37 protein-coding genes and 36 pseudogenes (1 of these 73 running past the window's edge) are annotated in these 57,671 nt (G+C 73.7%); 39 read left to right on the forward strand and 34 right to left on the reverse strand.

What is annotated here, in order from left to right; genetic code table 11:
• Nucleotides 1-1,697: 1,697 nt before the first annotated feature.
• Nucleotides 1,698-2,192 (forward strand): hypothetical protein, encoded by a 495-nt coding sequence (locus tag FF86_RS16335; protein WP_128423312.1) that lies wholly within the window; start codon nt 1,698-1,700, stop codon nt 2,190-2,192.
• Between the two features lie 37 nt (nt 2,193-2,229).
• On the opposite strand, the gene FF86_RS50115 is transcribed toward FF86_RS16335, so the two are convergent.
• The 7 genes and pseudogenes from FF86_RS50115 to FF86_RS50155 all read right to left on the reverse strand — a co-directional run.
• A partial coding sequence (locus FF86_RS50115) for a tetratricopeptide repeat protein (protein ID WP_242418883.1) occupies nt 2,230-2,486 on the reverse strand: 257 nt, incomplete at its 5' end.
• A 1-nt stretch (nt 2,487) separates the two neighbouring features.
• Nucleotides 2,488-2,779: pseudogene (locus FF86_RS50120) on the reverse strand (tetratricopeptide repeat protein); the annotation flags it as partial.
• Between the two features lies 1 nt (nt 2,780).
• Nucleotides 2,781-2,975 (reverse strand): annotated as a pseudogene (locus tag FF86_RS50125) (tetratricopeptide repeat protein); the annotation flags it as partial.
• Nucleotides 2,976-2,984: 9 nt separating this feature from the next.
• A pseudogene (locus FF86_RS50130) lies at nt 2,985-3,480 on the reverse strand (tetratricopeptide repeat protein); the annotation flags it as partial.
• A 68-nt stretch (nt 3,481-3,548) separates the two neighbouring features.
• Nucleotides 3,549-3,637, reverse strand: a pseudogene (locus FF86_RS50145) (hypothetical protein); the annotation flags it as partial.
• A gap of 1 nt (nt 3,638) precedes the next feature.
• Nucleotides 3,639-4,556, reverse strand: a pseudogene (locus FF86_RS50150) (hypothetical protein); the annotation flags it as partial.
• A gap of 1 nt (nt 4,557) precedes the next feature.
• Nucleotides 4,558-5,421, reverse strand: a pseudogene (locus FF86_RS50155) (TIR domain-containing protein); the annotation flags it as partial.
• A 382-nt stretch (nt 5,422-5,803) separates the two neighbouring features.
• Between FF86_RS50155 and FF86_RS16345 the strand changes: the two are divergent.
• The 10 genes and pseudogenes from FF86_RS16345 to FF86_RS66635 form a co-directional block, all read left to right on the forward strand.
• Nucleotides 5,804-6,398, forward strand: a 595-nt coding sequence (locus FF86_RS16345) for a TetR/AcrR family transcriptional regulator (RefSeq protein WP_242418898.1), incomplete at its 3' end; no start/stop codon positions are given.
• Nucleotide 6,399: 1 nt separating this feature from the next.
• Nucleotides 6,400-6,451: pseudogene (locus FF86_RS62555) on the forward strand (hypothetical protein); the annotation flags it as partial.
• A 133-nt stretch (nt 6,452-6,584) separates the two neighbouring features.
• On the forward strand, nt 6,585-7,703 hold the full coding sequence (locus FF86_RS16350; protein ID WP_044885571.1) for an acyl-CoA dehydrogenase family protein: 1,119 nt from the start codon (nt 6,585-6,587) through the stop codon (nt 7,701-7,703).
• A gap of 50 nt (nt 7,704-7,753) precedes the next feature.
• Nucleotides 7,754-8,253, forward strand: a 500-nt coding sequence (locus tag FF86_RS50160; RefSeq protein ID WP_242418884.1) for an acyl-CoA dehydrogenase family protein, incomplete at its 3' end; no start/stop codon positions are given.
• 1 nt (nt 8,254) lies between these two features.
• Nucleotides 8,255-8,801: pseudogene (locus FF86_RS50165) on the forward strand (acyl-CoA dehydrogenase); the annotation flags it as partial.
• A gap of 1 nt (nt 8,802) precedes the next feature.
• Nucleotides 8,803-9,082: pseudogene (locus FF86_RS50170) on the forward strand (acyl-CoA dehydrogenase family protein); the annotation flags it as partial.
• The coding region (locus FF86_RS50175) for a CoA transferase (RefSeq protein WP_236706500.1) at nt 9,079-9,444 on the forward strand (366 nt) is incomplete at its 3' end. The pseudogene FF86_RS50170 and the gene FF86_RS50175, both read left to right, overlap by 4 nt.
• A gap of 1 nt (nt 9,445) precedes the next feature.
• Nucleotides 9,446-9,863: pseudogene (locus tag FF86_RS50180) on the forward strand (CoA transferase); the annotation flags it as partial.
• Between the two features lies 1 nt (nt 9,864).
• Nucleotides 9,865-11,445 (forward strand): annotated as a pseudogene (locus FF86_RS50185) (CoA transferase); the annotation flags it as partial.
• 1 nt (nt 11,446) lies between these two features.
• Nucleotides 11,447-11,607: pseudogene (locus tag FF86_RS66635) on the forward strand (hypothetical protein); the annotation flags it as partial.
• 9 nt (nt 11,608-11,616) lie between these two features.
• Here FF86_RS66635 and FF86_RS16365 read toward each other — a convergent pair.
• Complete coding sequence (locus FF86_RS16365) at nt 11,617-12,456, reverse strand: mycofactocin-coupled SDR family oxidoreductase (protein ID WP_044885510.1); 840 nt, start codon at nt 12,454-12,456, stop codon at nt 11,617-11,619.
• 229 nt (nt 12,457-12,685) lie between these two features.
• Between FF86_RS16365 and FF86_RS50190 the strand changes: the two genes are divergently transcribed.
• Together FF86_RS50190 and FF86_RS66640 are read left to right on the forward strand one after the other, a co-directional pair.
• Complete coding sequence (locus FF86_RS50190) at nt 12,686-12,835, forward strand: aldehyde dehydrogenase family protein (RefSeq protein ID WP_255649208.1); 150 nt, start codon at nt 12,686-12,688, stop codon at nt 12,833-12,835.
• 72 nt (nt 12,836-12,907) lie between these two features.
• Complete coding sequence (locus FF86_RS66640) at nt 12,908-13,465, forward strand: TetR/AcrR family transcriptional regulator (RefSeq protein ID WP_396229914.1); 558 nt, start codon at nt 12,908-12,910, stop codon at nt 13,463-13,465.
• Between the two features lie 92 nt (nt 13,466-13,557).
• Here FF86_RS66640 and FF86_RS66645 read toward each other — a convergent pair.
• The 6 genes and pseudogenes from FF86_RS66645 to FF86_RS66655 form a co-directional block, all read right to left on the reverse strand.
• Nucleotides 13,558-13,686, reverse strand: a pseudogene (locus FF86_RS66645) (acyl-CoA desaturase); the annotation flags it as partial.
• Between the two features lies 1 nt (nt 13,687).
• A pseudogene (locus FF86_RS50195) lies at nt 13,688-14,117 on the reverse strand (fatty acid desaturase family protein); the annotation flags it as partial.
• 1 nt (nt 14,118) lies between these two features.
• Nucleotides 14,119-14,685 (reverse strand): annotated as a pseudogene (locus FF86_RS62560) (fatty acid desaturase family protein); the annotation flags it as partial.
• Between the two features lie 183 nt (nt 14,686-14,868).
• Entirely contained in the window at nt 14,869-15,639 is a 771-nt protein-coding gene (locus tag FF86_RS16380; protein ID WP_044885511.1) for a GAF and ANTAR domain-containing protein, read from the reverse strand.
• Nucleotides 15,636-16,030 (reverse strand): ANTAR domain-containing protein (locus FF86_RS66650; protein ID WP_396229911.1); only part of this gene is annotated, 395 nt, incomplete at its 5' end. The genes FF86_RS16380 and FF86_RS66650, both read right to left, overlap by 4 nt.
• Nucleotide 16,031: 1 nt before the next feature.
• Nucleotides 16,032-16,472, reverse strand: a pseudogene (locus FF86_RS66655) (GAF domain-containing protein); the annotation flags it as partial.
• Between the two features lie 560 nt (nt 16,473-17,032).
• Between FF86_RS66655 and FF86_RS34270 the strand changes: the two are divergent.
• Nucleotides 17,033-17,350, forward strand: a complete 318-nt coding sequence (locus tag FF86_RS34270) for an STAS domain-containing protein (protein WP_206778457.1) — start codon at nt 17,033-17,035, stop codon at nt 17,348-17,350.
• Between the two features lie 91 nt (nt 17,351-17,441).
• Here FF86_RS34270 and FF86_RS16395 read toward each other — a convergent pair whose 3' ends face one another.
• The 5 genes and pseudogenes from FF86_RS16395 to FF86_RS34820 all read right to left on the reverse strand — a co-directional run bounded on the left by FF86_RS16395 (nt 17,442) and on the right by FF86_RS34820 (nt 21,453).
• On the reverse strand, nt 17,442-18,557 hold the full coding sequence (locus tag FF86_RS16395) for an ABC transporter ATP-binding protein (protein ID WP_242418885.1): 1,116 nt from the start codon (nt 18,555-18,557) through the stop codon (nt 17,442-17,444).
• A 62-nt stretch (nt 18,558-18,619) separates the two neighbouring features.
• A pseudogene (locus FF86_RS50205) lies at nt 18,620-18,805 on the reverse strand (molybdate ABC transporter permease subunit); the annotation flags it as partial.
• Between the two features lies 1 nt (nt 18,806).
• A pseudogene (locus FF86_RS16400) lies at nt 18,807-19,354 on the reverse strand (molybdate ABC transporter permease subunit); the annotation flags it as partial.
• Nucleotides 19,355-19,625: 271 nt separating this feature from the next.
• Nucleotides 19,626-20,408 (reverse strand): molybdate ABC transporter substrate-binding protein, encoded by a 783-nt coding sequence (modA, locus tag FF86_RS16405; RefSeq protein ID WP_157866955.1) that lies wholly within the window; start codon nt 20,406-20,408, stop codon nt 19,626-19,628.
• 673 nt (nt 20,409-21,081) lie between these two features.
• Nucleotides 21,082-21,453 carry a hypothetical protein gene (locus tag FF86_RS34820; RefSeq protein ID WP_199865394.1) on the reverse strand — a complete coding sequence of 124 codons (372 nt, stop codon included), beginning with the start codon at nt 21,451-21,453 and terminating at the stop codon, nt 21,082-21,084.
• Between FF86_RS34820 and FF86_RS16410 the strand changes: the two genes are divergently transcribed.
• From FF86_RS16410 to FF86_RS16450, 12 genes and pseudogenes are all read left to right on the forward strand, one after another.
• Complete coding sequence (locus FF86_RS16410) at nt 21,443-22,666, forward strand: hypothetical protein (RefSeq protein WP_242418899.1); 1,224 nt, start codon at nt 21,443-21,445, stop codon at nt 22,664-22,666. The genes FF86_RS34820 and FF86_RS16410 overlap by 11 nt on opposite strands.
• A 320-nt stretch (nt 22,667-22,986) precedes the next feature.
• A pseudogene (locus FF86_RS50210) lies at nt 22,987-23,191 on the forward strand (transporter substrate-binding domain-containing protein); the annotation flags it as partial.
• Nucleotide 23,192: 1 nt separating this feature from the next.
• Nucleotides 23,193-23,745: pseudogene (locus FF86_RS50215) on the forward strand (transporter substrate-binding domain-containing protein); the annotation flags it as partial.
• A gap of 565 nt (nt 23,746-24,310) precedes the next feature.
• The gene (locus tag FF86_RS16420) at nt 24,311-25,744 is read left to right on the forward strand and encodes a hypothetical protein (protein ID WP_044885515.1); all 1,434 of its coding nucleotides are present in this window, start codon (nt 24,311-24,313) and stop codon (nt 25,742-25,744) included.
• On the forward strand, nt 25,741-28,059 hold the full coding sequence (locus FF86_RS16425; RefSeq protein WP_055867314.1) for a serine/threonine-protein kinase: 2,319 nt from the start codon (nt 25,741-25,743) through the stop codon (nt 28,057-28,059). The genes FF86_RS16420 and FF86_RS16425 overlap by 4 nt, the downstream gene beginning before the upstream one ends.
• Complete coding sequence (locus FF86_RS16430; protein WP_242418886.1) at nt 28,056-29,249, forward strand: protein phosphatase 2C domain-containing protein; 1,194 nt, start codon at nt 28,056-28,058, stop codon at nt 29,247-29,249. Before FF86_RS16425 ends, FF86_RS16430 begins: the two co-directional genes overlap by 4 nt.
• A complete protein-coding gene (locus FF86_RS16435) occupies nt 29,230-30,570 on the forward strand; it encodes a VWA domain-containing protein (RefSeq protein ID WP_044885517.1) in 1,341 nt (446 codons plus the stop codon). Before FF86_RS16430 ends, FF86_RS16435 begins: the two co-directional genes overlap by 20 nt.
• On the forward strand, nt 30,567-31,133 hold the full coding sequence (locus FF86_RS16440) for an FHA domain-containing protein (RefSeq protein WP_044885518.1): 567 nt from the start codon (nt 30,567-30,569) through the stop codon (nt 31,131-31,133). The genes FF86_RS16435 and FF86_RS16440 overlap by 4 nt, the downstream gene beginning before the upstream one ends.
• Before the next feature lie 313 nt (nt 31,134-31,446).
• Nucleotides 31,447-31,625, forward strand: a pseudogene (locus FF86_RS66660) (hypothetical protein); the annotation flags it as partial.
• Between the two features lies 1 nt (nt 31,626).
• Nucleotides 31,627-33,289, forward strand: a pseudogene (locus FF86_RS66665) (TIR domain-containing protein); the annotation flags it as partial.
• Between the two features lies 1 nt (nt 33,290).
• A pseudogene (locus tag FF86_RS66670) lies at nt 33,291-34,044 on the forward strand (tetratricopeptide repeat protein); the annotation flags it as partial.
• Between the two features lie 50 nt (nt 34,045-34,094).
• Nucleotides 34,095-35,063 carry a YafY family protein gene (locus FF86_RS16450; RefSeq protein ID WP_044885519.1) on the forward strand — a complete coding sequence of 323 codons (969 nt, stop codon included), beginning with the start codon at nt 34,095-34,097 and terminating at the stop codon, nt 35,061-35,063.
• Here the strand turns inward: FF86_RS16450 and FF86_RS16455 are convergent.
• From FF86_RS16455 to FF86_RS16460, 3 genes and pseudogenes are all read right to left on the reverse strand, one after another.
• On the reverse strand, nt 34,993-36,315 hold a 1,323-nt coding region (locus FF86_RS16455), incomplete at its 5' end, for an NAD(P)/FAD-dependent oxidoreductase (RefSeq protein WP_242418887.1). The genes FF86_RS16450 and FF86_RS16455 overlap by 71 nt on opposite strands.
• A 1-nt stretch (nt 36,316) precedes the next feature.
• Nucleotides 36,317-36,714: pseudogene (locus FF86_RS50220) on the reverse strand (phytoene desaturase family protein); the annotation flags it as partial.
• Nucleotides 36,715-36,831: 117 nt separating this feature from the next.
• Nucleotides 36,832-37,122 carry a WhiB family transcriptional regulator gene (locus FF86_RS16460; protein WP_044885521.1) on the reverse strand — a complete coding sequence of 97 codons (291 nt, stop codon included), beginning with the start codon at nt 37,120-37,122 and terminating at the stop codon, nt 36,832-36,834.
• 796 nt (nt 37,123-37,918) lie between these two features.
• On the opposite strand from FF86_RS16460, the gene FF86_RS66675 reads away from it, so the two are divergent.
• From FF86_RS66675 to FF86_RS50230, 3 genes and pseudogenes are all read left to right on the forward strand, one after another.
• A partial coding sequence (locus FF86_RS66675; protein WP_396229915.1) for an ATP-binding protein occupies nt 37,919-39,164 on the forward strand: 1,246 nt, incomplete at its 3' end.
• A gap of 1 nt (nt 39,165) precedes the next feature.
• Nucleotides 39,166-39,412 (forward strand): annotated as a pseudogene (locus FF86_RS50225) (histidine kinase); the annotation flags it as partial.
• A gap of 1 nt (nt 39,413) precedes the next feature.
• Nucleotides 39,414-40,768, forward strand: a pseudogene (locus FF86_RS50230) (PP2C family protein-serine/threonine phosphatase); the annotation flags it as partial.
• Nucleotides 40,769-40,886: 118 nt separating this feature from the next.
• Here FF86_RS50230 and FF86_RS16470 read toward each other — a convergent pair.
• From FF86_RS16470 to FF86_RS16480, 5 genes and pseudogenes are all read right to left on the reverse strand, one after another.
• The coding region (locus FF86_RS16470) for an ATP-binding cassette domain-containing protein (RefSeq protein ID WP_242418888.1) at nt 40,887-41,596 on the reverse strand (710 nt) is incomplete at its 5' end.
• Between the two features lies 1 nt (nt 41,597).
• Nucleotides 41,598-41,840: pseudogene (locus FF86_RS50235) on the reverse strand (ATP-binding cassette domain-containing protein); the annotation flags it as partial.
• A 70-nt stretch (nt 41,841-41,910) separates the two neighbouring features.
• Nucleotides 41,911-42,331 (reverse strand): annotated as a pseudogene (locus tag FF86_RS50240) (ABC-2 family transporter protein); the annotation flags it as partial.
• A gap of 1 nt (nt 42,332) precedes the next feature.
• A pseudogene (locus FF86_RS62570) lies at nt 42,333-42,716 on the reverse strand (ABC-2 family transporter protein); the annotation flags it as partial.
• A gap of 25 nt (nt 42,717-42,741) precedes the next feature.
• Nucleotides 42,742-43,545: an ABC-2 family transporter protein gene (locus FF86_RS16480; protein ID WP_044885524.1), complete on the reverse strand. Its 804-nt coding sequence runs from the start codon at nt 43,543-43,545 to the stop codon at nt 42,742-42,744.
• A 1,880-nt stretch (nt 43,546-45,425) separates the two neighbouring features.
• Between FF86_RS16480 and FF86_RS16490 the strand changes: the two genes are divergently transcribed.
• Complete coding sequence (locus tag FF86_RS16490) at nt 45,426-45,839, forward strand: GNAT family N-acetyltransferase (RefSeq protein ID WP_044885526.1); 414 nt, start codon at nt 45,426-45,428, stop codon at nt 45,837-45,839.
• 154 nt (nt 45,840-45,993) lie between these two features.
• Here the strand turns inward: FF86_RS16490 and FF86_RS66680 are convergent.
• Nucleotides 45,994-46,323 (reverse strand): annotated as a pseudogene (locus FF86_RS66680) (hypothetical protein); the annotation flags it as partial.
• A 22-nt stretch (nt 46,324-46,345) separates the two neighbouring features.
• Nucleotides 46,346-46,549 (reverse strand): annotated as a pseudogene (locus FF86_RS16500) (SAM-dependent methyltransferase); the annotation flags it as partial.
• 889 nt (nt 46,550-47,438) lie between these two features.
• Here FF86_RS16500 and FF86_RS16510 point away from each other — a divergent pair.
• The gene (locus FF86_RS16510; RefSeq protein WP_044885529.1) at nt 47,439-47,918 is read left to right on the forward strand and encodes an SRPBCC family protein; all 480 of its coding nucleotides are present in this window, start codon (nt 47,439-47,441) and stop codon (nt 47,916-47,918) included.
• 367 nt (nt 47,919-48,285) lie between these two features.
• Complete coding sequence (locus FF86_RS16515; RefSeq protein ID WP_044885530.1) at nt 48,286-49,179, forward strand: oxygenase MpaB family protein; 894 nt, start codon at nt 48,286-48,288, stop codon at nt 49,177-49,179.
• A gap of 833 nt (nt 49,180-50,012) precedes the next feature.
• On the opposite strand, the gene FF86_RS66685 is transcribed toward FF86_RS16515, so the two are convergent.
• Nucleotides 50,013-50,291 (reverse strand): pentapeptide repeat-containing protein, encoded by a 279-nt coding sequence (locus tag FF86_RS66685; RefSeq protein WP_128423315.1) that lies wholly within the window; start codon nt 50,289-50,291, stop codon nt 50,013-50,015.
• 666 nt (nt 50,292-50,957) lie between these two features.
• Here FF86_RS66685 and FF86_RS16530 point away from each other — a divergent pair.
• A complete protein-coding gene (locus tag FF86_RS16530; RefSeq protein ID WP_044885533.1) occupies nt 50,958-51,221 on the forward strand; it encodes a DUF2277 domain-containing protein in 264 nt (87 codons plus the stop codon).
• A 60-nt stretch (nt 51,222-51,281) separates the two neighbouring features.
• On the opposite strand, the gene FF86_RS33375 is transcribed toward FF86_RS16530, so the two are convergent.
• Entirely contained in the window at nt 51,282-51,464 is a 183-nt protein-coding gene (locus FF86_RS33375; protein WP_044885534.1) for a hypothetical protein, read from the reverse strand.
• 323 nt (nt 51,465-51,787) lie between these two features.
• On the opposite strand from FF86_RS33375, the pseudogene FF86_RS66690 reads away from it, so the two are divergent.
• From FF86_RS66690 to FF86_RS50275, 3 genes and pseudogenes are all read left to right on the forward strand, one after another.
• Nucleotides 51,788-51,915: pseudogene (locus tag FF86_RS66690) on the forward strand (diguanylate phosphodiesterase); the annotation flags it as partial.
• 1 nt (nt 51,916) lies between these two features.
• Nucleotides 51,917-52,356: pseudogene (locus tag FF86_RS50270) on the forward strand (GAF domain-containing protein); the annotation flags it as partial.
• A 1-nt stretch (nt 52,357) separates the two neighbouring features.
• Nucleotides 52,358-52,903, forward strand: a complete 546-nt coding sequence (locus FF86_RS50275; protein ID WP_242418889.1) for an EAL domain-containing protein — start codon at nt 52,358-52,360, stop codon at nt 52,901-52,903.
• Here the strand turns inward: FF86_RS50275 and FF86_RS50280 are convergent.
• The 3 genes and pseudogenes from FF86_RS50280 to FF86_RS62580 all read right to left on the reverse strand — a co-directional run.
• Nucleotides 52,831-53,889 (reverse strand): MMPL family transporter, encoded by a 1,059-nt coding sequence (locus FF86_RS50280; RefSeq protein ID WP_255355819.1) that lies wholly within the window; start codon nt 53,887-53,889, stop codon nt 52,831-52,833. The two genes, FF86_RS50275 and FF86_RS50280, sit on opposite strands and share 73 nt — an antisense overlap.
• Before the next feature lie 5 nt (nt 53,890-53,894).
• Nucleotides 53,895-55,017, reverse strand: a pseudogene (locus FF86_RS50285) (efflux RND transporter permease subunit); the annotation flags it as partial.
• A 1-nt stretch (nt 55,018) separates the two neighbouring features.
• Nucleotides 55,019-55,254 (reverse strand): annotated as a pseudogene (locus FF86_RS62580) (RND transporter); the annotation flags it as partial.
• 1,074 nt (nt 55,255-56,328) lie between these two features.
• Between FF86_RS62580 and FF86_RS50295 the strand changes: the two are divergent.
• The 3 genes and pseudogenes from FF86_RS50295 to FF86_RS16555 all read left to right on the forward strand — a co-directional run.
• Nucleotides 56,329-56,740, forward strand: a 412-nt coding sequence (locus tag FF86_RS50295) for a cytochrome P450 (RefSeq protein ID WP_242418903.1), incomplete at its 3' end; no start/stop codon positions are given.
• Nucleotide 56,741: 1 nt separating this feature from the next.
• Nucleotides 56,742-56,964, forward strand: a pseudogene (locus FF86_RS50300) (cytochrome P450); the annotation flags it as partial.
• 203 nt (nt 56,965-57,167) lie between these two features.
• Nucleotides 57,168-57,671: the 5' end (the start) of an MFS transporter gene (locus FF86_RS16555; RefSeq protein ID WP_063870415.1), read on the forward strand. It continues 1,083 nt past the right edge of the window; 504 of the gene's 1,587 nt are visible here — the first part of the coding sequence; it begins with the start codon at nt 57,168-57,170; the stop codon falls past the right edge of the window.

Consider the following 57,671-nt stretch of genomic DNA (forward strand, 5'->3'; position numbering starts at 1 on the left):
CCTTCCAGGAGTTCGTGCTGGGGTGGCTGTCGCGGCACCGTCCCGACTCGCGCGGCCGCGAGTCGGCCATCGTCTGGGACGCCGGGCAGCTCCTGCACTCCGGCGGACGCATCACCGCGCTGCTCGATCTGGAGTTCGGGCACGTCGGCGACCCCCTGCAGGATCTCGGGGGAATGTGGGTCCGCAGCCCGTTCGTCGCCCTGGGCGACCTCGCCCCTCTCATGCGCCGCTATGAGGAACGCAGCGGCACCGCGGTGGACCTCCAGGCCGTCCATTACCACTACATTCTGTGGGCCCTGTCGAACCAGCTCGAGTTCCACTCCGTGCTCGCCGATCCGGTGCCCGGCACGGACTACATGCTCAACCTGCACTGGTGCATCGAGACCAACCTGATGGCGCTCGAAGGAATCGCCACCGNCGTCGGGGTCGAGCTGGNGGAGGTCGCGGAACCCGAGCCGGTCGGGTCGGCGTACGGGCCGGCNCACCNGCANCTGACCCGCTCCCTCGAGGGGCAGGACCTCGGCGCCGGCGCGCAGCGGTACCACAACCGCATGTCCGTGCGGCTCGCCCGACACCTGCAGCGGATCGACGAGATCGGGGCGGCGGTCGTCGCCGCGGACCTCGACGACACCGCCGCCCTGGTGGGACGACGCCCACGGTCGTGGGCGGACGGCGAGCNCGAGCTGGAGGACTTCGTCCTCGCCGACGATGGCCGCCACGACGCCGAGCTCGTCGCGCTGTTCCACCGTCGCCTCCACCGGGCCCGCATGCTCAACGGCCCGGCGGGCTCGTGGATCACCCAGCACCGCGACGTCCCGCAGCCCAGCCTGTAGGGACCGCCACGATCGTCAAGGCCGGGTCTCCCGGAGCCGGACTCGACGTGATCGATCCTCCGGGCCGGGGCTGTGATCGGGGCCGGGGCCGGGGCTGTGGTGGGGTCGGGGTCGGGATCGGAGGGTTGCGACGGTTCGTTAGGCGGCGCGGCGGGAGCTGGACAGAACTGCGCGGATCATCGGGATCTGCAGCGGCAGGCGAGCCCACATGGCGGCGGCCCGAGCGACGTCGCGGGGCCGGCCGCCGCTGCGGCGGGCCTTGGCCGTCGCGTCGAGCGCCGAGTGCAGGTTCCCTGGCCACACCCCGACGAGCAGGGCGGCGCTGGCCGGTCCCGCCCACCGGGCCTTCGTCAGCAACCCGGCCGCGCAGACCAGTTCGGCGACGCCGCTGACGTAGACGACCGCCCGGGGACCGGGCAGCGCCCGCGGGATCAGCGGCTCGAACACGGCGGGACGCACCAGGTGCGTCACCCCGCTGACCAGAAAGGCCCCGCTCATCAGCAACGGGCCGGGCGGGGNGAATTGTGAAGATGTCACGCGTCCCATCGAACCATCGCGGGGTCCCGCAGGTCGCCGGCCACGACGAGGACCCAGCCAGCAGCCGCGCCGCAGCCACGTGCCGATCCCGGCCCTACACTCCCCCGACCCACAGCACTTCCCCGCCCGCAGCACTCCTCCCGCACCCCGAAGCACTCGCCCCGCCCGCAGCACTCCCCGCCCGCAGCACTGCCCGCCCGCAACCCCGGGCCCTCCCGCCAGTCCAGGCCGACGCCGACCGCCCCTCGGCAGTCTGACCCTCGGCCGCCCGACGGACCGGCCGCAGTGGGATCATTACCGGCGGTGCCAGCCACAGGGAGGATGACCGTGTCCAGTTCCCCGACCGACCCCGGCCCCGACCAGGCCCCCGACGCCGATCGGGACGCAGCCCCACCTCCACCGGACGCCCACGCCAACGCTGGTCCGAAGCCGGCCGAACCGCCGCGGGGCGGTTCCGCGGAACCGCCGGAGGCGCCATCCGGGGGCCGCCCGCCGCTGCGCCCGGTCGACTGGGACGGCTCGTTCACCCGCACCTGGCAGTCCCGCGACCGCAACGAGGTGATGAACCGCCTCGCCGACGAGCACGAGTTCGAGTCCGCTCAGCGAGAGCTTGACCAGATGATGCGGGAGTTTCGAGACAAGGCGAACGAGGCGGCGGACGCGCGGGCCCGTGAGAAGCGGGAGCGTGCCGCCGAGCAGTCGGGGCCTGCCGATGATGCGAGGTCGCGTCTGTTCGACAAGCTGGAGAGGTTCGGCCGGCCGTCCGACGACGCGGACGCCTCCCCGCATGAAGATGGCGGCGGGTCCCCGGACACACGTTGACGGACCACCGCGATTGGCGGAAGACAGGCCAACTCGGTTACGGGCCGAGGCGGGAATATCCGGTTTCGGAGGTCGGTGGCCGTTCGGGTGAGGGCGGTTTGTCGGCGTCCGACTGGCGGGTGGTGTCGGTGAGCACGCGGCGGGCGCGAATGGTGTCCGGGTGGTAGGGGCCGTGATCGCGCAGGGCGTCGGTGAGGGCGTCGCGGTAGAGGGGTGCGGCGTCGGCGTGCCGGCCGGCCTGGCGGTAGGTGTCGGCGAGAGTGGTGCGGCTGGCACGGGTGTCGGGATGGTCTGNGCCGAGGGTGTGGGTCCGGATGGCGTGGACGCGTTCGGTGAGCTCCACGGCCTGGGGCGTCCGGCCGGTCTCTCGGCACACTTCGGCGAGCCCGGTGGCCGTGCGCAGAGTACGGGCGTCGGCGACGCCGTGGGCTTGTGCGCGTGCAGTGAGCTGCCGTTCGAGGTGGTAGCGAGCCGCCTCGGGTTGGTCTGAGTCGCGATAGTGGGCCGCAAGGTCGTCGCGGGCTTCCATGGCCCTTGGGTGCGCGCGGCCGAGGAGCCGTTCGTGACGGTCGAGGAGGCGTTCGAGGNGCGGCACGGCCTCACCTGGCCGGCCTTCCGCGACGTGGGCGGCGGCAAGCTGTTCTCGGCTTTGCGCGGTCTTCGGATGATCGGGCCCGAGGACGCGTTCGCGGCCAGTCAGTGCTCGATCGAACAGGGGCACGGCGGTTTCAGGCCGTCCGACTGTGAGGTGCGTGCGGGCAAGAGCCTGCGCGCTGTCGAGGGNGTGGGGGNGAGTAGGCCCGAGAACTTGTTCGCGACCGGTTAGGGCCTGGTCGAGGTCGCGGGCGGCTTCGTCGAGACGGCCGGCCTGGTGGTAGGTGACGCCGAGCTGGTGGCGACTGTCCAGCGTTTGGGGGTGGTGGGCGCCGAGGACGCGTTCACGAGCCATGAGAGTGGGTTCGGCGTGGGCGAGGGCGTCTCCGGTCGCACCGATTCGCTCGTAGGTGACGGCGAGATGGTGGCGGGAGTCGAGGGTGTCCGGATGGTCGGCACCGAGAATGCGGCCGCGATCGGTGAGGGTCGCCCGCAGTACTCCCGCCGCCCTGTCATCGTGGCCGGCGTCGGCGTGGGCCACGGCGAGATCATGGCGGCTTTCCAGGGTGGCGGGGTGGTCGGGGCCGAGGATGCGGCGGCGGTCGGTGAGGTTCTGGGCGAACAGGTCGGTGGCGTGGTCGAGGTGGCCGGCCTGTTGGTAGGCGCGGGCGAGGGTTTCGCGGCTGGTGAGGGTNTCGGGGTGGTCGGGGCCNAGGANGCGTTCGCGGTCGGTGGCGTTGCGTTCGGCCAGCGGGCCGGCNNCGGCGAGGTGGTCGGCGTTGAGGGCGGCGCGGATGTGGGTTTCGCGGGCGGTGAGGGTGTCGGGGTGGTCGGGGCCGTCGAGGCGTTCGNGGGCGGCGACCGCGCGGGCGGCGAGCGGTTCGGCCTGCTCGGGGTGGCCCTGTTCGGTGAGGTAGGCGGCGGCGTGTTCGGCCAGCCAGGCGGTGTGCGGGGTGTCGGTGGCGGGGTCGGTGGCCTCGAGGGTGGCCAGGGTGTGCGGGAGGAGGTCGCGCCAGGGCGGCCAGGCGTCCGGGGTGGCGGCGATCTGCTCGGGCAGGGCGGCGTGGAGCATCCGGCCGAGGGTGTCGACGTGCCGGTCGGCGTCCTCGGGGCTGGTGGCGGTGCGGACGGCGGTGCGGACCAGGGGGTGCAGGGCCAGGGCGGCGCCGTCGCGGTGGGCGAGGCCGGCGCGTTCCAGGGTGGCGACCGTGTCGGCCAGCTCCAGCGGATCGCCGGCCACCGCGCGTAGCTCCGCGTCGCCGATCGCCTCCGGCGCGGCCGTGAGCAGCCGCAGCGGCAGCGGGGCGGAGGCGTCGCCGTGCGCGGCGAGGTGCAGGAGCTCGCCTGCGGCCGGCGCGTCCGCGTCGAGCCGGCGGATCGGCTCGGTCCACAGGTTCGCGGCGGTGATTCCGGGCCGTCCGGGCACCTCCCCCTGGCCGAGCACGACGGCGGGCCGGTCGATCAGCGCCGTCAGGTAGGTCTCGGCGGGGACTCGGGCGTGGCCGATGCGGTGCGCCGCCTGGTCGAGGGCCAGCGGATGATTCCCGAGCTGGTGGGCGATCCGCTCCGCGACCGTCCGGTCGACCGCCGGCAGCCGCTCGCTGAGCAACGCCACCGATTCCGCCCGCGTGAACGGGCCGACGGGCACCACCATGCCGGCGCCATCCCAGGCGTCCGAGCGGGAGGTCACCAGGATCCTGCCTGCGCCGGTCGACGGCCGCAGCCAGCCGGGCAGCTCACCGGGGCTGGCGGCGTCGTCGAGGACGAGCANCCATCGGCCGTCGGCGGCGTCCAGGCGGGCGAGCACCGCGGCGGGCTCCGCGTGCGCCGGCAGACCCAGCGCCGGTGCGAGTGCCCGCACCCGCTCCCCGACCAGTTCCGGACGTCCCGCCGGCACCCACCACACCGCGTCGAGGTCCATCCGCTGCTGACGGACGTACTCGATGGCCAGGCTGGTCTTCCCGATGCCCGCCAGGCCCGTCACCGCGACCAGCCGGCCGGCGGACATCGCGTCGTCGAGCTGGCCGAGCGTCGCCGTCCGGCCGACGAACCGTGCCGAGGGCCGCGGCACGTTCCACACCGCCGGCAGCTCCCCCGGAAACACCGCCCCAGGGCCACCGGACACCGTCTCCGCCCGCCGGGCGGTCCCCACTCGCCCGGCCTCGGGCCGCCCCTCCCCAGCGTCCCCAGCCTCGGGACGCCCAGCCTCGGGATGCCCGGCCCCGGGATGCCCGGCCCCGGGATGCCCGGCCCCGACTCGCTCTGCCTCGCCGCGCACCGCCGCGAGCAGCATCGTCCGCGCGGCCAGCGGGCTGCGGCCGACCAGGTCGATCGGGACGAGCTGGCCGAGCAGGCCGGGGATCGGCCGGTCCGTCACCCGCGCGACCAGCAGCCGGCGTTCACCGTCCATGATCCGCGGGGACCAGGCCGCGCCCCACTCCGTCGGCGCCGTCGGCGAATCCAGGTAGCCGTCCGAGACCACCGCGATGGTGTGGCGTGCCTGCCGCGTCACCCCGTCCAGCCAGGAGGCCCGATGGGTCCCGGGCACCGCGTCCCAGGCGCCGAATGCGACGTGATGCCCGGCGTCCTCCAACGTTGTCGTGATCCACTCAGCCCAGCCGAGCCCGTCCGCGGCNCAGGACACGAAGATGTCGAGAGCGCGACCATCGCCCCCGCCCGTCACCCGAACAGCATGACACAGTCACCCAAACCACTCGATCCGCTGTGGTAGCGACAGCTCGGCGCTGCGGTCGTNCTNCTTCCACCTCGAGGGGATTCGCGTCGCGCGGTTAGCCTTGGGCGATGCGGGAGGTGTGCTTCGGGTCGGCTGATCGGCCGCGGTCGGGCATGATCGCGGGATCGGCCGTCGGGAGGCCGGGCGTCGGGAGGCCGGGCGTCGGGAGGTCAGTCGTCGGGAGGTCGGTCGCCGCCGGTCGTGGTGGCGCCGAGGCGGTGTCGTGCCGGCGCAGGTGAACGGTCGGTTGCCGCGGGGGTCTCTCGACGCCGAGGTGATCCTGGTGGCGGCGGAGCGGCTGGCTGCCGAGGCGGGCCTGGCCGAGGTCACCATCCGCAAGGTGGCCGCGGCCCTCGGGGTGCAGCATCCCGCGGTGCACTACCACTTCCCACGACGGCACGATCTTGTCGACGCGCTGCTGGGGCGAGCGGTGCGGCGCTTCAACGAGGCCCTGCCGGTGATCGACTCCGACGACTGGGAGACGCACCTGCGCGGCTACTGGGAGGGCTTCCGGGCGGTGCTGCGGTCCGATCCGGCGCTGTTCGAGCTGGTGGTGGGTCAGTGGGCGATCATGGGTCGTTCCCAGCAGGCGCTCGATTCCAGTTACGGGCGGATCGACGCGCAGCTCGGGGTGCTGTTGCGGGCGGGCTTCACGCCCGAGCAGGCGGGGTACGCCTACCACCTGCTCTCGACCTACACGCGTGGCTGCCTGGTGAGCGAGCACCAGTTCGCGCGGTTCCTGGGTTCGGACCGGGGCGAGGCGCTGGCGGGGTCGACCGTGAACCTGCCCGGTGACCTCGACCCGTTCCCGAGCCTGCGGGACGTCACGGCGCACGGCTGGTCCTACACGTTCGCGACCGACGCCGACTTCGACAACGNCCTCACCGTGATCATCGCGGGGCTGCGGGCCTGGTTGCCGGCGTCGGACTGACGGGCCGGGCCGGGCGGAGCCGAGCCGGCACGGCCGTTCCCTGGACATCCTGACCATTGGTCAGTAACGTCCGCCCCGAAGATGCTGACCATTGGTCAGTACTTGGGGTGTGACGGGTCGTCTGGAGGCCGCCGTGGGCACGTTCGAGTTCACCGACGATCACGAAGCCCTGCGGTCGACGGTGCGGGCGTTCGTCGAGGAGACCTTCCCCGAGGCGCAGGTGCGTCGGCTGATGGCGGCACCGTCGGCGCTGGAGCGTCCCGGCTGGGAGCGGATGGCCCGCGAGCTGGGGCTTCAGGGGCTGGTGGTGCCCGAGGAGCACGGCGGCGCGGGGGCCGGCCCGGTCGAGCTGGCGATCGTGCTGGAGGAGCTCGGACGCCGGCTGGTGCCGGTGCCGTTCCTGTCGACGGCGCTGGCCACGATCGCGCTGGTCGGCGGCGACCGGGCGGTGACCGCGGGCTACCTCGAGGCGGTCGCCGAGGGACGGGTGGTGGCCACGGTCGCCCTCGCCGAGGACGGCGGCGGCTGGGACGCGGCCGGGGTACACTGCGCCGCGGTCAGCGGCGACGGGGACGGGGGCGGGTGGCGGCTGACCGGGACGAAGTCCTTCGTGCCCGACGGCTTGGACGCCGATCTTCTGGTGGTGGCGGCGCGCACCCCGGCGGGTGTCGGCCTGTTCGCCGTCGACGGTGCCGCGGACGGGGTGTCGCGCAGCGCGCTGGAGGTCTTCGACCTCACCCGGCGGCTGGCCCGGGTGCGACTGGACGGCGTGGCCGCGACCCCGCTTTCGGCCCCGGCGGATGCGGCCGTGTTCGACCGCTTCCTCGACGCCGCCCGGATCGCGGTGGCCGCGGAGCAGGCCGGCGGCGCCGATTTCGCGCTCGCGATGGCCGTCGGCTACGCCAAGGAGCGGGTGCAGTTCGGCCGGGCGATCGGCAGCTTCCAGGCGGTCAAGCACCTGTGCGCCGATGCCTTCGTCGACGTCGAGTCCGCCCGGTCGGCCGCCTACTACGGTGCGTGGGCCCTCGCGCAGGACAGCCCGGAGGTCGCCACGGTCGCGCCGTTGGCCAAGGCGTTCTGCTCGGAGGCGTTCTTCTCGACGGCCCGGACGAACATGCAGGTGCACGGGGGCATCTCGTTCACCTACGAGCACCCGGCCCACCTGTACTACCGGCGCGCCCGCTCCGGCGTGCAGCTCTGGGGCAGTCCCCGCGCGAACCGTGACCTGCTGGCCACCCGAATCGGTCTGTGATCGAAATGGTGATCGACACCGCGGGTGACGCGAACGAGGAGGAGAACCCGATGACCGCGACGACAGGGCCGGGCACGCCGCCGGAGGCGTCGAAGGAGGCGTCTGAGGAGGCGTCTGAGGAGGCGTCTGAGGAGGCGTCTGAGGAGGCGTCGGTGGAGCGGGTGCGCGCGCAGGTGGCGGCGTGGCTGGCCGAGAACTGGCAGCCCGGCGGCGGGGGCCCGCGGTGGCGGGAGCGGCTCGTCGACTCGGGGTGGGCGGCCCCGACCTGGCCGGTCGAGTGGTTCGGGCGCGGCCTGCACCGCGACCTGCGCCGGGTCGTCGCCGAGGAGTTCACCCGGGTGGGCGCGAAACCGGCCGCACTGGATGTGACGCAGTTGTTCGCCAACACGATCCTGGCGCACGGCACCGACGAACAGAAGAGGTCGTTCGTGCGACCGCTGGCCCTCGGTGAGCAGCAGGGCTGCCTGCTCTACAGCGAGCCCGGCGCCGGCTCCGACCTCGCGGCGCTGCAGACCCGGGCCGACCGCGACGGCGACACCTGGGTGGTCAANGGTCAGAAGGTGTGGACGTCGGGAGCACGCGAGGCCACCCACGGCTTCCTCGTCGCGCGCACCGACTGGGACGTGCCCAAGCACCGCGGTCTGACGTTCTTCTGGCTGCCGCTGGACCAGCCGGGAGTCGACATCCGGCCGATCCACCAGGTCACGGGCGGGTCGGAGTTCAACGAGGTGTTCCTCACCGACGCCGTCGTGGCGGACACCCACCGCCTCGGCGACGTCAACGACGGTTGGCGGGTGCTGCAGACCGCGCTCGGCTTCGAGCGGCTGATCATGGGAGCCGCCGCCGGCGGCAGCTCCCGCCAGCGCCGGCGGGCCGGCGGGGGCGAGACGACCCTGGCGGACCGGCAGTCGCCGTGGACCCGGCAGATCGGCGGCGCCGACTACGTCGAGCTGGCGAAGAAGGTCGGCAAGGCCGACGACCCCGTCACCCGCCAGGAGATCGCCCGGCTGTACACGCTGGAGAAGGTCAACGCCTGGAACGGCCTGCGGGCGCGGGCGGACGCCGGGCGCGGCGCGTCGTCACCGCTGGCGTCCATCGNCAAACTCGCCATGTCCCGCATCGTGCACACCGGCGTGGACGTGACCACGAACCTGCTCGGCGCCTCGTCGGTCCTCGACGGCGACACCGACCCAGTCGCCGCGGAGGTCAACCGCTCGTCGTTCGCCGCGTTCGTCACCTCCATCGGCGGCGGCACCGACCAGATCCAGCGGAACATCATCGGCGAACGGGTCCTGGGCCTGCCCCGGGAACCCGAGGTCGACAAGAACGTCCCGTTCCGCGAGGTCCGCAAGGCCCAGGCCACCAGGCGGTTCAGTTGACCACCGCCGAGCCCGCCGCGACCGGCGAACCGCTCGATCTGCCCCTGACCGGCGTGCGGGTCGTCGACCTGACCACCGGACCGCTGGCCGCGATCGGCCGTCACCTCGCCGAATGGGGCGCCGACGTCCTGCGCGTCGAGCCTCCCGGCGGTGCCGCCGACCGCCGCACCGGCCGCCGGGTCGCCGGGGTCTCGCTGGGCTTCGCCGCCGCGAACCTCGGCAAACGCGCCGTGACGCTCGACCTCACCCGGCCCGCCGACCGCACCAGGTTCACCGCCCTGCTGGCCGGCGCCGACATCCTGCTGGAGAGCACCCCGCCCACCGCGCCGGAGGCGGCGACGCTCGACGTCGAGGAGATCCGGNGGGAGCATCCGTCCCTGGTCGTCCTGTCCGCCACGCCGTTCGGCCGGACCGGTCCCCACGCCGGCTGGCAGGCCACCGGCCCGGTGTTCCACGCGTTGTCCGGGGAGCTGTCCCGCTCGGGTATCCCCGGCCGCGCGCCGCTGCTGCCTCCCGGCGACCTGCCCTACGACTGCGCCGCGGCGCAGGCGGTGTTCGTGGTGCTCCTCGCCTACCTCGAACGCCTGCGCACCGGTCTGGGCGACCACCTCGACTTCGCCGTCCTCGACGGCGCGGTCGCCGCACTCGACCCCGGCTACGGCATCGCCGGCAGCGCCACCGCGGGAGTACCCGCCAGCAAACTTCCCCGGGGCCGACCCGAGGCCCGCCACCAGTACCCGATCATCCCCTGCGCCGACGGCTTCGTCCGCCTGTGCATCCTNGCCCCGCGGCAGTGGCGCGCCATGTTCGCGTGGATGGGAAGCCCGGCGCAGTTCGCCGACCCCTCCTACGACAAGCTGACCACCCGCTTCGCCTCCACCACCCTCCTGCCCGCGATCGCACGGTTCTTCGCCGACAGGACACGAGCGGAACTCGAACAGGCCGGGCAGCGTCACGGCGTCCCCACCGCCGCCGTCCTCGACCTCGACGAAGCACTGGAATCCGAGCAGATCCGCGCCCGAGGCGCCTTCACCCCCGTCGAACTCGCCCCGGGGATAGCGGCCCCCTTCCCGAACGGCGTGCTCGAACTGGACGGACACCGCGCCGGAATCCGAGGCCCGGCGCCCGCCCTCCCCCCGGACTCCGCAGCGCCGCCGAGCTGGGCCACCCGACCGGCCCCGGCCCAGGCACCGACCCAGGCACCGACCCAGGACCAGGCCCCGCCCCAGGCACAGGCACAGGCCCCGACATCGGGCCCGACCCCGGGTTCGGGGGACGCCGCCGCCGATCCGGGCGGCCGGCCGCTCGCCGGGCTGCGCGTCCTCGACCTCGGTGTCATCGTCGTCGGCGCCGAACAGGGACGCCTGCTCGCCGACCAGGGCGCCGACGTCATCAAGGTCGAGAACGACGCCTTCCCCGACGGCAGCCGCCAGGCCCGCGACGGCAACGCCATCACGGTGACCTTCGCCGCCGGCCACCGCAACAAGCGCAGCCTCGGCCTCGACCTGCGTTCTCCACAGGGCAAGGACCTGTTCCTACGGCTGGTCGCCGACACCGACGTCGTGCTCACCAACTACCGTCCCGGCACCCTGGAATCCCTCGGACTCGGCTACGACGTTCTCCGGAACACCAACCCGGCCGTCATCGTCGTGGACAGCTCCGCGTTCGGTGCCACCGGCCCCTGGAGCCGCCGGCTCGGCTACGGACCGCTGGTCCGCGCCTGCGCGGGCCTGACCGCGCAGTGGCGCTACCCCGGCGAAGCGGACGGGTTCTCCGACGCGCTGACCGTCTACCCGGACCACGTCGCCGCCCGCATCGGCATCGCCGGCGTCCTCGCGCTGCTGATCCGCCGCAGCCGCACCGGCACCGGCGGCACCGTCAGCGTCAGCCAGACCGAGGTCATGCTCGGCCACGCGGCCGCGACAGCCGCCGACAAGGCCCTCGTCCGCGCCGGCGCCGCGGTCGACGGGCCCACCGGACCCGACGCGCCCTGGGGCGTGTTTCCCACCGCCGGTGACGACGACTGGTGCGTCGTCACCGTCCGCGGGGACGACGACTGGCAGGCGCTGTGCCGCGTCCTCGACCGCCCCGACCTCGCCACCGAACCTGCCCTCGCCACCGAACCTGCCCTCACCAGCGCGAACGGACGCGCCGCGGCCCGCGATCGGATCGACGCCGCCCTCACCGGCTGGCTCGCCCAGCACGGCGCCGTCGAGGCCATGACCCTGCTGCAGGCGGCCGGCGTACCCGCCGCAGCGATGCTGCGGGTCTCCGAGCTGCCCGCGTTCCCCTATTACACCGAGCGCGGCCTGTTCCGGCTGTCCGGACACCCACACATCAGGCAGAGCTTCTACCTGGAGAACNCACCCGTCCGGTCCGAACGGCTACCCGACCCGCCCGACAACCCCGCTCCCCTGCTCGGTGAACACACCGAACAAATCCTCCGGGCGGAACTCGGCCTCACCGCCGCCGAGGTAGCCGCGCTGCTGTCCGACAACGGCCGGATCGCCGGCGCTTCCCGCTGATCCCGGCGTCTACGACCGGTTGCGGGTGCCCTGATCGATCGGCAGCGTGATGCCGGTGACGTAGCGTCCCTCGTCGCTGACCAGCCAGAGCAGGGCGTTGGTCACGTCGATCGGCTCGATCCAGGGCCGGCCCAGCGGGGAGACCTTCTTCAGCGCCACCATGGTGTCCGCCAGGTTCGGGTTGTCGAGGTCGGGCCGGAAGACGCCGTACTGGGCGCGGTTCTGGGTGACCATCGGGGTGCCGACGGTCCCGGGACACAGGGCGTTGACCCGGATGTCATGGCGGGCCAGCTCGTTGGCCAGCGTCAGCGCGAGGCCGACGACACCGTGCTTGCTCGCGTTGTAGGCGCCGAGATGCGGGATCCCGGCGAGGCCCGCCCCCGAGCTGGTGAGCACGATCGCTCCCCCACGGCCACCGGCGATCATCGGGGGCACGACCGCGCGGATCGTGGTGAACACGCCGGTCAGGTTGACGGAGATCTGCTCGTCCCACTCGGCCGGCGTGATCTCCCAGAGCTTCGCGAGCCGAGGGGAGATGCCGGCGTTGGCGGAGACGATGTCCAACCTGCCGAGTTCGCCGACCCCGCGGTCCACGAGCGCCTGGAGCGCGTCGGCGTCGCGGACGTCGGCCTGGCCCCACACGACGCGGCGGTCCAGGGCCTCGACCGCCGCCACCGTCTCGGCGAGGTCGGCGTCGGTCCCGAGCCCGTACTCGAGCGTCGGCAGGTCCTTGAGCACGTCCACGAGGATCAGGTCCGCACCCTCCTCGGCCAGCCGCACCGCATGTGACCTTCCCTGCCCGCGGGCCGCACCTGTGACCAGCGCGACCTTGCCCTCAAGACGACTCATCAGCGGCCTCCTCCTCGGCGGTGCCCGGCCTCGCGGTCAGCTCGGGACGCTACCCACCCGCGCTGGCTTGGTCAACAGACGACAAGATCTGTTGATTGAAGTCCAAGAAAGTCCTTCTCTCGCGACAGATCACACTTGTTTTCCAGCCACAAAGACGACAAACTTCGAGAACTGTCGTGTGTAGATCCCGAGTGGACTGGTGCCGCCCGGACGGAGGCAGGTGATCGGCGTGAGCGGCGCGTCGCACCGGGTGCCGAGCCCGTGGTTCGATGTCGACTCGCCGTTCGGCGGCCACAAGCAGAGCGGACTCGGCCGTGAGGTCGGACGCGAGGGCCTGGAGGACCTCATGGAGATCAAGACAGTGAGCTTCCCCGTCTAGATGGCCCGAACCCGGCCGGCGCGGTGGGGCGACCACGCCCNGACCACCGAGGACGAGGCCCGCGAACGCATCCTGCTCGCGGCGATGCGCTGCTACCTGCGGCACGGGGTCGCCCGGACGACCGTGGAGGACATCGCCCGCGAGGCGCTGATCCACCGAACCACCGTGTACGCCTACTTCAGAAGCCGCGACGAGGTGCTCGCCGGGGTGGTGCTCCTCGAGGCCCGCGGGCTCATGGCCGCCTCCGACCGGATCATGAGCGGTGACGGCCGGTTCGAGGACAGGTTGGTCGACGCGTTCCTCGCCGCCCGGCGGGCGGTCGCGCAGTCGCCGTTCCTGTCCCTGCTGTTCGACCGCGACAACGCCGCCCAGACGGTCGGTGCCGCCTACGCCTCGGGCGTGATCCAGCAGCGGACCCTGCCCACGCTCACCGGCTACATCGCCACCGCTCAGGAGAACGGCGAGCTACGCGACGATGTCGGCGCCCCCGCGATGGCCCGCTGGCTGCTGCGCGTCCAGAACATGCTCATGACCGATCCACCCGAGGACAGCGACGCCGTCGAGGCGACCCTGCGGATGTTCGTCGTCGCCTCCATCGCGCCCCGGCCGCCGCACAGATCGGCGACCTGACAGAACGGCGACACGACAGAACGGCGAATCGACAGAACGGCGACCTGGCAGAACGGTGCCGAGCAGAGGACCGAGCGGACCGGCGGCCGCGGCTATTCACGCGCTTGCTGTGCGCGGCGGAGACCACCCTGGGCGGCAGCCAGATCCAGGGCGGTGATCATCCGCTTTTCCGGGGTCGGGTGACGCAGCGGCGCGCCGAGACGGTGCAGATGCCGCAGCGCNTCGCCGTAGGAGGCCAGCGCGCCGGTCTCCCGGTAGCCGACGCCGTGCGCCTGGCAGAACGCGCGGATCAGCGGCTGGGCCCGGCGCAGGCTCGGTCGCGGCATGCTCGGGAACAGGTGGTGTTCGATCTGGTAGTTCAACCCCCCGAACACGACGTCGGTGGCCCGACCGCCCCGGATGTTGCGCGCGGTCACCACCTGCCGGCGCAGGAAGTCGGGCTCGTCGCCGGGGAGAATCGTCATTCCCTTGTGGTTCGGAGCGAACGCGCATCCCATGTACAGGCCGAACAGCGCCTGATGGACCAGCACGAAGACCACCGCCTTGACCGGCGGGAGAACCAGGGCGACGGCGGTCAGGTAGCCGGCGAGGTGAACCACCAGCAAGACCACTTCGGCGGCCGCGGTCCGGTCCCGCCGCCCGGTCCGGTCCCNCCGCCCGGTCCGGTCCCGCCGCCCGGCCAGCTCCCGCACGCTGGCAACGTGCAGGTTCAGCCCCTCCAGCAGGAGGATCGGGAAGAACAGGTACGCCTGGTGGCTCGTCAGCCAGCGCGCCCACCCGCGGCGCCGCCCGGCCTCGGCGGCGGTGAACACGAACGCGCCGGGAGCGATGTCCGGGTCGCGGCCCACCTGGTTGGGATGGCGATGGTGACGGTTGTGCTTGGCCACCCACCAGCCGTAACTCAGCCCCACCAGCACATTTCCCGATAGCAGGCCCACGAGATCGTTGCCACGGCGGCCGCTGCAGATCTGGCGGTGGCCCGCGTCGTGCCCGATGAACGCCACCTGGGTGAACATCACCGCGAGAAACGCCGCCGTGGCCACCTGCCACCACGAGTCTCCCAGCACGACGAACGCCCACCAGCCGCCGGCCAGCAGGCTCAGGTTCACCGCGATCCGCCCGGAATACCAGCCGGCCCGACGATCCAGCAACGCCGCGCCCGTGACCCGGCGCCGCAGTTCGGCGTACTCGCTGCCACGGACCGCCGCAGCCGGTCCCATCACCGGCGTCGGGGTGAGTTCTGCTGCACTGAATCCGGCCACGGCGTCCACGCCCATGGTCATCCCTCTCAGCCGAGAATGCATCAGCGAGAGGGAACCCGGAACAGGCGTACGGACCAGACCAGGACGAGAACACTGCCACGCTGAAGTGACAACGATCAGACTACCCCAGCCCTCGGGTTCTCAACTCGGCTTGCTGCGCCGCGGTCGAGATGCCCTGGTGGCGGCGTGATCGAGCAGGCGCTGCGCGGGAATCTCCCGGGCGACGACCGCGCGAGCGACATCGGTGAGTCGCAGATTGTGGTCGCGGGCATAGGTCCGCAGCCGACCGAACGCCTCGTCCATCTCGAGGTCCCCGCGCTGCGCCAGAAAGCCCTTGGCCTGTTCCAGGACGACCCTGCTGCTCAGCGCACCCTTCAACTGCTCGTTGATCACCATCTGATCCGTGGCCGCCTTGTCCTGCACGATCGCCACACTCGCCACGTGCGCGAGTGCCTGGCCGAGGCTCAGATCGTCCTCGTTGAGCGTCCCGACCTGCGTGCCGAACAGCCCGAGGGCGCCCAGGACCGTGTCCCGCAACCGCATCGGCAGGGCATGGACCGAGACGAAGCCGGCCTGCGTGGCGGCGGCGACGAACCGCGGCCAGCGCGCCGTGGCCGTGCGCAGGTCGGCGACGCTGACGGGCGCGCCCCCGCGGTAGCAGTCCAGGCACGGGCCCTGGTCACGCTGGAGCTGGAGCAGTTCCAGGTTGCGGGTGCGTTCGGAGGACGCCGCCACCATGTGCAGGGTGCCGTGCTGATCGGCCAGGAGCAGGCCCGCGGACTCGACGTCGAGCAGCCGCGCACAGTCCGCGGTCAGCCCGTCCAGGAGGTCCACCACGTCGAAGCGGTCCACCAGACTGTTCGCCAGCGACACGAAGGCCCGGGTGACCTGACGCTCCCGCTCGGCGCTCACGAGATCATCCCCGGGTCGTCGTCCGGGAAGGCCCAGGCACTGTCATCGTCGAGAGCCACCTGACGCTGCACCACCCGCCAGGCCGCCTCGCTCGCGGTCAGGTCGTGCGCGAACGCGTAGGCTCGCAGTCGTACCAGCGCCTCGGCCGGATCGACGTCACACTGAGCCATGATCATCCCAGTGGCCTGGTAGACCTCGACCCGCTCGAGGGAGGCAAACTCGCGTGTCCCCTCGCCGCTGTCACCGGCAGCCTCCCCCTCGAGATCCCCGCCCGCCAGATCCAGCAGCGGCAACGTGGCCAGCCTTGCGGCGAACAGACCACCCGCCAGGTTCTCTCCGCCGAGCGGGCCGGGAGTGTGGCGAAACAGGTCCAGGGCGCCGATGGGCGCTCNGGCGAGCACCACGGGCAGGGCGAACACCGCTCGTACTCCGACGGCCATCACCGCGCCGGCGAACACCGGCCACGGGGTCTCGGTCGTCAGCGTGAGGTCCGGGACCAGCGCCGGGCGGCCGTCGCGCACCGCGTCGAGACACGGGCCTTCCCCGAAGGTGAACTGGAGCTCGTCCAGTCGCCGACTCAGCGCGCCACTGGAACCGAACGTCCCCGTTGAGACGCCGTCACGCACCACCGAGACCGCTGCCCCGTCGACCCCGAGAAGCCGCACGCACGCCCGACACAGACCATCGGCCGCCGCCAGGCCGCTCTCGGCCGCCACCGCCGCACCGAGACCGGACCGGACACGCTCACTCGAGGCGATAGCCCCTCCCCAACGTCGGGCCGCACTGCCCACATCCATGCACCGGCGAAGGTCCGCCAACCACCCGCTGGACATTTACAGCGTACGGGGATCCACGGGCGACGGACGCACCGGTAACCGTCCGGTTCACCGCCGCGGCGGTGAACCGGACGGTCGGATCGTGGATCCACTACCTCGGCTCCCCGGGGCCGATGGTCGGCCTTGCGGTGAGACGTCCGACATGCCACAATCGCGGTGGCTTCAGAGAGCCGACGTCGCTCCAGACTCCCGGTGACGCGTTGATCTTCAGCGTGCAAGGGAGTCCACGGGCATGAGGGTCTCAGCGGATTCCCCTGAGACGACGGTGGTCAGCGGAATCCTTTTTCGGATCCCTGTGCACTGCATCTGGCGTAGACCCATCCCCTCCAGCCGCGTCGGTTTCGATCGGCACTGCGGCCCCGTCGCGCCGGCTTTCGCGGCTCCAGCCGGCCGCGGATGACATCCGGCGATTCCTCGTTACCGAGGAACACCCGGTGAAGAGGGAATCAGTCGAGGCCGACGCCGAGCCCCCTCCAATCGGATCCCGGCGGCATACCTGGGTTGCCGAGAGGCTGGCGGTGACGGTCCATCGCGGATCCGCCGAAACCAGCGTCGAGGTGAGTGGAGAGGTCGACCTGGCCAGCGTCGGGGCGTTTCGCTCGGCGCTGCTCGCGGCCGTTCGCACCGAGGCACCCACCGTCGTGGTCGACCTCGCCGAGGTCGATTTCCTCGACGCCCTGGGGCTGGGAGCCCTGGTCTCCGCCCGCAAGCGCGCAATCATGTCGGGGCAGCGCCTGGTCGTGATCGGGGCCCGCCCCCTGGCCTACCGACTGTTCGTTCTCACCGACCTCGCGGGACCCTTCGACGTCCGTCGCCGCGAAGCCCCTCCTACCGAATCCCCGCGTCTACGGCCCCGACCGCGACTGGCACCGTAACCGCGACTGGCACCGCAACCACAACTGGCACCGCAACCGCGACTGGCACCGCAACCGCGGCTCACGCGGATCCGGACCCGGACGCATCGAGTCAGGTCGGGCAGCGGGCGTCGTCGGAGTAGATGATGAACGCGTCTGGCGGGATGGTCACCCGCACCGCGGTGCCCGGTGCCAGGCCCGGCAGGCGGCCGGTCGGCAGATCCGCCATCAGCTCCGGCTCGCCGGCCAGGTGGACGCGGACGAATCCGGGGTGCGCGACGACGCGCCGGACGTGATCGGCGCGCTCGGCCTGGCCGGTGAGCCCTGTCGGGCCGCCGGTGACCTGCGCCGGGCCGCCGACGCCCGCCGCGCCGGTGATGCTCAGGTGCACCGCCGACGGGGCGATCGTGGCGAGGACCGGCCCGTCGGCGCACCCCGGGGCCGGCGCGAGCAGCGCGCCGAAGCGGGCGACGCCGCCGCTGACCTGCCCGGTCAGCAGGTTCGCGCCCACGAGCTTCGCCACGAAACGCGACCGCGGACGGGCGACCACGTCCGCGGTCGCGCCCTCGTCGACGACCCGGCCGCCGTCGAGGACGACGAGCCGGTCGGCCAGGGCGAGGGCATCGTTCGGGTCGTGGGTGACCAGCACGGTGCTGCCGGCGTAGGAACTCAGGTGGTCGGCGAGATCGTCGCGCAGGTCCAGGCGTGACTCGGCGTCCAGCGCCGCGAAGGGCTCGTCGAGCAGCAGCAGCTCCGGCCGGACAGCGAGCGCACGAGCCAGCGCCACCCGCTGCGCCTGGCCGCCCGACAGGGTCTCCGGCCGGGCGCCGGCGTGTTCGCGCAGGCCCACCCGGTCCAGCCAGCCCGCGGCGGCGACCCCGGCCGCCCGCCGGCGCACTCCCCGCGCCCGCAGGCCGAAGGCGACGTTGTCCAGGACCGACAGCCGCGGGAAGAGCCGATAATCCTGGAACATCACGCCCACGGACCGTTTCGCCGGCGGGAGGAAGGCGCCCGTGGCCGGGTCGTCGAGGACGCTGCCGTGCAGGACGATCCGGCCGGCGCGCAGGCGGGTCAGCCCGGCCAGGCAGCGCAGGGCCGTGGACTTGCCCGCCCCGTTCGGGCCGACGATGGCGAGCACCGTGCCCGGTGCGGCGGCGAGCTGGGCGTCGAGGGTGAACGCCCCTCGGCTGACGCCCAGCCGGGCCTGCAGCCCGGCGGCTGGCCCCACGGCTGGTCCGGCGGCTGGTCCGGCGGCTGGCTCGGCGGCAGACTCTGCGGCTGGCTCGGCGGTCACGGGTTGCCGACCATCCGACGGCCCCGCAACGCCAGCAGGGCGCCGAGTGACAGCACGAACAGCACCAGGCTGAGCACCACCGCGTCCTGCGGCCTGGTCTGCAGGGCGATGAACACGGCCAGCGGCGTCGTCTGCGTCGTGCCCGACAGGTTCCCGGCGAAGGTGAGCGTAGCGCCGAGCTCNCCGAGTGCCCGGGCCCAGCACAGCGTGGCCCCCGCGCCGAGCGAGGGGGCCAGCATGGGCAGGGTGATGCGGCGCAGCACCATGAGCCGCCCGGCGCCGAGCGTCTCCGCCGCCTCCTCGTAGCGGACGCCGGTCTGGACGATGCCGGCCTCCACCGCCAGGACGAGGAACGGCATCGAGACGAACGCCGAGGCCACCATGACCCCGAGCGTGGTGTAGGGCAGCGAGATCCCGAACTCGCGGTACCCCCAGCGGCCGACCAGGCCGCCGCGGCCGAACGCGTACAGCAGGGCCACCCCGCCGACCACCGGCGGAAGGATCATCGGCAGGGTCACGAGGCCCCGCACCAGGCCGCGGCCGGGGAAACGGCCGCGGGCGAGCAGCCAGGCGAGCGGCACACCGAGCACGATCGCGATCAGAGTCGACCCGATCGGGCAGATCAGGGACAGGTACAGGGCGCTGCGCACGTCGGGGGCGCGCAACTGGACCGGGACCGCGGTCCAGGGCACGTTCACCAGCAGTCCGACCAGTGGCAGCACGAGGAACATCACACCGAGCAGCGCCGGCGGGACCGTCCACAGCGGCAGGCCGTGCCCGCCACGGTGGCCGCCNCGCTCTCGACGGCGCCACGGCAAGCGACGCGGATCCGGCGTCGTCGCATCAGGCGTCATCAGGTTCGGCGTCATCGCCTTCGGCTACAGAGGGTTCGGCTACAGAGGGTTCGGCGTCATCGGGTTCGGCGTCATCGGGTTCGGCGTCATCGCGTGCCGGCCGGCGACGCGGGGATACGGGTGCGGTGTCTCAGAGGGCTAAGGGGGCTCAGGGGGCCAGGAATCCGAACTGCCGAAACTGCTGCTGCGCCGTCGGTGACGACAGGAACGAGACGAACATTCCGGCGGCCGCCGCATGCTTGGCGTTCTTCAGCACGGCCGCGCGGTACTCCGCCGGCACCTGATCGGCGTCCGGGATGTCGATGCCGGTGACCTTGGATCCACCGGCCTTGACGTCGGTGACGAACGCGATGCCCGCGTCGGCGTTCCCGGTGGCCACCTTCTGCGCGACGTCCGGACTGCCAAGTTCTTTCGACGCCGGCTTCACCGTCACCCCGGCCTTCGCCAGGGCGCGGTCGGCGTACACGCCGGCCGGCGTCGACTCGTCCGGCAGCACCACGGTCAGACCGGGCTTGGCGAGGTCGGCCAGGGTGTGGACCCCCTTCCGGTTCCCCGCCGGAACAATGATCTCCAACCGGTTACGCCCGAACACGGTGGAGTCACCGGCGAGCAGGCCGTCCTTCTTGGCCTCCGCCATCGACTCGGCGCCCACGGTGAGCAGCACGTCGCCCGGCGAGCCCTGCTTCACCTGGATGACCTGGGCCGGTGAGTGGCCAAAACTCGGCGACACCGAGGCGGCGGGATGCGCGTGAACGAACTCCTTGTCCACCATCGGCAACACCGTGGCGAGCGTACCCGGCGCGAGCACGAGCACGGATCCGGGCGCGGTGCTGGCGGCCGCCATGCCGCCCATGCCGCCCATGCCGCTCATGCCGTGGCCGCCCATGCCGGCTATGCCCGAGGAGGCGGCCATTCCCGGGGGCGCAGCCATACCTGAGGTTGGGGTCCTGCTCGCTGATACCGAGGGGGTCGCGGCCGGCGCACTTACGCCGGAGCTTCCACTCGAACCACATGCGGTCAGGACCAAGACGAATGTTGTAGCCGCGGCGAACAGCGGCGCTGACCTGCGTAGAACCACCTGACTTGTCACGCTCATGAAATACTGCTGTCCGATGCGGGTCGCAACCCGTTCATTACTAATGGAGCGGAGCTCTCACCCAGGGGCCCACAGGCGGGCCGTTACCCCGTGACCGACCAGGTCCGCGGCACGCGCGGACGGGCGACGGACACCACGCAACGGACGGCGGGCGACGGGCCGGCCTGGGCGGCCGCGGCGGGTGCGTGGGAGAGCGCCTCCATGGTTCTTCTATAGGGTTCCGTGTCCGATTTGTCCCTACACAAGAGCCAGATGGCGTCGTTCCCATGCACACCACCTCTTCGCGGGCACCGCGGGATCTTCGCGTCCAGCCCCGGCTTCGGTGATCACGCGGTTCCGCGGAACCGCGGAACCGCGCCCAGCGTCTCCCTGCGTTCAGGACGATCTTGCTGCGAAGCCGGATCCCACGAGCAGATCGCTCTGCGATACGCGCGCCGGAGCGCCGACCGCCGAAACGGCGCAACTGTGATGACGCAAAGCTGACACCGTGGCCACGGAACGCCGTGATTCACCTAAGATCACCAAATATGACCGCGGTGGGCACGCCGTCGCCTCCCTCCACCCCGCCTCCCTCCACCCCGCCGGCCACGACCGCGCCGTCTCCGACCGCAGCTCGCGGCGCGACGGGCACGGCCGCCGGGGGCGCAGCCGGCACCTTGGGCACGGCCGGCGGACCGAGAACGGGGGGCACCTTGGGGGCGGCCAGCGGATCGGGCACGGCTGGCGGACCGAGAACGAGCGGCACTTTGGGGGCGGCCAGCGGATCGGGATCGGCCGGCGGACCGGGGACGGGCGGCGGCAGGGGCGGCTCGCCCGGGCGCCGCGGGCTGCGGCGCCGCACGGCCACCCCGCCCGGCCGGCTGCGGCTGTTGTCGATCATCGTGACGGTCGGCCTGCTCGTCCTGTGGGTCGCGGCCTTCACCACCGTGCGGGCCCGCCAGCAGGCGCTGCACTCGCTGCGGACTGACAGCGGTCCGTCGCTCATCGCGGCGCAGAGCCTGCACGCCGACCTCTCGGCGGCCGACGCCGCGGCGGCGCGGGCCTTCCTCGCCGGCGGCGTCGAGCCCCCCGACCAGCGCGCGGCCTACCAGCGGGCCATCGCCGACGCGAGCGAGCGGATCGTCGACCTCGCCCGCGCGGGCGGGCCGCGGGAGCCACTGACCGTGCTCACCGAGCGGCTGCCCGTCTACACCGGCGAGGTGGAACGGGCCCGGGCGAACAACCGGCTCGGCCTCGTCGTCGGCGGCGCCTACCAGCGGGCGGCGTCCAGCCTGATGCAGGGCACGATCCTGCCGGCCGCCGACCGCCTCGCCGCCGCGGCCGCCGACCGCATCGACCGCGACTACCAGCAGGCCAGCCGCGCCTACCACCCGGTGGTGGTCGCCGTCGCCGGGCTGGCGACGCTCGCCGTGCTGATCGCCCTGCAGATCCGACTGTTCCGGCGGACCAACCGCATCCTCAACCCGGCGCTGGTGGCGGCGACGCTGCTCGCCACGATCGCCCTCGGGTGGACGATCGCCGCGTTCGGGGTGCAGCGCGCCCGCCTGCTCGACAGCCGCGACGACGGCTACGTGCCGATGACGATGACCGCGCAGGCCCGGGTACTCGCGCTGCGCGCCTGGGGCGACGAAAGCCTGTCGCTGATCTCCCGGGGCAACGGCGCGGACCTCGACGCCGACGCCGACGCCGTCAGCGCCCGGCTGGGCTACGACCCCCAGGCCCGGCCGACCCGCACCGGGCTGCTCGCGACGACCGCGGCGCTGCCCGGCCCGGACCGGCCCGCCCGCGACGCGCTCGCGCCCGCCTGGCAGGCCTACCAGGCCAGCGCGGCGCGGGTCCGCGCGCTCGTCGCCGAGGTCGGCGGGTTCCAGCAGGCCGTCGCCCTGGCTCAGGGCGGCGGCACCGACGCCTTCCGACGATTCGACACCGCGTCGACGGTGGTGTTCGACGCCAGCCGCGGTCGGTTCGAGCAGCGGCTCGCCGCCGCCGACGACGCCCTGGACACGCTGCCGCTGGCCGTCACCGCGGCCCTCCTGTTCGCCGCCGCCCTCGCCCTCGTCGGTATCCAGCTCCGCATCAACGACTATCGGTAGCCGCCGTCATGCCGAAAACCCCGATCACCCCGATCACCACGACCTCCATGACCCCTATGACCCCTATTACCCCCATGATGCTGCCGCGGGTCATCGCGGTGGCCGTCGCGGTGCTGCTGGCCCTCGCCGGCGCCGGCTGCGCGACCGTCGACGCGGGGCTTCCCGCGCAGGCACGGCCGCTGGTCACGACGGCCGCCGCGTCCCCGCCGGCACCGGGCGCCCCGGCACCGGGCGCCCCGGCACCGGCGGGCGGCGCTGCAGGCTGCGGCGATCCGCAGGCCAGTCTGCGGCCACCGCCCGTGCCCCCGGCGCCCGGCGCGATGCCGGCCGGCACGTTCCTCGCGACGATCCAGCACCGCGGCTACCTGCGGGCCGCGGTGCTCGCCGACGTCCCCCCGTTCGGTTCGATCAACGCGTTCACCGGGCAGTTCGAGGGCTTCGACGTGGATCTGGCGAACCGCATCGGCCGGGCGATCTTCGGCGCGGACGGGCACGTGCGGTTCCGCGCGACGACCTACGCCGAGCNCATCCCGGTGCTGCAACGTGGAGACGTCGACATCGTCGTCGCGACCATGACGACGAACTGCGAGCGACGCCGCCAGATCGACTTCTCCACCGTCTACTGGTACGAGACGCAGCGGGTGCTGGTCCCCCTCGACTCGCCCGCCCGCGGCCTCGACGACCTCGGGGGGCAGCCGGTGTGCACCGCGGCGGGGACCACCACGGTGGACACCCTGCGCCGGGCGCCGTCGCACCCGTTGGTGCGGACCGTTCCGAACATCGCCGACTGCCTCGTGCTGCTCCAGTCCGGCCAGGTCGCGGGGATCACGACGACGAGCGCGGTCCTCGCCGGCATGGCGGCGCAGGATCCCCGGGTCCACCTCGTCGGCCCGGGACTGTCCAACGAGCCGGACGCGATCGGCGTCGCCCGCGGCCATCCGGAGCTGACCCGCTTCGTCAACGGCGTGCTCGCCGACGTGCTGCGCGACGGCACCTGGGCCGCGCTGGTCCAACACTGGCTGCCGGCCCTGCGCCCGCCCCCGGCGGTGCCGGTCCCCCGCTACACCGACGGCGGGTGACGCGGCGGCTCGGCTCGGTGTTCCAGGCGGCGCGAGGCAGGGCCGGCCGTGCTGGTCCAGCGACGGCTGCCGGGGCTGCGCCCACCCCCGACGGTGCCGGTCCCGCCGCGACGCCGAAGGCGGGTCGCCCTCACTACTTCTTCCCAGGCCGGCCGGATTCGCCCTGCTCCCGGGTCCGGACCGCCTAGCATGCCGGCACCGTGAGCCGGGCGAGGTGACGATAAGGCGACATCGCCCCACGGAAGGTGCTCGGCCGATTTACGATCAGCCATCCCGCGGAGTCGGACCGCCCCAGGCGCCCTGACCGCCGCGGCTCAGGGCGGTGCAGGCGCGGGCGTCCCGGCGAGGCCGGGACGGTCGCGAAACGGACGATCGGGGCGGTGGTACTCAGGGCATGGCGGGCATGCTTGATGCCGCGGGGGCGAGTCGCGCGCCACGGGCGGCCGGATCCGCGCGCCTCACCGGCGCCCGCACACCACGTTCCGCCCGGCACGCCCGACCCGCCCGGCCCTGGCCGCGGCGGGCAGCGGGATCGCTCGCGTCGACGCGGGGGGCGTGACCGGCGATGCGCACCCGTTCGGACGTCGACGCGGCCCTGACCAGGCTGCGCTCCGGCAGCGCGCAGCTCGCCGCGGAGCTGCTGGACCTCGACGCCGTCATCGACCGGCACCTCGGCGATCCGCCGCGGCTGCGCGGACGCACCGCCGAGATCGCCGCCGACGCCCGCCGCCGCCTGGTGGGCCTCTGGGAGACCCACGCCGCACTCAACGACCTGCTCACCGCCGCCGCAGCCGAACGGGGAGAGGGCCCACGGCTCGGCGCCCGGCGCACCGCCCGGCTCGCCGCGCTGCTGGACGCCGAGCCCGACGGTGACCGCCCGACCGGCGCCGTGGACGCGGCCGCGGGGCACGACAGTCCCGCCCAGATTCCCGCCCAGCGCCGTCTCGACGAGGCGCTCGCCAACGTCCGCGCCCTACGCGCCGCCGCCGACGAGATCATCGCGGCACGGGCCACGCACCGCGAGGCGCTGGCACCGCTCGGCCGGCAACTCGGCGAGGCTCAGGCAACGGCGCACCGCCTCGGGCTCACCCTGGCCGGCGCCGGCCCGAGGAGCGCCGGCCCGGGCGGCGCCGAGGCCGACGGCGGGTCCGTGGACGACGACGTGTCCGTAGCTGACGGCGGGTCCGTGGACGGCGGGTCCGTGGACGGCGGGTCCATGGACGGCGGCGGGTCCGTGGCCGCAAGCGGGTCCGAGGCCGCAAGCGGGTCCGAGGCCGACGACTGGGTCGTGGACGACGAGGTTCCGGCGCTCGCGACGGCCCGCGCGGCGCTGGCGCTCGCCCAGGTCGCGGTGGCCGCCGACCCGCTCGACGTGCCGGCGGAGCTGCTGGCCGCGGTCGGCGACGCGCTCGCCCCGGCCCTCGACGCCGTCGCCGCGCTCGCGCGGGCACACGACCATCTCGCCGCGGACCTTGCCGCGGCCGACGCGCTGCTGGCGCAGGTCGTCGCGGCCGCGCAGGTCGGCGAGCGCCGTGCCCGGGAGGTCGTCGAGCGGGTCAGCGGCCACGCCGACGGCCTGCTGCGGCTGTCCGACGGGTGGTTCGACGCGCCGCGGCGCGGCCTGCGGCCGTGGCTGGACCGGCTGACCGCTGCCGGCGAGGCCGGCGACTGGCGGCTGGTCGCCTACGGCCTGCCGGCCTGGCGGCGCACCGCCCAGGCGACGCTGGCGACGGCGACGGCGATCGCCGAGGCGAACGCGGCGCCGGTGCGCCGCCGCGACGAGCTGCGCGGGCTGCTGCGCGCGCTGCGAGCCAAGGCCGGGCGCACCGGACTGGGTGAATCCGCCGCGGTGGAGGCCCGCTACGCCCCCGCGCTGGCCGCGCTGGGATCGGCCCCGATCGACCTGGACCGGGCCGAGAAGCTCGTCCGCGCCTACGCGGACGCCCTGCTGGCAGCCGCGCCCGCCCGATACCCCGCCCGATCCGAGGAGCATGCATGACCGAGGCGATCCGGTGTCCCGAGCCGGACTGTGAGGGCGTCATCGAGGACGGTTACTGCACGATCACCGGCCTCGCCTACCGGCCGCCCGGCCTCGCGGTTGCCGACGGCCGTCCCGCCGCGGCGACGACGGCCGGCGGCGTGACCGGTGCGACCCACCCGTCCGGCCACCCGTCCGGCGGAACCGGCGGAACCGGCAGCACCGGCGCGTCCGGCGGAACCCACGCGTCCGGCACATCCGGCGGGACCGGCGACTCGGCGTCGACGGGGGCCTCCGCCTCGCGGCGGTCCCGGCGCGGGTCGGGGAGCCACAGCGCGCCCGACCGGCTGGGCGCCGGGCTGGTGCGCGTGCCCGAGATCGAGCTGCCCGATCCGACGTCGCTGCTGCTCGCCGACCCCCAGCTGCCGCAGCGGCTACGGCTGTGCGCCCGCTGCGGTGAGCCGGTCGGCCGCTCGCGCGGGGGGCAGCCGCCGTTGGCGGAGGGATTCTGCGCGGGCTGCGGGCAGCCGTACTCGTTCCGCCCGGCGCTGCGGCCCGGCGACCGCGTCGGCCAGTACGAGATTGCCGGCGCCCTCGCCCACGGCGGGCAGGGCTGGGTCTACCTGGCCCGCGACCACGGCGTCGGCGGGGACTTCTGGGTGGTGTTCAAGGGGCTGCTCGACTCCGGCGACCGGCACGCCCAGGCCGCGGCGATAGCCGAACGCCGGTTCCTGGCCGCGGTCGACCATCCGGCGATCGTGAAGATCTACACGTTCGTCGAGCATGCCGGGACCGGCTACATCGTGATGGAGTACGTCGGCGGGACGTCGCTGCGCGAGGTGCTGCGCCGACGGCGGGCCGCCGCCGGCCGGCCCGACCCGCTGCCGGTGGCCGAGGCCGTCGCCTACCTGCTCGCGGTGCTGCCCGCGTTCGCCTACCTGCACCGCAACGGTCTGGTGTTCTGCGACTTCAAGCCGGACAACATGATGGTCGGCCGGGACGCGGTGCGGCTGATCGACCTCGGCGCGGTGCGGCGGATCGACGACCACGACGGCGCCGTCTACGGCACGCTCGGCTACCAGGCGCCGGAGGTACCCACCGAGGGCCCGTCGGTGGCCTCGGACCTGTACACGGTGGGCCGGACGCTGGCCACCCTCGTCCTCGACTTCCGCGGCAACACCTCGACCTACCGGCACACCCTGCCGCCGGCGTCCGGCCATCCGGTGCTCGCCCGGCACGAGTCGCTGTACCGCCTGCTGGTCAAGGCCACGGCGCTCGACCCGGACCAGCGTTTCGCCAGCGCCGAGGAGATGCACGGCGAACTGCTCGGCGTCCTGCGGGAGATCGTCGCCGCGCAGCGGGGCACCCCGATACCGGCCCGCAGCGCACGGTTCACCGGTGACGCCCACCCCACCGGGGAGCCGGCCGACCCGGTGCCCTCGGCGCTGCTGCCGACTCTGCTCCCGGCGTTGCTGCCCGATCCGGACGATCCCGCGGCCGCGGCGCTCGCCGCGCTGCCCGACGTCGCCCCCGGCCAGCTCGCCGAGCTGCTCGGTGCGATGGGTGCGGGCAGCGTCGGCGCCCGGCTGCGCCTGGCCGACCTGCGGACCCGGCTCGGCGAGCACGACGCGGCGCGGGCGCTGCTCGACGCGGTGGCCGCCGAGGACCCCTTCGCCTGGCGGGCGCACTGGCAACGCGGCCTGCTGCTGCTCGCCGAGGGTGACGCGGCGGGGGCGGTCGCGGCGTTCGAGCGGGTGTACGGCGAGGTGCCCGGCGAGCTCGCGCCGAAACTGGCGCTGGCCCGCGCGGCCGAGGCGGGCGGCGACCTGCCCCGGGCGCAGGAGCTCTACGACCTGGTCTCGCGCACCGACGACACGTTCACCAGCGCCGCGTTCGGGCTGGCCCGGGTCCGCCTCGCCGCCGGTGACCGCGACGGCGCCGCGCAGGCCTACCGGCGGGTGCCGCCGGCGTCGGCGGCCCACGTCGAGGCGCGGGTGCGCCTGGCCCGGGTGCTCGGCACCGTCACCGCCGCGGGTGCCCCGGACCGGGCCGGCCTGCTGGCGGCGTCGACGATCCTCGACGATCTGGACCTCGCCCCGGCCGCCCGGGCGACCCTCACCCGAGACCTGCTGGCCGGCGCGCTCGACCTGGTCACCTCCGGCGCGGTGGCGGCGGACCCCCAGGTGAACGTCGCAGGGTCGGCGCTGCGGCCCGCCGCGCTGCGGCTCGGCCTGGAACGCGCCTACCGGACGCTGGCCCGTCTGGCCGCGACGCCCGACGAACGGTACGCCCTGGTCGATCTCGCCAACGGCGTCCGTCCCCGGACGCTGGTGTGACCACGGAGCAGCGCCCGCAGCCGGGCGCCACGCCCGCCGGCGCAACGCCGGATGCCGAGGGATCGCCGGGCGCCGGAGCAATCCCGGGTGTCGAGGGAACCCCGGGCGCTGGAGCAATCCCGGGTGTCGGAGCAATCCCGGGTGTCGAGGGGACCCCGGATGCCGGGCGGTGCCCGGCGTGTGCGGCGGTCGTCTTCCCGCACGACCGGTTCTGCGAACGCTGCGGCACCGGGCTGCGTCCGGGAGACCCGCCCGGTGACCGGGCCGATCTCGATCTCGGCAGCGCCGCGGGGGTGTCCGACCGCGGCCTGGTGCACCGGACCAACGAGGACGGTTTCGCGCTGCGTGTCCTCGCCGGGCCCGTCGACGACCGGCCGGCCGCGACGCTCGCCGTCGTCTGCGACGGGGTGTCGACGGCCCCGGGGTCGGGACCGGCGGCGGTGCGGGCGGCGCGCGACGCCGTCGACCTGCTCGCGCAGCTTGCCGGCATGCTGACGGCGCCGCCGGCCACGCCGCCCCACCCCGGCGGCACCAGCAGCGACAGCACCGGCGACAGCGGCGACAGCGGTGACACCCGCCCGCTCGGTTCTCGTCCCGGCCCGGTGCCGCCCGGCGGGGACACCGCCCGCTGGCAGGCGAGCGCCCTGCGGGCGGCCGCCGCGACCGCGCAGCGCAGCGCCGTTGCGACGATCAGCGGTCCGGACGACGCGCCCGCGTGCACCTTCGTGGCCGCCATCGTGACGCCGGGCCGGCTGACGGTCGGCTGGCTCGGCGACAGCCGGGCCTACCTGATCGACCGGTCCGGCGCGCGGCTGCTCACCGCGGACGACACGCTGGCCGCAGAGGCCGTGCGGGCCGGCCTGCTGCCGCCGGAGCGGGCCGAGACCGGCCCCGGCGCCCACACGATCACCCACTGGATCGGCACGGGCAGCGCGTCGGCGGTCCCCCGCGTCGCCGCGACGGCCCTGAACGGGCCGGGACGGGTGGTGCTGTGCAGCGACGGGCTGTGGAACTACCTCTCGGCCGCGGGTGCCCTCGCCGATCGGATCGCCGAGCTGCCGACCGACGCGCCGGCGCTCGCGGTCGCCCGCCACCTGACGACCGTGGCCCTCGCCCGCGGCGGAGGCGACAACATCACCGTGATCGTCATCGATATCCCGGGGAGCAAGGATGATCACCTTCACCTGTGAGGTCAGCCAGAACGAGTTCCTCGCGGAGGGTTCCGGCGAGGTGCACGCGGTCATCACCGTGGCCGCCCGCGACGAGGCCGCCGCCGCGCCCGGTGTCGTCGCCGGTGTCGTCGCCGATGCCGGCCCCAGCACCGGCCGGCCGGCGGCCGCGGTGGGCGCCGGCGACGCCCCCGGCGCCGCCGAGGTGATCATCTTGGACTGCTCCGGGTCCATGGAGTACCCGCAATCGAAGATCATCGAGGCGCGGCGGGCGGCGCGGGCGGCGATCGACGCGCTGCCGGACGGCGTCGCGTTCGCCGTGGTCGAGGGCACCGAGCAGGCGCGGGTGGTCTATCCGGAGCGCCGGGAGCTGGTGACGGCGAGCGCCGAGACGCGGGCGGCCGCGGGCCGGGCGGTCGCCCGGCTGCGGCCGCACGGCGGCACCGCGATGGGCCGCTGGCTGCGGCTGACCGCGCAGCTCATGGCGTCGCGCCCGGATGCCATCCACCACGCCATCCTGCTCACCGACGGGCAGAACGGCGAGAGCGCGCGGGCGCTGGAGGCGGCGCTGGCCGCGTGCGAGGGCGCCTTCCAGTGCGACTGCCGCGGGGTGGGCGCCGACTGGCGGGTCGACGAGCTGCGCCAGATCTCCACCCGGCTGCTCGGCACCGTGTCGCTGCTGCGCGAGCCCGCCGAGATGGCCGACGACTTCCGCGCCCTCGTCGCCAAGGCGCTCGCCCGCGGCGTGGCCGACGTCGCGCTGCGGGTGTGGACGCCGAAGGGTTCCACCACCCGCTTCCTGCGCCAGGTCTCCCCCGAGGTCGACGACCTGATGCTGCGCGCGGTCGAGGTGAACCCGTTCACCCGGGATCATCCGACCGGCGCGTGGGCGGCGGGCACCCGCGAGTACCACCTGTGCGTCGACGTGCCGCCGGCCGACGTCGGCGACGAGCGGCTCGCCGCGCGGGTGAGCCTGGTCGTCGGCGGCGAGGTTGTCACGCAGGCCCGCGTCCGCGCGGTGTGGACCGAGGACGCCGAGCTGTCGACCCGCATCGACGGCGTCGTCGCCCATTACACCGGGCAGGCGGAACTCGCCCGCGCGGTGCAGGACGGGCTCGCCGCGCGCCGCGCCGGGGACGAGGTCAGCGCCGTGACGCTGCTGGGCCGGGCGGCCCAGATCGCCGCCGCGGCCGACGACGGCGCGACGCTGGACCGACTCGGCAAGGTCGTCGAGATCGACGACCCGGTCACCGGCTCGGTGCGGCTGCGCCGCGACGTGGAGAAGCTCGACGAGATGGACCTCGACGCCGGTTCGACGCTGACGGTTCCCGCGAAGCGGTGAGGCGGGAGACCTGCCCGCTCTGCGGGTGCCCGCGCCGCGCAGCGGGGACGCACTGCCCGGCCTGCGACCACAACTTCGCCACGGGCACCGGCCCGCTGCCGGCGAGGGCCGTGCCCCTGCGCGTCGCGCCGCCGCCGAGTGCGAACACGCCCGGCGGCGGGGCCGGGAGCTGGAGCGCGCGGATCTCCGTCGACCGTGCGTTCTTCGAGCGGGGTGACGACGCCGGGGCGCCCGCCTTTCCCGAGCGGTCCCGTCCGGCGACCGTCGAGCTGACCGCCTCGCGGACCGTCGTCGGTCGGCGCAGCCGCAGCCAGCGCACCCCGCCGGGCATCGACCTGTCCGGCGACCCGGGGGATCCCGGGGTCTCCCGCTCCCACGCCGCGCTGGAACTCCTGGCGGACGGCTCCCTGCGCGTCACCGATCTGGGCTCGTCGAACGGCACCTGGGTCGGCCCGGACCCGGGGCACCTGGTCCGCCTGACGCCGGGCAGCGCCGTCGCGCTCGACGACGGCGACCGGGTGTACCTCGGCTCCTGGACCCGGATCACGGTCCACCACCGGTAGCGCCCCCGACCGCCGCGCCGGCCCCGGTGGCCCTGACGGTCCGAGCCGGGCGAGGCGGGCGGCACGTCCCCTCCCCCGGACCTGACCGAAGGGGTAGGAATTTGTTACGGTTTCACCCATTGCCATTCGCCGCCGCCGAGCGGCGTCACCTACGGTGTATTTCCCATCAGCCGGCTTCCGGAAAACTTCCGGCCGGGCATCGCGCGCGACGGGAATTTGTTTTTACGTCGTTGTGCCGGCCGACCCTCGGCCGCCGTAGGTCACAGCCGCGGGGGGTGAATCGCCATGTCCTTTTCTGGCAGGCTCTGTCGTCGTGCGATCTACCCGACCTTTCGCGGTCGACGCCGCCGGTACCGCCCAGCCGGGCACCGACTTATTCCTTTCGCACGCCGGTCCGGACGAGAACTGGTTCGCCTGGATCACCGACATTCTCGAGGCCGCCGGCCGCACGGTGCGGGTACAGCCTTCCGAATCGCCCGGTGGGGAGTACGCNGTTTCCGATATCGGCGCCGAGGTGGCGCGGGCGGAACGCGTCCTGGTCGTTTGTTCCCCGGCCCTGTTCGAGGCCCCCTGGTGCACGCTGGAATGGGCCGCGGTGCTGGCGACGCGGCCCCTGCTGCTGCTCCGGGTGGCCGACGGCCCGGTCCCCGAGATGCTGGCGACCGTCCATCGCGTCGACCTGTTCGGCGTCGACGAGGCCGCCGCCACCCGGCGGCTCCTGGACGCCGTCGCCCCGCCCGGCGCCCCCCGCCCGGCGCAGCCCGGTCCCGCCACACCCGTCGCCCCCTTCCCGGCGCAGCCCGGTCCCGACGCGCCCGTCGCCCCCTTCCCGCCCCTACTGCCCGCGGGGTGGAACGTGCCGCGCCGGGATCGGTGGGCCGTCGAGCGCGGGACGCTGCTGAGCCAGGTCCGCCGGGCCCTGACGGGCGGCCCGGTGCCGGCCGTCGTGCTTCGTGGCCCCGCCGGCAGCGGACGCACCCAGCTCGCGGTCGACTACGCCCACCGGCACGCCTCGGGGTACGGACTGGTCCGGTGGCTGGACGCGGGGCAGCTTCCGCTGCTCGGCCAGCAGCTCGCCGCGCTCGCCGGGCCGTTGGGACTGCCGGCCCGCGCCGGCGTCGATGCGACGATCGGTGCCGTCCTGGCCGAGCTGAACCGGCGTGACCGCTGGCTGCTGGTGTTCGACGACGCCCGCGACGCATCGGGGTTGTGGCGGTGGTTGGACCAGTCGCTGCCGGCCCGATCGGGCCACCTGCTGCTGGTCGACGCCGACGGGACGGCGCGGCGCGGCGATCCGGTGCCGGCGGTCGAGGTCGGGCCCCTGCCCCGCGAGCGGTCCGTCGCCCTGCTGACCGTCCGGCGACCCGACCTGGACCCCGGTGTCGCCGACGCCATCGCCGCCCGGCTCGCCGGCCAGCCGCTGGCGGTGGGGCTGGCCGCCCGACTGCTCGCCCAGGATGATCGCGACCCGCGGGACCTCCTCACCGGCCGGGACGGCCACGCCCCGGTCGAGCTGTGCTGGACGCTGTTCCAGCAGCGGTACGCCCAGTCGGCACCGGCGACCGTGCGGCTGCTGGAGCTGTGCGCCCTGCTCGCGCCGGCACCGGTGCCCCTGTCCCTGTTACGCGCGGGCAGGCCGCCGTCCCGCCGAGGGCGGATCGGGCCCACCCACCGCCAGCGCCGCGGCGACGGCGAGCGTGACCTGCATCGGATCGTCGCGGTCGCCGTCGACCACGGCCTGGCCCGGCGCGCCGGGGACAGCATCGCCCTGCCCGGTCTGGTGCGCGACGCGGTCGCCGCGGGACTGACCCCGCGTCGGCGCCGCGAGCTCGGCGACCTCGCCGGACGGCTGCTCGCGGCGGCGTATGCCCAGAGCCCGGCCGACCGGCCGACCTGGTCGGCCCAGGCGCCTGTCGTCCCGCACCTGCTGGCGGCGCTGGACACCCTCGACGATCCCGACGACCCGCACCAGCTCCACGCCTGGGCGGACGTCCACTGCTCCCACCTGTACGCCCGGGGCGCCTACGCCGCGGCCGAGCACCTCGCCCGCGACCTGTATCGCCGCAACCTCGGACGGTTCGGCCCGGACCATCGCGACACGTTGGCCACCGCGAACAACCTCGCCGTCGCCCTGCTCGCGGTCGGGCAGCGGGAGGNCGCGTGGGAGCTGGAGCGCGACACCCTCGCCCGACGGCTGCGCTTCCTCGGCGAGAACCACCCGGACACCCTCGCGACCGCCGCCAACCTGGCGATCGTGCTGTGGGAGCTGGGCGAGCACGAGGCCGCCCACGGCCTGCTCGCCGACACGGTCGCCCGGTCCCGGGCGGCCCTTGGCGAGGACCACGCCGACACCCTGGCCCGCGCCCACCAGCTCGCCGGGCGCCTCGGCGCCCTCGGTGACCGGTGGAACGCGCGGACCCTCCTCGACGACGTGCTCGCCCGCCGGCGCCGCCTGCTCGGCGAGGACCATCCCGAGACCCTCGACACGACCACCGACCTGGCCGGCGTCCTGCGCGGGCTCGGCCAGTTCCGGACGGCTCGCGCGCTCGACGAGGACGTGCTCGCCCGGCTGCGCCGGCTGCTCGGCGACGACCATCCCGACGTCCTCGCCTTCGCCAGCCGGCTCGCGAGCACCCTGGACGATCTCGGCGAGTTCCAGTCCGCCCGGCGGCTCACCGAGGAGGTGCTGGCCCGCCGCCGGCGCCTGCTCGGCGACGACCATCCCGACACGCTGGCCTCGACGCACAGCCTGGCCGCCAGCCTGTCGGCGAGCGGTGACTACCGCGGCGCGCAGGAGCTGTTCGAGGAGGCGTTGGGCCGCTGGCGCCGCCAGTTCGCCGCCACCCGCGCCCGGACCGACCGCGCGGTGCGCCGTCCCCGCCCGCACCCGGATGGTGGCATGGCATCCTGACGCCGGGCGGAGCGGCGCAGGAGCGGCGCGGGAGCGGGAGCGGCGAGGCGATGGCGGACACGAGCGCCCGGATGCTGCGGCTGCTGTCCCTGCTGCAGACGCACCGGTACTGGCCGGGCGGCGAGCTCGCCGAACGGCTCGCGGTCAGCCCCCGCACGCTGCGCCGCGACGTCGATCGGCTGCGTGAGCTCGGCTACCCGGTCCAGGCCACCCGCGGGGTGGCCGGCGGCTACCAGTTGCGGGCCGGCGCGGCCCTGCCGCCGCTGCTGCTCGACGACGCCGAGGCCGTCGCCGTCGCCGTGGGGCTGCGCACCGCGGCCGCGGGGGCGGTGACGGGCGTCGGCGAGACGTCGGTACGGGCCCTGGCGAAGATCGTCCAGCTCCTGCCGCCGCGGCTGCGCCGACAGGTCGACGCGGTCGCCGCCTTCACCACGCCCGCGCCGTGGGGCGGCCCGACGCTCGACGCCGGGCTGCTCACGGCGATCGCGCTGGCCTGCCGGGCCGAGGAGGAGCTGCGCTTCGACTACACCGACCGGGCCGGGGAGCGCAGCCGGCGCCGCGTCGAACCGCACCGCCTCGTCGCGCTCGGCGGGCGCTGGTACCTGGTCGCCTTCGACCTCGACCGGGACGACTGGCGCACCTTCCGGGTGGATCGGCTCGCCGAGCCCACCGCCACCGGCCGGCGAGTGCGACCGCGCCAGCCGCCCGGCGGGGACGCGGCGGCGTATGTCCAGCGCGCCGTCGCCGGCGCCGGGATCCGCCAGCAGGTCCTGGTCGATGTCGCCGCGCCGGCCGCCGAGGTCGCGCGGGTGGTCGGCGGGTGGGGCAGCGTGGCGGAGGTCGACGGCGGCTCGTGCCGGCTGCGGATGGAGGTGGACTCGCTGGCCTGGCCCGCGATGGTGCTTGGCGCCGTCGGCGCGCCGTTCACGATCGTCGAGCCGGCGGAGCTCACCGACCGCGTCCGGGCGATGGGCGAGCTGTTCCTCCGCTCGGCGCCGTCGGCGGCTCCCGCCGAGTAGGGGCGCCTGGGCCGGCGGGAGCCGTCGGGCGGGACGGGGCGTAGAGGCGTCGGTTGAGCGCGGCGACGGTGGCGCGCTGCACCGGGCCGAACGGGCCGGCCGCCCGCAGCGCGGCGCGGGCGGCGAGCGCCCCCGGGCCGCCGTGCACGCCGCCGCCCGGATGGGCCGACATCGAGCCCAGGTACAGCCCGGTGACGGGGGTCTCGGGTCGGCCGAGCCCCGGCACCGGACGGAAGACGAGTTGCTGGTGCAGCGCGGCGGTCCCGCCGTGCACGGCCCCGCCGCGCAGCACCGCGTCCGAGCCCTGCAGGTCGGCCGGCGACTGCACGTGGCGCGCCAGCACCCGCGCGGCGAACCCGGGGGCCGCCGCGGAGACGGTGCGCTCGGCCCGCTCGACGACGCGCGCCACCGCCTCGTCGTTCCACGGCCCGGCGATGCCCGCTCCCCCGGCGTCGCCCCGCGGAAGCTGGGGGACGTGCAGGTAGGCCCAGGCGCTCTCGGTGCCCGGCGGCGAGCGGGTGGGATCGGTCGTGGTCATCTGCCCGAGCACGCAGAACGGGTCGGCGGGCACCAGGCCGCGGGCGAGCTGCGCCGCGGTGCGGCTCAGATCGTCCAGGGTGCCGCCGAGATGGACGGTGCCGGCCTGGGCGCACCGCGGGTCCGCCCAGGGAATCGGCCCGGACAGCGCCCAGTTGATCTTGATGGTGGCGTGGTCCCACTGGAAGCGGGTCAGGTCGTCGAGCAGCCGGGCGGGCAGGTGCCCGGCGCCGACCAGGTTCCGGTACAGCGACACCGCGTCGACGTCGGCGATGACCGCGCGCCGCGCCGGCAGCACGCTGCCGTCGGCCAGCCGGACGCCGCGGGCCCGCCCGCCGCGCACCTCGACGGCGTGCACCGCCGCTCCGGTGCGCAGCCGGCCACCGCGCTCGCGCAGGCGGTTGACCAGCGCCTCAGGGATCCGCCCGGCCCCGCCGCGCGGCGCGGGGAAGCCGACGTCCTGCCCGAGCATGGTCAGCAGCCAGCCGAGCAGCGCCGAGCCGACCGTCTCCGGACCGAGATCGGCGTGCATGGCGTTGCCGGCGAACAGCAGGGCGGCGCCCTCGCCGGTGAACTCCTCCTCGGCGAAGCGGCGCACGCCCAGCGCGGCGAACCGGGCGAAGCGCAGCCCGTCGGCGGCACCAAGGTGGCGGGCGAGGCGCAGCCCGGCGCGCAGCGGCGGGAACGGTGCGCCGAACAGGGCGTCGAGCAGGGGNTCGCGCAGCGGCGCCCACCGGTCGACCAGCGCCCGCCAGGCCGCACCGTCGCCCGCGGCGAAGTCGTCGAGCGACCGCGCGGTGTGAGCCGGGTCCATCGACAGCAGCGCGCAGCGGCCGTCGGGGGTGGGATGGGCCAGCACCTGCGGCGCCCGGCACCACTCCAGCCCGTGAGCGGGCAGGTCCAGGCGGCGCAGGGCAGGGCTCGCCGCGGCGAACGGATGGAAGGCGCTGAACAGGTCGCTGACGAAACCCGGGGCGGTGACCTGCGCGGACCGGCAGGCCCCGCCGGGGACGCCGGCCGCCTCACAGACGACGACGTCCCACCCCGCGTCGGCGAGCATGTTCGCGGCCACCAGTCCGTTCACGCCCGCGCCGACGACCACCGCGTCCGTCACGTCACCGCGTCCGTCACGTCACCGCGTCCGTCACACCGCCGCATCCGCCACACCGCCGAGTCTGCCATGCCGCCGAGGTCGTCATGGTCGGCTGCGCTCGCCCACCAGGCGCCGGCGTCACGGCTGGTCGATGCGGGCGCGTTCCCCTTCCGTCAGCCCGCCCCAGACACCGAACCGCTCGCCCGTGCGCAGGGCGTAGCGCAGGCATTCCCGTCGCACCCGGCACCCTGCGCAGACCGCCTTCGCGGCCGCCTCCCGCCGGGCCCGCTCGCGGCGGGGCACGCCGTCGGGCGCGAAGAACAGGTCGAGATCACCGGCTCCGCAGGCGCCCGCGCTGCGCCAGGACGCGAGCGGGGGGACGTCGGCGGTGGGTGACCAGGTGCGGTGCGTGGAGGCTGATACCGGCATGTTGCGGCCTCTCCCGGTGTGAAGCGATCCGACAGGTGGCGGCCGGACACGCCGGCCCCGATCCATCCGGCCCCGACCCGACCGAGACGGGGGCGATCCGGGCGAACGACGGACATGGCGCCTCGCGGCACGAAGTGCCTATTCCCCCGCGCGCCGACGGAAACCTGCCGCAGACCTTCGTCACGAGACCGAAACCTGCCCCGCTCGCCGGCCCGGGATGACGCCGCCGACCAGCCGTCCGGTTCCGCGGGCGGTTGCCGTGACGATCCCGACGCGCCCGGCCGGAGACGGCGCGTCAGACATCCTGACCTGGTCCGATTCGTCTGCGGCCGACGGGCGGCGGCGGGCCGCCGGCAGCCGGTTCGGGGGGCGTCGCCCAGGGCATCACCGACTTTTCTGGCATGCTTGACCTCGCCGAAGGACGNGGCGAACCACAGAAGTGAACGGCAGGCAAGGTGCCGGGCCGCGTTGCGTCAAGGGTCGCGCCATGTCAAGGGTCGCGCCGCGTCAGGGCCATCAGGGTTGGCCGGTATCTAGGGTTGGCCGCCATCAGGAGTGGTCGGTCGGACGGGAGGCCGGCGGGATGGGCAGGCACAGCGAGGTGAGCGACGCCGTCGCCACCGGGCCCGGCGAGCCCGGGTCAGGCGAGGGTGAGCCGGCCGGGGCAGCCGGGCAGAGGGGTGACCCCGAGGACGGCGTGGCGGGCGGGGATGCCGCCGTCGGCAGCGATCGTGCCACGGTGCGTCTCGACGGCCGTTCCGGCGGAGCCGACCAGGTGCGCAAGCTGGCCGTCCGGATGCTCGCCGGCACCCGGTGGGAGCCGGTCGTGGACGACGTCCGACTGGTGCTGAGCGAGCTGACGACCAACGCCCTGCTGCACGGGGCCGCCCCGATCGAGGTGCGGATCCTCACCGGCGGCGCGGCGCTGCGGGTGGAGGTCAGCGACAGCAGCCAGACGATGCCGCTTCGCCCCCCGGCCGGCGGGGACGGGCTGACCGGGCGGGGCATGGCGCTGGTCGCCGCCTCGGCCACCCGCTGGGGAGTCCAGCCGGTGGCCGCGGGCAAGATCGTATGGGCGGAGTTCGCCGGGGACGACGACGGCTCGGTCGCCGGCACCGGCGGGGGCAGCGGCGGCGGCGAGGGCAGACCGGCCGCCTCGAACACCGGCCGGACTCCCCCGCCACGGACTCCCCCCACGCGTCGGCGGCCCGCTGGTTCGGCCCAGGGCGGTAGTTCGGCGAAGGCCGGCAGTTCCGCGCAGAGCGGCGGTTCGGCGCAGAGCGGCGATTCCGCGCAGAGCGGCGATTCCGCGGACAGCGACGGGACGCACGCGGTCGGGATCAGGGGCATGAGCGGCCTGCGCGGCGTCGGCACGATCATCCTGTCCGCCGGCGGGCAGCCCACGTCGGCGCCGGGGCATCTCGTCCGTCTCGGCGACGTGCCCACCGATCTCCTGCTCGCGGCGAAGCACCACGTCGACGGACTGGTCCGCGAGTTCGCGCTGGCCGCGGGCGGCGCGGCGTCCGGGGCCAGCGCGGCCGTGCCCGAGCGGCTGGCCGAACTGCTCGGGACGGTCACGACCCGGTTCGCCGGGCCCCGCCAGGCGATCAAACGGCAGGCGCTGGCGGCCGCGTCGGCCGGGCGGCCGCGCACCCCGCTGGAGCTGGTCCTCCCGCTGAGCACGGCGGCCGACGCCGAACAGTACCTGGCGGCGCTGGAGGAGATCGAGGACTACGCCCGCGCCGCCAGGCTGCTCACCCTCGAATCCCCGCCCCAGCATGTCGCGTTCCGGCGCTGGTACATCGGCTCCCTGGTCGAACAGTTGCGCGCCGCCGAACGCGGCGAGGGCGCCGTGCAGACCCGCGGCTTCGAGCAGTACCTGCTGGACACCCTCGACGTGGTCGTGGCCGCCCAGCGCACGGCGGAACGCTCCGCCCGCCTGCAGCGGGTCACCGCCGCCCTGGCCCGGGCGACCACCCCGGAGCAGGTCGCGGCCGCCGTCGTCTCGCAGGGCGCGAAGGCGCTCGGCGCCAGCGGCGGGGNACTGATGATCCCGCAGGGCGCCGGCCGGCTGGCCATCCCCGGGTCGGTCGGCTACGGGGAGAGCATGATCGCGGCGCTGCGGGCAGAGCGGCTCGACGACCGGCTGCCGGCCACGGACGCGCTGCGCAGCGGCGAGCCGATCTGGCTGGAGTCACGTCGGGAGCGCGACGCCCGCTACCCCGACCTCGCCGAGCTTGAGCCCACGGCGGTGGCGATGTGCGTGCTGCCCCTGTTCGTCGGCGACCGCNCCCTCGGCGCGCTGCGATTCTCCTTCGACCACTCCCGCCTGTTCGACGACGACGAGCGGGCCTTCGTCCAGGCGCTGGCGACGCAGACGGCGCTGGCGCTGGAACGCGCCCGGCTGTTCACCGTGGAGCGGGAGGCCCGGGAACGCACCGCCCTGTTCGCCGCCGCGACGGACCTGTTCACCTCCACTCTGGACACCCGACGCATCCTGGAGCACCTCGTCTCCCTGCTCGTGCCGTGGCATGCGGGGCGGGCGGCGGCGTGCCGGTTCGACGAGGAGGGCGGCGTCGAGATCGTCGCCGTCGCCGACCGCGCCGACCCGCTGCCGACCACCGGCAACCGCCCGACCGCCGGCAACCGCCCGACCGCGGTCTCGGTTCAGGACCCGACCGCGGCCCCGATCCGCGGCCGGCTGGGCGGCCGGGGCGTCCCGGACGGCGGGGGTATGACACAGGCGCTGCGCACCGGCCGGCCGGCCCGTTCCCCGGATGGCACGCGGCTGGCCCTGCCGATGGTGCTCGGCGGTCGGCCGGTGGCGGCGGTCGGCTTGGCCGCCGCCGAGGGCCGCGCCTACGCCGACGACGAGCAACGCGTGGTCGCCGAGCTCGTCGACCGAGCGACGGTCGCGATCGGCAACGCCCGCCAGTACGAGCAGGAACGCCGGACCGCGGTCACGCTGCAACGCAGCCTGCTGCCCCAGCGCCTGCCGGAGATCCCCGGACTCGCCTTCGCCTGGCGTTACCTGCCCGGCAGCGCCGGAGCCCTGGTCGGCGGCGACTGGTACGACGTCCTGCCCCTCGACGACGGCCGGATCGCGCTGGTCATCGGCGACGTGATGGGCCACGGGATCCACGCGGCGGCGACGATGGGCCAGTTGCGTGCCGCGGTGCGCGCCCACGCCGTCGCCCAGACCAGCCCCGGGGCCGTGCTCACCCTGCTCGACGCGGCCGCCAACCGCCTCGAGCAGGGCCGGATCGCGACGGCGGCGTTCGCGCTGCTCGACCCCGGCGACGGCCGGCTCGTCCTCGCCTCCGCCGGGCACCTGCCGCCGCTGCTGATCCCCCCGCACCAGCCGGCCCGCTACCTGCACCTCGAACCCGGGCCACCGCTGAGCGCCGGCCTGCCCGACTACCCCGAGACGGAGCTGACGGTGGAGCCGGGCAGCACCCTGCTGTTCTTCACCGACGGCCTGGTCGAGGACCGCCGCCGACCGGTCGACGAGGGGATGGAGCTGCTCCGGGCGGGAGCCACGGCGCTCGGCACCCCCGAGGAGGTCTGCGATCGGGCGCTGGCCGCGCTCGGCCGCGACGCCGACACCGAGGACGACACCGCCCTGCTCGCCGTCCGCCTGGGCTGACCGTCCCCGGGCCGATCACGGGGTGGGCGGACCATGTCTCGGCGGTTTCGGCGGTTTCGGCGGTTTCGGCGGTTTCGGCGGTTTCGGGGTTTCGGCGGTCAGCGGCGGGCGGCGGCGGTCAGCGGCGGGCCGCGTAGATCCGGCGGACGACGTCCTCGATGTCGGGCTCCTCGACGGTGAAGTCGAGGACCTCGACCCGTTCCGCGACCGCCGCGAACACGCGGGCGGCGGTGGTGGTCTCCGCGTCGAACGCCAGGCGCTGGCTCAGGCCGTGCGCCTCGCTGGACAGGTGGCGGGCCGCGGGGATCCCGATCAGGTCCGGGGACGGCGCGGCGAGGTGGACGACGAGCACCCGCTCTGCGCCGGTGGTCCGCCCGAGGCCGGCCAGGTCGCCGTCGTAGGCCAGCCGGCCGTGGTCGACGACCAGGACCCGGTCACACAGACGTTCGACATCACCCATGTCGTGGGTGGTCAGCAACAGTGTCGTGCCGTCGGTGCGACGCATAGCGATGAGGAACTCCCGCAGCCGCTGCTTGGACAGGACATCGAGGCCGATCGTGGGCTCATCGAGGATCACCAGTCGGGGAGCGTGCAGCAGCGCGGCCGCGACCTCGGCGCGCATCCGTTGGCCCAGGGACAGCTGACGGACCGGGGTGGCCAGGAAGTCGGCCATCTCGAGCCGCTCGACCAGCTCATCGGTGCGGGCACGCTCGACGGCGGCGGGCAGGGCGTGGATCGCGGCCAGAATCCGGAAAGACTCCCGCACCGGCAGATCCCACCAGAGCTGGGAGCGCTGCCCGAACACGACCCCGATCTGGCGGGCGAGCCNGCGCCGGTCCTTGACAGGGCGCAGCCCGCAGGTCGTCACCGTGCCGCTGGTGGGCACGAGGATGCCGGTCAGCATCTTGATCGTGGTGGACTTACCGGCCCCGTTGGCACCGATGTAGCCGACCGCCTCGCCGGGTTCGATCCGTACGGTCAGGTCGTCGACGGCGGTCAGCCGCCGCCGGCGCGGCCCGTCGCGCACGGTGAACTCCCGGGTCAGCCCCGCGGTCTCGACGATCGCGCTCATCCGCCGTCTCCTCCATCCGCTGTCTGCCTCAGCCGTCTGCCGCAGCCGTCTGCCTCATCCGCCGCCGCCNCGGTAGTGCCGCACACCCCAGTGCCAGCACAGCAGCGCCAGCGCCCACGCCCAGAGCGCGGCGAGCGGTCCGCACCAGCCCAGCCACGTCGGCAGCCACGCGGGTGCCGGCAGGTCGAGCAGCCGCAGCGTCGGCAGGAAACCGGTGAAGGCCATCGGGAAGAAAAATCCGAACACCACCTGGAGAGGTCGCGACCACACCGACGCCGGCTGGGTGGCGGCGTAGCGGCCGCCGTAGACGAACGCACTGGTCATCTCCGCCCCGTCGACGAGGAAGAACTGCAGGCCTCCCGCCAGGACGAACATCGCCGCGAACGTCGCGCAGCCGCTGACCAGGGCGACCACCAGCAGCGCCACACCGCCCACGTCCCAGGCGACGTCGTTGACGGCCAGACCGGCGCCGAGCGCCGCCAGCCCGACGGNCGCGCGCGCCAGCCGCCGCAGGCTGATGTCGCTGGTCACCAGCTGCAGCAGCAACGGTTGCGGCCGCAGGTAGAACACGTCGAGGGTGCCGGCACGCAGGTACGTGGGCAGGTTGTCGCAGTGCCCGAAGGCCAGGTCGGCGAGGGAGAAGGCCAGGTCGGCAAGGCCGAACACCAGCAGGATCTGGTGGAACTCCAGCCCGCCGAGCCGCGTCACGGCATGGAACAGCACCCAGACCTCGGCCAGCTCGACGACGGCGGCCAGCAGGGAGCTGATTAGGTCGAGGACGAAGTTCGCCCGGTAGACGGTCTGGGAGCTGGCCCGAGCGGCGAGCACCACCCGGTAGGGACGCAGCCGAGCTCGAACAGTGACCCCCTCAGCCACCCCACGCCTCAGGCCACCCCGTACCTCAGCCACCCTGCACCTCGAGGTGGCGCCGGCCGGCGCGGGTCAGCGCCTGGCCGAGCCCGCCGACGCCGGCCAGCCACGCGAGCTGCGCCGCGAGCAGGGTGAGCGCGCCGGCGAGGCCCACGCGGCCGGCGAGGATGTCGATCGGGTACGCCAACATCGACGGGAACGGCGTCGCCTGGGCAGCGACCCACAACCAGCGCGGGAACAGCCGGATGGGCACGAACAGCCCAGCCAGGAACCCCGAGACCACCAGATAGAAGACCTGCACGCCATGGGTCTCCACCAGCCAGAAGCCGGCGACCCCGACCAGGTAGGCGGTCGCGACGGAGATCACGATAGCGAGCAGCAGGCTCACCGCGCCGAGCGGGTACGCCGCGACCGATCCGGGCTGTGCCATCCCGACGAACAGGCCGATCACGAGCATCGGGATCCCCCGCGGGATCAGCGCGAACAGTGCCCGCCCGACCTCGGTCGTGATCTCGGCGGCCTGGACGTCCAGCGGGCGCAGGAAGTCGACGGCGACCCGGCCGTCCTTGATCCTCTCAGCGATGTCGGTCCGGCCGGTGAGGTTGACCGAGCCGAGCAGCGCCTGGGACAGCCAGATGTAGGTGCTCATCCGACCGACGTCGTATCCGGCCAGCTCGCCGCCCGCCGCGCGCACCGTCGCGAACAGCACCTCCACCTTGAGCAGCCCGAATGTCGCGTTCGCGGCCACCCCGCCGAACGCCGCCAGCCGGTAGGCCGACTGGCGACGAATCCCCGCCCGCAACAGCCGCCAGTACACCCGGGCCGTCGCGCGCATCGAAGGCCACGCCTCCCACGCCTCCCAGTCCGCCGCACCACGCCCCACGCGACCCGGCGCACCCCGCCCGGGCCCGGCGGCGCCGCCCGCGCCGCGCGGCCTCGCCCCGGTCAGTGTGCGCAGGCCGCCGGCGACGTGGAAGCCCGAGCCGGCATCGCGCCAGGGCCACCGGTTCGCGCGCGGTGAGCTGGTCGAAGACCGGTGGCTGCCCTCGCAGGCATGGTCGTCATGAAAGTCCGAGCAGGTGGAGGTCGTAGGAGGCGACGCTTCGGCCGAGTTCCGCGCCGGTGATGTCGGTGCCGCGGAAGTGGATGCCTTCCCAGACCCGGGCGTTGATGTTGTCGTCGGTCGCTTGCCGCCACGAGGTGTAGGTCCTGCTGACGCCCGGTGCGGTTGCGCTGTTCACCGTGATCGGCTGGCGGGGCCCGGGGCCGGTGAACGCTTCGAGCACGCGTTGCGCGGCGCCGGCGTAGGTGGTGTGCCCGCTGGGGTATTCGGGGTGTGCCGGCGTGGTGGTCAGCGGCGTCCACGTGGGATCGGGCGCGGTGGTGGGGTCGCCGTCGGTGTCCGCCGCGCGGATGGCGGTGACGGGGCGCCAGCGAACGTAGACGTATTTCGCGTCGTAGACGGCGATCTGGGCGTCGATGGTGGCCTCGTGGAACGTGGCCACCAGGTGGACCTGCCACCCGAGCGACCGTCCGCCGGTCTGTGCGANCAGGCCGCGCAGGAGGGGGGTGTAGCCGGCGAGGGAGGCCTGGGCCCAGAACTTCGCGACGTCGGTCTGGGCGGGAGTGCGCACGGTGCTGTCGGCGGCTCCGATCGCGCGGATCTCGGCGAGGTCGCGGCGGTACTGCGCCGATCCGAGGGGAGGCGGTGGCCCGGGACGGAACCGGTTGGCCGGTCCGAGCAGGAACGTTCGTCCCCGGCCCTGCCCGGACTGCACCGCCGGGGCGTACGCGGGGGGTGTGGGCCGCCAGACGCCCGGAGCCGGCGGCGGTGGGCTGTAGGGGGCGTTGACCGAGGCGACGTCGAGTCCGTCCCCGGCACGTTCGGCGACCAGCGCGCGGGCGGAGCGTTGACCGGCGTCGATGCCGGCGTACCTGTCGTGGTTGTCGGGGAGCTGGCGCAGCGTGGCAGCCAGGGCGGCGTCGAGGTCGGCGNCGCGGGCGGGGACGAGCGCGGCGAGGCTGTCGTGCAGTGCGGTCGCGAACGCGGAGGTGGCGAAGGTGCGGCCAGGCGACTCTGGACGGCCAGGCGACCCTGGGCGGACGGTGAGGGCACGGTCGGCGGCGAGCCAGCTGACCGCCCAGATCCGGCTGTTGGTGACCTGGGTGGGCAGGGCCGCGGCGGCGACGGTGTCCGCCGTGACGTCGTACCAGGTGAGGACGACGTCGGAGCCTGTTGCCGCGCCCGAGCCCACCACCGCGTCCGAGCCCACCACCGCGTCCGAGCCCGTTGCCGCGTCCGAGCCTGTTGCCGCGTCCGCCGCGCCCGCCGCCGTTCCGGCCGGGCCCAGGACCGTGATCGTCGCAGCGGCCAGCGTGACGGCGACGGTGACGGCGACCGAGCGCACGCGCCCCCGAACTGCCGCACGTATTACCACACGTGAAGAGAACACAATCGTCTCCGCGAAAGCGAGTGAAGGAGGCGGCGACGCCTATGGGCGTCGGCCGTACGCCGGCCCGGGGGTGTTCAGATCCGGCGACAGGCCGCGCTCGTCACCCGCTGGAGGTCGACATGAGGCCAACCCACGAGAAGATAACCCTGCACCCGTGCACTCTCGCACGGATGACGTCGGCCGTGCGGCGANACCGAGATGTTCTCGACACGGCCGATCCAAACGCTCACCTCGGCCCGGGTCTGGACGGGAGAATCGTCGGGTGAGGATTCGCACCGGCCGGGACGGCGACGTCGAGCTCCTCCTTGCGTTCTGGCAGTCGGCCGCGCACGGGACGAGCGTGAGCGACGATGCCGCCGGGGTCGCGGCGCTGCTCGCGCACGACCCGCAGGCGGTGCTGGTCGCGGAGGTCGACGGGACCGTCGTCGGCACGCTCATCGCCGGCTGGGACGGCTGGCGTTGTCACCTGTACCGGCTCGCCGTCGCCCCCGAGCACCGGCGCGCCGGAGTCGCCCGGGCGTTGCTGGCCGCCGCGCGGGAACGGTTCCTCGCCCTCGGCGGCCGTCGGATCGACGCCATGGTCGACGACACCAACACCCGGGCACACGCGCTCTACCGCGCGGCCGACTACCGGTCGCAGTCGTCCTGGACGCGCTGGGTCCACCCCCTGGGCTGACCGGCCGGCTCAGGGATGGCCGACGACGAGTCGGAGCGCTCCCACGAACTCGGGTTGGGTCCGCAGGTGCCCGTGCCGCCGATCCCAGCTCCCGGACTCGAGATCGTGTCGAAGCCGGTCAACCGCTCGGGTCTCGTCGGCGTCGCTGATGAANCCCCACACCGACTGTGCCCGGCGTACCGCCGGATCGAGGAACCGCTCCGGACGGGCGTAGAAAGCCTCGATGAACCCGTCGACGCAGTCCCCGGGTATCGGCACCGGCTCGACGGTCACGCGCGTACCGATCAGCGCGCAGATCAGGTCGATGCCGGGAAACCGGCGGCGGTCGGCCTCGATCAGTTCCGGCGCCCGCCCCCACGTTGAGCACGGTGCGCGCGTCCCCGAGGGCGGCATGTAGCTGGGCCTCGATCCGGGGGTCGGCTCGCCGCTGCGTCGCGTAGCCGCCGCCGTGCTGTTCGTAGTCGAAATCCCCGGCTCTGATCACGTCAGGACTTCCGGGCCACGCNGCAGTAGCCGTCGACGGCGGGGAAGGAGGCACAGGCGAGCTCGGCGATGCCAGGGAAGATCGTAGGATGCTCGTCGCCGGCCTCCCGGTCCACCGGGTAGGAGTCCTTGCCGCCCAGCCAGTAGTTCCAGATCCGGGCCGCGTGCGGCACGGAGGTGTCGATCCGAGGGCCCGGGTCCTGCTGGGGCGACGCGTCGGCTGTCATGAGCGCTCTGCGGAGGTCCGCAGGCCCGCGGTGTTGACCGGTGGCACGGCACCCCGAAATCCATCAGGATCCATCGCCACGCCCTCACGCCGCGTCACCCCCGCGCCCAGGGCGGCTCCGAACAGATGGCGGGAAAACTCAGTGGAGGTCTCGAAAAGCAGGAGTTTTCCGTGACCCTTCATCTCCTTCCAGACGGTCACACCGAACTCGACTCCATTCTCTTCTCGACCCCCCTCGATGAGCTGCAGGATTTCGGCAGCCCGACCGCGGGAAATAGACTCAATCTTTCTGCTGTAGCCGTCGAGGAGTGTCATCGCGCCGTCCTCAAGGAATATGTACGCACGCGCCGGGGAGGCATAGTAGGCGTCAGCTGTCCGATCCCTTTCCCATTCCTCCCCTGCCATATCCCAAAGACGATCGTTCAACCTTCTTAGAATATTTCTGTTTCGCCCGGATCCCCCACTACCCTTACTCGTTCTCTTCGCCACCACCAACGGATCGTATGNCGCACCNGACCACGCCCATCAGTAAGTCGCAACGATGGTGATCGGCACTCTTGCACGGTCCCCGGTAGGCCCGGGGCGCGCCCCTCGTAGCCGGTGCCGTTCGTCAACAGACCCGGGCCGCGCCGCAGTAGCCGTCGACGGCCGAGGGAAGGCTGCCGTCCGGGGTGGGGAAACCCCGCTCTGGCGCGTGCCGCCGCGGCGGGAGCGCCGCGGTCGCGGGCCGCCCGAGGTGGTGACGGTAACGGTTGAGCGCCGACCGGTCGCGGCATATACAACGTAAGGGCGTGACTCGGATCACCGCGGGCCCGCGGTGCTGACCGGNGGCACGGCACCCCGGCACCCCGGATCCATCGGGATCTGTCCCGACGCGAAGGAGCACACCCGTGGCCGACGAGCACCGCATCTCCACCACCCGCCGGATCTCCGCCCCGGCCGGGCGGATCTTCGAGCTTGTCACCGACCCCGACGGCCACGTCCGCATCGACGGGTCGGGCATGCTCGTGGCCGCCGGCGACGCCCGGCGCGTGACGAGCGCCGGCGACGCGTTCGAGATGGACATGGACCGCGAGCCGCTCGGCGACCTGCCGATGGGCAAGTACCGGGTGCGCAACGTCGTCACCCGCATCGAGCCCGACGCCCTGGTCGAGTGGACGGTCGGCGGCGTCGACCACCCCCCGATCGGCCACGTCTACGGCTACGCCCTCGCGCCGGTCGACGACCACACCACCGACGTGACCTCCTACTGCGACTGGAGCGCCGTGTCGGAGAAGTGGAAGGCCCGCGTGAGCTGGCCGGTGGTGCCGCTGACGATGCTGGAGAAGTCGCTGGCGAACCTCGACCGCCTGGTCAGCCTGACCGCCTGACCGCCGTCCAGCGTTGCCGGCCGCATGCGTCCGCCCGGCGGCCNGACGCGGCCCTGTTCCGCGGAACACCACGATCATCCAGATTCAGGCTCGGCCTGAACATGTCCGCGCCCAATCAACCACGCACAGATATGAGAATCGGTCCGTGGCGGTCCCGGCCACAGGGCGATCAACAGATGCTGGAGCTTCATGCTCGCTCACCCGGCCCCAACCGTCATCACCCTCCAGCAATTTCCGCCACCGGCGGCAGGCACCGGCCCTCACAGCACTTCCGCACACCACCCGGTGAATGTCCGCTGGCACCCGTGACGGCGGCAGGACCGTGGCGCGCCGCCCGGCGCATCATGGGGTAATGGTGGGTGTACGGATGATCAGCGGTGCCGACGACGTGCGGGCCTGGCTCGGCGGCCACGTCCTGCAGCGGGTCGCCGGCCCGGAGGGCCCGCGCCGACGGGAACAGATCTTCGACGCCGAGGGCGAACGCTGGTTCGCCGAGGACCGGCCGATCCGCCGCGTGCACGCCGACGCGGCGATGTTCGTCGGTGGTCTGCGCGCGCTGCTGCTGCAGTCGCTGCACCCGCTGGCCATGGCCGGGGTGGCGGGACACTCCGACTTCCGCCACGACCCGTGGGGCCGGCTACAACGGACCAGCTTCTTCCTCGCCGCGACGACCTTCGGCCCGGCCGAGGAGGCCGAGCGGGCCGTCGCCCGGGTCCGCGGCGTCCACCGCCGCGTCCGCGGAGTAGCCCCCGACGGTCGTCCCTACGCCGCCGGCGACCCGCACCTGCTGCGCTGGGTACACATCGCCGAAGTCGACAGCTTCCTCGCCGCATATCAGCGCTACGGCACCGGCGGCCCGCTGAACGCCGCCGAACGCGACGCCTACATCGCCGACGCCGCGACCGTCGCCGACAAGCTCGGCGCCGCCGACCCGCCGCGCACCGAAGCGGAACTGGCACGAGCCCTGCGCGCGTTCCGTCCCGAACTCGCTGGCACCCCCGAGGCTCGAGCCGCGGCCCGCTACCTGCTGCTCCAGGCACCCCTCCCACTCCTGGCCCGACCCCCCTACGGCGTGCTGGCGTCGGCGGCCGTGGGCCTGATGCCCGCCTGGACCCGCTGGCCGTTGCGCCTGCCGTACCTGCCCGCGGCCGAGGCGACCATCGGCCGCCTGGCCGGCCACGGCATCGTCTCGACCATCCGCTGGGCCACCCGCCCGGCACCGGCAGCGCCCGGAACCGACCCCGACCGACCCGCCGCCTGACTACTCCAGCCACCGATAGTGCCCAACATCGCCAACGCCGCTCGACGTCGACCCCGGTGGGTCGGGCGAGGGTCGACCCGATCGCGGGAGGTGGAAGGACTGCCCGCGGTGGTCAACGGGTAGAAGGCGCGCCGGATACCCACGGCGTCCGCAGAGCCCCTGCCTCGCGTCGAGCCGAAGCGCCTCCGGGCGGGCGGATGCCGGCAGAGTGGCGCACACGGTCAACGTCCCCCATCCTGAGCTTACGGCGATTTAGTGCACACTCTGAGTGACATCGCCGTGGAGGGTGGCCACCGTCCTGTGCCCGATGGCGCCGTCAGGCGCCATAACCATCGACGGGAGCGGAACATGATGAAACGGAGACTTCTGTATGTGATCGCCCTGGCCTTCGCCGTGGCAGCGGTGTTCGTGGCCCCGTCGGCCAGCGCCGACACTGGCGGCGTCAACACCAGCAGCACCGGCAACCCCACCGGCATNGGCGGCAACACCGGCATCGGCGGCAACCCCAGCAGCGGCATCACCACCACCGGCGGCGGCAACCCCAGCAGCGGCGGCACCACCGGCGGTGGCTACCCCAGCGGGGGCGGCTACCCCAGCGGGGGCGGCTACCCCAGCGGGGGCGGTTACCCCGGCGGCAAACCCGGCGGCGGCATCAACACCGGTGGCGGCTACCCCGGCGGCGGCAAACTCGGTGGCGGCAACACCGGCGGCGGACTGAAGAAAGGTGGCTCTACCGGAGGTGTCACGATCATTGTCATCAACGGCGGGGGNAATCAGGGACACCACCGCCACCGTCACCACCACCACCACCATCACTGACCTTCTGCACGCTTCTAGCTGGGGTGGGCGCTACGGGTCGGCTTCAGAAGCGGACCTCCGATCACCGTGATCCCCAGTCGAGGACGCGCGTTTTCCACGCTCGGCCCGGCACGTCCCCTGCGGGACGTGCCGGCCTTTCTCTGGTGGAGGGTCGGGCGTTGCGCGCTGACTTCGGTGAGGCTCGCCCCGCGGAGGTCTGCCCCGGTCAGGTCCGCCCCCGTAGCCGACGCCGGCCGGGCAGCCGCCGACGCCGGGCCGAGGGTCGCAACGGCTAGCGGCGCTCGAAGACCCAGGCGGCGGCCACGGCGGCACCGACCACGACGCCGACGAGCAGGATGCCGCCGAGCACGAAGAAGCCGACCGCCTTGATCAGGGCGATGACGATGGGCAGGGCGGCGGCGAGCACGAAGAAGCCGCGGGTGCGCACCGGGGTGTTCACGACCGCGTACAGCTTGCGGGGGCCGCTGACGCGGGAGACATTGAGCTCGTCGGACACCGACGNCATGAGCCGGATCGTCGTCCAGGTCAGCGCCACGAAGGCGAGCGTCAGCGCGAGGGCGTAGAGGAACCCGACGGCGCGGCCAAAGGCGTCGAACGACGCCCCGGCGGCGATCACCGTGATCACCAGCGGGATATACCACGAGGTGGTGCGGTCCTGGCGCGCCTGGCCGGCCAGCCGGCGCGCCTGGGCGAACCGTTCGCCGCGCCGGCCCGCCCCCCGGTTGCCACCCGACGACTCGCCGTAATACCCGTCCGCCATGAGCGCTCGGCTCCCCTCCACGGTGAGTACCGCCATGCCCCGCATCTTGCATGGGCACGACACTGCACCCCTCCTTATTTTCCCCCAATCCAGCCGCCCGGGGTATGTGATTTTCGGGGAAGACCACGACCCGATGGCCCGGAGCCACGACCCGATGGCCCGGAGGTGGCTGTGGGCGTCCGGTCGTTACCGTTGCGGTATGTGTCGCAACATCACCGAGCTGCGGGGACTCGAGCCGCCGGCGACCGCCGACGAGGTGCAGGCCGCCGCCCGCCAGTTCGTCCGGAAGATCAGCGGCCTGCGCCGGCCGCCGACCACGGCGGACGCCGCCTTCGAGGCCGCCGTCGCCGAGGTCGCCGCCTCGGTGCAGCGGCTGCTCGACGCGCTTCCGGCCCGCCGTCAACCGCCTTCGACGGTGCCACCGCTGCGGCGGCCGGAAGTACGCGCCAGGGCCGACAGCTAGCCACCTGCCGACGGCCGGCCACACCCGCCGACGGCAAGCCACCTGCCGACGGCTGGGCCGCTACCGGCGCTGGGTCTCGGCCCGCGAACGGCGGTGACGGCTGCCGGAGTCGACGAGCCGGTCCGGCGCCTTGCCGGCGAGCGCGTCGGCGCGATCGGTGGCGACACTGTCGGCGATCAGTTCCCGCGTCCGGTCCTGCTCCTGGTCGTCAAGTCCGTGCAACAAGCTGTCGAACATGCTCACGTGGTCACTCCACCTGGTTGGTTCCGCGGCGTTGCTGCCCTCGCTCTGGGCCCTTCCCGCTCCCGCGTGCATAAAGCACCGAATTTGCTCCGATCTGATGCAGACCACAGACAAGCCCCTGACCTGCACGTTTGTCCGGCTCGCGGAGGCAGGGNGGCGGTTGGCGCGCGTGTGCGCGGACGCGTCCGCGGGCACAGACACCTCGCGGGGAGGTGATGCGGATGACGGTGCGCGCGGCCACGCTGCTCGGGCCGACGGCCGAGGTCCCCACGCCCTCGCCGGCGGTGGTGGAGCTGCTCGGCGTGCTACGCCGGCATCTCGACATGGACGCGGCGTGGCTCGGCCGGATCGAGGGCGACGTGCTCGTCGTCCAGGTCCTCAACGGCGACGGCGGATCCTTCCACATCACCCAGGGGTCCACCGTGCGGCGACAGACCGGCCTGTATGCCGANGTCCTCAGCGGCCGGCTGCCGGCGCTCATCCCCGACACCCTCGCCGACCCCCGCACCGCCAACTCGCCCGTAGCGCGCGAGCTGGACATCCGCTCCTATGCCGCCGTGCCGGTCATGGACGGCGATGACGCGCTCTACGGTCTGCTGGGCTGCATCGCCCACCGGCCCCACCACGAGCTGCGCGAGCGGGACGCCCGCTTCCTGCAGATGCTCGCCGAGATCCTGCGCGACTCCGTGACCGACCTGCAGCGGATGTGGCAGGCGCGCAGCCAGGTGTGGCTGGACGTCAGCCGCCTGATCGACCAGGGCGGCCCGGCGCTCGCGTTCCAGCCGGTGTTCGACCTGGAACAGGCCCGGATCATCGGAGTGGAGGCATTGTCCCGGTTTCCGGACGCCTCCCGCAGCACGACGCAGTGGTTCGCGGCGGCCGGCGCGGTCGGNCTGACCGTCGAGCTGGAGCTCGCCGCGGTGCGCCGCGCGCTGGGCGCGCTCCCCCAGATCCCCGCGCGCATCGGCCTCGCCGTCAACGTCTGCGCGACCACCCTGTCCGCCGGCCTGGTGGAAATGGTCACTGGGACCGACGCGGAGCGCCTCCTGGTGGAGATCACCGAGCACGAGCGGATCGCCGACGCCCCCGAGGTCACCCGCGCCCTGGACCGGCTGCGCCGACTCGGGGTCCGTCTCGCCGCCGACGACGTCGGCGCCGGCTACGCCGGGCTGGAGCAGCTCGTCCGGCTCCGCCCGGAGATCATCAAGATGGACTGCAGCCTGACCCAGGGCATCGACGTCGATCCGGCGCGCCGCGCGGTCGCGACGGGGCTGGTGCACGTCGCCGAGGAGATCGGCGGCGCCGTGATCGCCGAGGGCATCGAGACGACCGGCGAGCTGCGCACCACCCGCGAGACCGGGATCCGCTACGGGCAGGGCTTCCTGCTCGGCTCCCCCACCCCCGTGCTGCGCGACGCCTGCGTCGCGGCCGGCGGGTGAGCCGGCCGGTGCGCACCCCGGACACCGCGCACGGGTGTGCGGGGCCGGGGGAACGGCGGTAGGCCGCCGCCCGGGGCGGTCGATCCACCGCCCGCGGCCGTGCCCCGATCGGGGTGGCCGGCGCCGGCCGCGATGTACAGGCGGACCAGGCCGGTGCGCTTGGTCGACATCGGCGCGCCGAGCGGCAGCAGCCGGCGGCGCGAGCCGCGGCGCGGCGCGGCGGGCGGCGCGGGCCGCGGCGGGTCGCCGCGGCGATGGTCCAGCCCGACCAGGTGGATGAGCGCGGGCAGCAGCACCAGCCGCAGCACGAGCGCGTCGAGGATCACCCCGACGGACAGTCCGATACCGAGCAGCTTCATCATCCGCACCTGCTGCGTCGTGAGCGCCACGAACACCGCGACCATGATCATGCTGATCGTGATGACGACACCGCCGACGTCCGCGTGCCGGCTGCTGATCGCCGCCTGGGGATCCGGGGCATCGGCGGAGCCGCGCAGCCGGCTCAGCAGCGTCAGGTGCATCCCGATCGACAGCCCGAACACGATGATGAGGATGAGGCCAAGGATGAATGGCTCGATCGGGCCGGTGCGCACGCCGAGCCCGGAGGCCAGCCATCCGTTGCAGAAGACCGAGGTGATGACGCCCAGGGTCGCCGCGAGGGCGAGCATGCTGGCCGCCGTGATCGCCAGGCTGTGGCGCACCGAACGCAGGCCGAGCAGGACCGCGACCCCGAGCACGCCCAGCTCCAGGATCAGGAAGGCGGGCAGGACCCGGGCGAAGCGGTCCGACATGTCCTCGAAGATCGCCGTCTGGCCGCCGATGTACACCTCCAGGGAGGTGCCCGCGATCGCCGCCGGCACGGTGGAGTCGCGCAGCCGGTGGACGAGGTCGCTGGCCGCCGCCGAGCGGGGCGGGTCGTTCGGGAACACCTGGATCAGGGCGCTCGCCGCCTGGGCGTTCTGCAGGACGACGAAGGCCCGCTTCACCCCGNGGGTGCCCTCGAGGGCCGTCAGCAGGTGGGGCACGGCGGTCGGCTGGTCGGCGGACACCCCCGTGGCCATGACGATGAGCTGCCCGTTGAGGCCGGGGAAGTACTCGTCGCTGACCAGGTCGTAGGCGCGCCGGCTCGTCGTCGACGTCGGGTCGACGCCGTTGTCGGTGCCGCCGAGGCGCAAGCCCACCACCGGCAGCGCCAGGATGGTGAGCAGCACGACCGCCGCCCCGGCCAGCACCTGGGGGTGGCGCCCGACGGTCCTCGCCCACCAGGACCGCAGGCCCGGCCGCACCGGCAGGCCGGTTCCGGTGACGCTCAGGTGGGTCCGCTCGGCCCAGACCAGCAGGCCACGCCCGGAGATCGACAGCATCGCGGGCAGCAGCGTGGCGACGACGAGGATGCTCACGGCGGCGGCGGTGAACCCGGCCAGGGCGAGGCCGTCGAACACGCTGAGGCGCAGCGCGCTGGTGCCGAGCATGACCACGGCGAGCCCGAGGCTGCCCGCGAGGGTCGCCCGGCCGGAATGGCGCATCGCCGCGCGCACCGCGTCGTCGGGGCCGCGTCCCCGCCTCAGGTCGGTCTGGCAGCGGTGGACGACGACGAGGGCGGAGCCGAGGCTCAGCCCGAAGCCGAGCACCAGCGCCAGCAGCGGTGCGAGCTGCATGACGTTGGCCCGGCGGGACAGCAGGGTGACGCCGTCCAGCGCCGCCGCGGTCGCCGCCCCCGCGGTGACGGCGCACACGGCGACGGCGGCCGGCGAGCGCACCGCCAGGCAGAGGATGAGCAGCGCCACGCCGATGCCGAGCGCGATCGGCCAGGGTGAGATCGTCCCCTGCACGACGACGGTGGTGGCGGGCCCGGTGACCTCGACCTGCAGGTCGGGCCCGTCGTAGTCGCGGGCGGTGGCGATCAGCCGGCGCATCACGGGGAGGTCGGGCGTGGTCGGCGCGTCCTTCATGAGCACGGAGACGATCGCCGTATGCCCGTCCGCGCTCAGGGGGCTGCCGCCGAGCGGCACGGCGCCGAGCGGGCTGTAGGGGTCGAACACACCGGTGACGCCGGGGAGCTTGCCGAGCTGCGCGATCATCGTGGCGACCCGCGCCCGCACCTCGGGCGCCTGNACGTCACCCGCCCGGGCCCGCACGACGATCATCTCCAGATCCGGCAGTTTCCGGTCGGGCATGATGTCGGCCACCAGGTCCATCGCCTGCTGCGATTCGGCGCCGGTGACGCCGAGATCCTGGCTGAACCGGGCGCCCTTCTCCTGGGCGACGTTCGTCGCGGCGATCAGCGCTGTCAGCCACACCGCGACGACCAGCCATCGGTACCGCTGGCACCAGCGGACCAGTAGCGTCACGGCACACTCCTCGGCAGGGACCGGTAATGGCCCATTTGGGTCTAATGTCGGATTCGTATGCGGGGCCAATCTGGCCCACGGACATGCACGGCGTCAACGTGAACCGGATCTGGACCGGCCAGATGGNCACTCCGGTGGGGTGCCGGCAACGTGTCCGGGGGATCACAACACGTCCGGGGAAACCGGTCACGAGGCGGCCGTGGCGACAGCATCCGCGGTAGCGGTGGCGGACGGTGGTGGCGCACGGCGGCGACGGCGGCGGGGCCCTGATGGCGGCGGATCCTAACGCCCGACAATCCGGCGCCGCGACGGGTGACCTTCTCCTGCCAGCAGCAGGATGTGTGCAGAACATGTTGGCGACAAGCTGTCCCGGCGTCGCTTCGCACCCGTTTTTTCGACCGTCTTCACTACGTGCGACCAATCGACATGCAACGATCGGCCCGCTGCTCCCCCCCTGCCCTGGCAGCGAAAGGAAGTCCACTCCCCATGTCGGTTACCGACGTCGTGCAGAACGACCAGGAAATCCCCTCGTTTCCCTTTGACGACACGTTCTCGCCGCATTCCTCGGGACGCCTGGCGGAATATGCGCGGGAAGCTCCCGCGATCCGTGTGCGGTTCGGTCCGGGCCAGCTCCCCATCTGGCTGATCGTCCGCTATGCGCCGGCCCGGGCGATGCTTGCCGACTCCCGTTTCTCCCGCACCAGGACGCTGGACTTCTCCCCGCCCCTGACCGCGGGCCAGATGCCCGATCCGAACTCCATGCTCTGGCTCGACCCGCCGGAGCACACCCGAATCCGGCGCATGGTCAACGCCGGTTTCGCGCACCGGCGGATCGAGCGGATGCGGCCCTGGATCGCGGCGACGGCCCGGGCCCGGATCGACGCGATGACGGCCCAGGAGGCGCCGGGTGACATCCGCACGCTCGCCTTCCATCTGCCGATCGAGGTGATCTGCCAGCTTCTCGGCGTCCCCGATCTCGACCGGGACAACGTCCGGACCTGGAGCGAGTCGCTGTTCCGGTTCCATCTCGACCCGAAGGGCGCCGCAGTCGGGCTCTCCGCGCTGTACAGGTACATGGGTGAGCTGGTGCGTGCGCGTAAGGCCACCGCCGGCAATGCCGACAGCCCGGAGGGTCTGCTCGATGTTCTCATCGCCGCTGCCGACAACGACGGCACACTCACCGAGACCGAGCTGCACTCGCTCGCCATGACACTGCTCATCGGCGGATTCGAGACCACCGGCGGCGTCATTTCGAACGTCATCACGACGCTGCTCACCCAGCGGTCGCACTGGGAGGCCCTCGTCACCGACCCGAGCGGCATGCCGAACGCCATCGAGGAGCTCCTGCGCTACCACCCGCTGTCGATGACCTTCCCCCGGGTGGCGACCGAGGACATCGATCTGGGCGGCTTCGTCGTCCGCGCCGGAGAGGTGGTCGTGGTCCCGCTGGCGGCGATGAGCCGTGACCCCGCGGTGTTCACCGACCNCGACCGCCTCGATCTCACCCGGGAGCCGGTGCCGAACCTGACCTTCGGCGCCGGGGTGCACCACTGCATCGGCGCGCACCTGGCCCGGGTCGAGCTGACCGAGGTGCTCACCGCGCTGATCGAGAAGGTCCCCGGGCTGCGGCTCGCGGTGGCGCCCACCGAGCTGCGCTACGAGCTCAAGGCACCGATCGGCCGACCGGAGACCCTGCCCGTCGTCTGGTAACGGCGCCGTTCGCGCCGCCGGAGCCGAGGCACCACCAAGGGACGTCACCCACCGGCCCCGGCGGCGTGCACCCGCCCCGCCGCCCCGCCCGGCAGCCCGGCAGCCCGGCAGCCATCGTTGGATTCTCCAACCCACTGCGGCTAGGCTCCCCCTCGACCACGTTAGTTGGATTTTCGAACTCACGGTGCGAGGGATGAGTGAACATGGACGACAGCCCCAAGTCGGCGCTGCGATCCGGGCGACCACCGACGATCACCTCCGTCGGGAACCGCCCATCCAGGGGCAGCAGCCCGACGAGCAGTGACGCGGGCGGCATCGCGCTGGGTGGAATCGCGCCAGGCGGCATCGCACCGGGCGGCGCGCCCGGTGGGCGGTTCGGGCGGGTGTTCGCGGTGGTGGCGGCCGGGGTCGCCATGTCGAACCTCGACCTGTTCGTCGTCAACGTCGCTCTGCCGGACATAGGCCGGCACTTCGACGGATCGTCGCTGTCGTCGCTGTCGTGGGTGCTGAACGGGTACGCCGTCGTCTTCGCCGCGTTGCTCGTGCCGGCCGGGAACCTCGCGGACCGGACCAGCCCGCGCCGCGCCTACCTCTGGGGCACCGCGATCTTCGTCGTCGCTTCCGCACTGTGCGCCGCCGCCCCCACGGTGTGGTTCCTCGTCGCCGCCCGGGTGCTGCAGGCGGCGGGCGCCGCCGTGATGACCCCG

It is taken from the genome of Frankia sp. CpI1-P (genome assembly GCF_001421075.1).
Lineage (GTDB): Bacteria > Actinomycetota > Actinomycetes > Frankiales > Frankiaceae > Frankia > Frankia torreyi.

Coding starts and splice junctions, on each gene's coding strand:
- FF86_RS16365 (WP_044885510.1), bottom strand. CDS start 12,456: ATGAGTCGTCTTGAGGGCAAGGTCGCGCTGGTCACAGGTGCGGCCCGC.
- modA (WP_157866955.1), bottom strand. CDS start 20,408: ATGGCTGCGCCCCCGGGAATGGCCGCCTCCTCGGGCATAGCCGGCATG.
- FF86_RS34820 (WP_199865394.1), bottom strand. CDS start 21,453: ATGATCGACAACAGCCGCAGCCGGCCGGGCGGGGTGGCCGTGCGGCGC.
- FF86_RS16420 (WP_044885515.1), top strand. CDS start 24,311: ATGCGCACCCGTTCGGACGTCGACGCGGCCCTGACCAGGCTGCGCTCC.
- FF86_RS16425 (WP_055867314.1), top strand. CDS start 25,741: ATGACCGAGGCGATCCGGTGTCCCGAGCCGGACTGTGAGGGCGTCATC.
- FF86_RS16435 (WP_044885517.1), top strand. CDS start 29,230: ATGATCACCTTCACCTGTGAGGTCAGCCAGAACGAGTTCCTCGCGGAG.
- FF86_RS16450 (WP_044885519.1), top strand. CDS start 34,095: ATGGCGGACACGAGCGCCCGGATGCTGCGGCTGCTGTCCCTGCTGCAG.
- FF86_RS16460 (WP_044885521.1), bottom strand. CDS start 37,122: ATGCCGGTATCAGCCTCCACGCACCGCACCTGGTCACCCACCGCCGAC.
- FF86_RS16480 (WP_044885524.1), bottom strand. CDS start 43,545: ATGCGCGCGACGGCCCGGGTGTACTGGCGGCTGTTGCGGGCGGGGATT.
- FF86_RS16515 (WP_044885530.1), top strand. CDS start 48,286: ATGATCAGCGGTGCCGACGACGTGCGGGCCTGGCTCGGCGGCCACGTC.
- FF86_RS16530 (WP_044885533.1), top strand. CDS start 50,958: ATGTGTCGCAACATCACCGAGCTGCGGGGACTCGAGCCGCCGGCGACC.